This is a genomic window from Micromonospora sp. WMMD730 (assembly GCF_049178955.1).
Classification (GTDB): Bacteria; Actinomycetota; Actinomycetes; order Mycobacteriales; family Micromonosporaceae; genus Micromonospora; species Micromonospora wenchangensis.
On the sequence record NZ_JBMHML010000002.1, the window covers coordinates 914,739 to 972,409 of the forward strand.

A 57,671-nucleotide genomic window follows, 5' to 3' on the forward strand; every position below is an offset into this window, starting at 1 on the left:
AGGCTCCACGCCAGGCAGTGCGCGATCGTCCAGCCGACCACCCGGTCCCGGTCGAGGCCGAGCGCAGCGGTGACCCGGTCCAGCCGACGCCGTACCGCCTCGGGGGAGTGCCCCAGCTCGACCCCGCGCACGATCGGCACCACCGCGAACTCCCGCTCGCCCAGCAGCGGCTTCGGGTCGATCACCAGCCACGGCTCCCGGGTGGCCCGCAGCACGTTGCCGGCGTGCAGGTCCTGGTTGACCAGCACCTGCTCGCCCTGGGTGTCGACCAGCCGGTCGAGCTGGTCGAGCGCCGCGTCGACCAGCCGCCGCCCGTACGGCCGGCCGGCCCGGTCCCACCGCTCGGGTAACCGGTGCCGCCAGCCCGTCGCCTCCTCGGCGAGCGGGATGAACGGCCCGGCCGGTCGCCGCCACAGCCGGGGCAGCAGGCCGGCCACCACGTCCACGGCCTCGTCGGCGGGCAACTCGTGCAGCGGTGAGCCGGGCCGGCACCGCTCCACCAGCAGCGCCCGCCGCTGCGGGTCGTGGGCGAGCAGCCGGACCGCCGCCTCGCCGTCCCAGTGCGCCAACGCGTCCGCCTCGTGCCGGCTGTCCGGGGCCGGGTACTGCAACTTCAACACCGCCGGGGTGCCGTCGGGCAGGTCGGCGGGCATCGCCAGCGAGGCGAACGCGTACGGGAAGGGCGGCCCGAGCCGCAGCGACCACTGCTGCGCGCACTCGTCCCGCCACCGGGCCAGCGTGGCCAGCCACTCCCGCCCCTCCGGCGTCTGCCGCACCCACGACAACCCCGCCGGAATCTCCATCGGCCCATTGTGCGGATCGGGGAGAGTCGTTGTCGCCCCGGCGACAACAACTCTCCACGATGCGCGCCGCGCCGCGTGACGGGGGCGGGGTGGTCGGCGTGGGTGCGGTAGGCGGGGGGCTTCAGCGGTCGAGGGCGTCGACGGCCTTGCGGGCGGCGATCAGCACCGGGTCCCAGACCGGCGCGTACGGCGGGGCGTAGCCGAGGTCGAGGGCGGTCATCTCGTCCACCGTCATCTCGTTCCACAGCGCCACGGCCAGCGCGTCGATCCGCTTCGCCGCCTCGGAACGGCCGACGATCTGCGCGCCGAGCAGCCGACCGGTGGGCCGTTCGGCGATCAGCTTGACCGTCATCGCCTGGGCCCCCGGGTAGTAGCCAGCCCGGTTCGTCGACTCGGCGATCACCGAGACGAACTCGAACCCGGCCGCCGTGGCGTCCCGCTCCCGCAGCCCGGTACGCCCCACCTCCAGGTCGCACACCTTCGTCACGGCGGTGCCGATCACCCCGGGGAAGGTGGCGTACCCGCCGCCGATGTTGATCCCGGCGACCCGGCCCTGCTTGTTGGCGTGGGTGCCGAGCGGGATGTGCACCGACATGCCGGTGACCCGGTGCAGGGTCTCCACGCAGTCGCCGGCCGCCCAGACGCCGGGCACCCCGGGCACCCGCATCCGGCGGTCGACGCGGACCCCGCCGGTCTGGCCGAGCGGGAGGCCGGCGGCGGCGGCGAGCGCGGTGTTGGGGCGTACGCCCAGGCCGAGGACCACGACGTCGGCCGGCACCGGCCCGGCGGAGGTGACCACCGCGGACACCCGGCCGTCGCGCTGCTCGACCCCGCTGACCGTGACACCGGTACGGATCTCGACGCCCAGCCCGCGCATCGCCTCGGCGACCAGGCGGGCCATGTCCTCGTCGACGGTGGCCATCGGCTGCTCGCCCCGCTCGACCAGGGTGACGGCGAGCCCGCGCTGGATCAGCGCCTCGGCCATCTCCACCCCGATGTAGCCGCCGCCGACCACCACCGCCCGGGTCGGCGTCGGGTCGGCGTCCAGCCAGGCCCGCAGCGCCGCCGCGTCGTCCAGGGTCTGGATGCCGAAGATGCCGTCGACGTCCTCGTCGGCCCAGTCGGGCTGGTTGGGCACCGAACCGGTGGCGTACACCAGGGTGTCGAAGCGTTCGCGGACCTCGCCGCCGTCGTCGAGCCGGCGGGCGGTGACCTCGCGGCGGTCGAGGTCGATGCCGGTGACCTCGGTACGCAGCCGTACGTCGATGGCGAAGTCGTCCCGGAAGGTGGCCGGGTCGCGGGCGATCAACGCGTCCCGATCCTCGACCAGACCGCTGATCCAGTACGGGATGCCGCACGCCGAGTACGACGTGAAGTGTCCCCGCTCGAACGCCACGATCTCCAGGTCGTCGACGCCCCGGCGGCGACGGGCCTGGGACGCCGCCGCCATGCCGGCGGCGTCCCCACCGACCACGACCAGCCGCTCTGTCACGACGCCCAGTCTTCCACGCACGCCTCGCCCCCGGGCCGGTCAGCCACGGGTCTGCCGGGCGACCTCGGCGACCACGTCCTCCAGCCGGCCCGAGCGGGCGAACACGGCCCGCTGCCGGGCCGCCCCGGTGCCGTGCCGGCGCAGCGTGGCCAGCAGCTCGGTCACCTCGGCCAGGTCGTCGTGCGCCGTAAGCGCCGGGCGGACCCGCTCGACCAGCCGGTCGACCAGTTCCCAGGCCGGGCACAACTCGCCGTTGGTCAGGTCGACGCCGTCGCCCTCCAACCCGTCGTGGGCGGCCCGCCAGTGCGCGGCCACCAGCAGGTGGTGGTCGGTGTTCACCGGCGGACGGCCCGCCGCCACGTCGTCCATGGCGGTGGCGACCAGCGCCCGCACCAGCCCCGCCACCAGCACCGCGTCGTCCACCGACGGGCAGACGTCACCGATGCGGACCTCCACCGTCGGGTACTTCGCCGACAGCCGGGCGTACCAGTAGAGCATCCCCTCGTCGAGCATCACCCCGCTGGCGATCAACTGCCTGATCAGCCGCTCGTAGTGCTCGTACGACTCCAGGTAGGGGGTGGGCGCGACCGACGGCCAGCGTTCCCACTCGACGGAACGCCAGCTCGCGTACCCGGTGTCGACCCCCTCGGAGAAGGGCGAGTTGGTGGTCATCGCGTGCAGCACCGGCAGCCACGGCCGGATGTGGTTGAGCACCTGCACCCCGGTGTCCGGGTCGGGCACGCCCACGTGCACGTGCATACCGTTGTTGCCGGGGCCGGGCACGAGCAGCCGGAACCGTTCGATCATCCGGTCGAAGCGGGGCTTGTCCACCACCGGCGGCACCGGTCCCGCCACCGGGCCGGTGCCGATGGCCAGCACCCGGACGCCGGCCCGCTCGGCGGCGTCGGCCAGCGCGCCGCGCAGCACGCCCAGCGAGTGCCGGATCGAGCCCAGGTCCAACCCCGGCGGGCTGCCGATCTCGATCTGGCTGGTCTGGAACTCCCGCTCCACCTGCCCGCGCAGCTCCGCCGGCACCTGCGCCATGACCAGGTCGACGGCGGGCACCGCGGCACCGGTGTGCGGATCGACCAGGAGGAACTCCTCCTCCACGCCCACCGTGAGCCGGTCGGGCCCGGTCCGCTCCGGGGCCATCGCCCCGGCCGCCACCCCACTGGTCATCGCCATCACCGTCCGTCCCGTCCCGCCGCGGCGGGTCCGCCGCGGTGCTGCCCGCCCATTACCCGCGGTGTCCGGCGGAGAAAACGCGACACGGCGCGTCGTCGCGTCGGATGCTTACCATGACCCGGTCCCGCCGACCGGTGCCGTGCCGCACCCCCGCCCCGACCTGGAGCGGGCCGGGGCGGGAACGTGAGGGAGGTCAGGTGACCCCGACGACGGTGCCCCAGTCGGCGCCCCCGGCCCCGGCGCGGCGGCCCGGCCACCCGCCCCGGCCGGCCGGGCGCGACTGGCGGCGGCAGGTGCCCCGGACGTTCGCGGCGCTGCTGTGGTTCATCGCCGCGATCTGCGCGCTGGCGGCGGTCAGCAGCGCGGCCAACGCCGAGTTCCAGCCGATCCGGACCACCATCGACACGCTGCTGGTGCCGGCCCCGGCCAACCTGGCGTACGCGGTGTTCCTCGGCACCCTCGCCGCGGCGGTGCTGCGCCACAAGCGGCTGGCGTACTGGGTGCTTGTCGTCTACTTCATCCTCAGCCTGGTCGTCGGCGTGCTGACCGGCCTGCTGCTGGTGACCGTCGGCGCGGACCAGCTCACCGACGACGCCGGCCGGCGGCTGTTCACCCTCGTCGAGACCGTCGGCGTCTGGGTGGGCATCGGCTTCGCCGTCGCCGCGCTCGCCCTGCTGCGAGCCGCCCGGCGGGAGTTCTACGCCCGGGTCCGCAGCGGCAGCACCCGGCGTGCCCTCGGGGTGTTCTTCGGCCTCGCCGCGGCGGCCGTCGGGCTGGGCTACCTGCTGCTCACCGCCGTGCCCGGCAGCCTGCACAGCTGGCTGGACCGCATCGGGTACGCCATCGAGAAGGTCTTCGGCGGCGCGATCACCCTGGACGTCACCCGGCAGGGCCAGGCCCCCGGCTGGGTCAACCTGCTGCTCGGCGGGATGGGCGCGGTCGCCTTCCTGGCCGGCCTGTTCACCCTGCTGCGCTCGCAGCGCGCCGCCGCCGTGCTGCACCCCGACGAGGAGCAGCGGATCCGGGAACTGCTGGCCCGCTACGGCGACCGGGACTCGCTCGGCTACTTCGCCACCCGGCGGGACAAGGCGGCGATCTTCTCGGCCAGCGGGAAGGCGGCGCTGACCTACCGGGTGGTCAACGGGGTGAGCCTGGCCAGCGGCGACCCGGTCGGCGACCCGGAGGCATGGGGCCCGGCGATCACCGCCTGGCTGGACCAGGCCCGGGAGTACGCCTGGACCCCGGCGGTGATGGGGGCCAGCGAGGCCGGCGCGCGGGCCTACCACCGGCACGGGCTGAAGGTGCTGCAACTGGGTGACGAGGCGATCCTGCTGGCCCGGGAGTTCGACCTGGGCGGGCGGGACATGCGCCCGGTCCGGCAGGCGGTGCACCGGGTCGAGCGGGCCGGCTACACCGCCGCCGTACGCCGGCACGCCGACATCCCGCCGGCCGAGTTGGCCGACCTCGCCGCCCTGGCCACCCGCTGGCGGGACACCGAGCACGAGCGTGGCTTCTCGATGGCGCTGGGCCGCCTCGGCGACCCGGCCGACGGTGACTGCGTGCTGGTCGAGGCCCGCGACGGCGACGGCCGGGTACGGGCGCTGCTGTCGCTGAGCCCGTGGGGTGGCAACGGGCTGTCGCTGGACCTGATGCGTCGGGACCGCACCGCCGAGAACGGGGTCACCGAGTTCATGGTGGCCGCGCTGCTCGGCACGGCCCCCCGGCTGGGCGTCGAGCGGGTGTCGCTGAACTTCGCCGTGTTCCGGTCGGTGTTCGAGCAGGGCGCCCGGATCGGCGCCGGCCCGGTGATCCGGCTGTGGCGGCGTACGCTGCTGTTCTTCTCCCGCTGGTGGCAGTTGGAGTCGCTGTACCTGTCCAACGCCAAGTACCAGCCGCACTGGACGCCCCGCTACCTGTGCTTCGGCGAGCGGCGGGAACTGGCCCGGGTCGGGTTGGCCGCCGCCGTCGCGGAGGGCTTCGTCGCGTTGCCCGGCGGCCGTCCGTCCCCGCTCTACGGTGCGCCGCCGGCCGGTGGCGCGGTGGGGTTCGTGCCGCCGGACGCGGCCACGGTGCACGCGGTCAGCCCGGAGCCGGCGCACGGGCAGCAGCCCGAGCAGGTGCGGGTCCGGCGGGCGAAGCTGGACCGGCTGCGGGCGCAGGGCGTCGATCCGTACCCGGTGGGGTGGCCGCGTACCGACGGGTGTGCGGCGGTGCGGGCGCGGCACGCCGGGCTGGCCCCGGACACCGGCACCGGGGAGACCGTCTCGGTGGCCGGGCGGGTGCTGCTGGTCCGCGACCACGGCCGGGTCTGCTTCGTCACCATCCGCGACGGCGGCGGCGACCTGCAACTGGTGCTGGAGAAGGAACTGGACCGGTGGCGGGCCACCGTCGACATCGGCGACCACGTCGGCGCTACCGGCGAGGTGTACGCCACCCGGCGCGGCGAGGTGTCGGTCCGGGTGGCCGACTGGCGGCTCACCGCCAAGTGCCTGCGTCCGCTGCCGGACAAGCACCACGGCCTGGCCGACCCGGAGGCGCGGGTGCGCCGCCGCTACCTCGACCTGGCGACCAGCCCACAGGCCCGGGACCTGCTGCGGGCCCGCAGCGCCACCCTCACCAGCCTGCGCCGGACCCTGGTGGACCGGGACTTCCTGGAGGTGGAGACGCCGATCCTGCAACGGGTGCACGGCGGGGCCAACGCCCGCCCGTTCGTCACCCACAGCAACGCCTACGACCTGCGGTTGACCCTGCGGATCGCCCCCGAGCTGTACCTCAAGCGGCTCGCCGTGGGCGGCGTCGAGCGGGTGTACGAGCTGGGCCGGGTGTTCCGCAACGAGGGCGTCGACTTCAGCCACAACCCGGAGTTCACCGTGCTGGAGGCGTACCAGGCGTACGCCGACTACCACGACATGCGGGAGCTGGCCCGGGAGTTGATCGTCGCGGCGGCGGTGGCGGTGCACGGGGCACCACTGGCCCGCCGACCGGGCACCGGTGAGCTGGTGGACATCGGCGGTCCGTGGCCGGTGCGCACGGTGCACGAGGCGGTCTCCGAGGCGCTGGGCGAGGAGGTGACCGTCGACACCGACGCCGCCGCCCTGCGCCGCCTCGCCGACGCGGCCCGGGTGCCGTACGACCCGGGCTGGCAGCGCGCCGAGCTGCTGCTGGAGCTGTACGAGCGGCTCGTCGAGGCGCGCACCGACGTGCCCACGTTCTACCTGGACTTCCCGACCGACGTCTCGCCGTTGACCCGGCAGCACCGGTCCGATCCCCGGTTGGCCGAGCGGTGGGACCTGGTGGCGTTCGGGATGGAGCTGGGCACCGCGTACTCGGAGCTGGTCGACCCGACCGAGCAGCGGCGACGGCTGACCGCCCAGTCGCTGAAGGCGGCCGGCGGTGACCCGGAGGCGATGGAGCTGGACGAGGACTTCCTCACCGCGCTGGAGTACGCGATGCCGCCGACCGGCGGCCTGGGGCTGGGGGTCGACCGGTTGGTGATGCTGCTGACCGGCCGGTCCATCCGGGAGACCCTGCCGTTCCCGATGGTCCGCGAGTCGTCGTGAACCGCCCGCACCGTGACCCGGATCCGGCGGCCCGCCGTGGGGGTGACGGGCACCGGGCCGCCCGGACCGGGGCGGCGGTGGCGCTGGCGCTGGCGGCGGTCTGTTACGCCTCCTGGCTGCTCGCCCCGGTGCTCAACCCGGGGCTGCTGCCGGTGGAGAGCTACCTGAGTGAGCTGGCCGCCCGGGACCAGCCGTACCACCTGGTCTTCCAGCTCGGCGACGTGACGACCGGGCTGTGCGCGACGCTGGCCGGGCTGCTGCTGGCCCGGCGGGCCCGGGAGATGCCCCGACCGGCCTGGTGGGGGCTGCTGGTGTTCGGCGTGGCCACCGCCGTCGACGGCGGGTTCACCTCGATGGACTGCGCCCCCTCGATCGATGACCGCTGCGCCCGGCTGGAGGAGCTGGGCGAGCTGTCCTGGCGGCACCAGGCGCACACGGTCACCTCGTCGCTGGCGGTGGCCGGCGCGCTGCTCAGCGCGGTGGCGGTCCTCGCCGTGCTGCGCGGCCCGGCCCCCCGCCGGGCGGGGCTTTCGGTGGCGGTGGTGCTGGCGCTCGGCACGGTCGGCACGCTGGTCGCCACCCTGCACCCCGAGTGGGGGCTGGGCCTGTGGCAGCGGGTCCAGCTCGCCGGGCTGTCCGGTTGGCTGCTGCTCACCGCCGCCGTCGCCCGGTGGGGCCCCGGCCCGGAGCGCCCCCGGTGACCGGCCCGACCACCCCCGACCGGCCTGCCCCCGACCGGCCTGCCCCCGACCGGCCTGCCCCCGACCGGCCTGCCCTCGACCGGCCTGCCCTCGACCGGCCTGCCCTCGACCGGCCTGCCCTCGACCGGCCTGCCCTCGACCGGCCTGCCCTCGACCGGCCTGCCCTCGACCGGCCTGCCCTCGACCGGCCTGCCCTCGACCGGCCTGCCCTCGACCGGCCTGCCCTCGACCGGCCTGCCCCCGACCGGCCTGCCCCCGACCGGCCTGCCGCCGACGACCCGGCGGCTACCGGTCGCGCCGCCGGACCGGGGGTGCTGCTCTGCCCGGGGATGGGGGAGGGGGCGGCGACCTGGGACCGGCTGGTGCCGCCGCTGACCGCCGCCGGGTACCTGGTGCGCCGGCTGGACCGGCCGGACGACACCCGGGTGCCCACCCTCACCGCCGAACTGGCCCGCGTCGACACGGCGCTGACCGGGCTGGACCGGCCGGTGCTGGTGGCGCACTCGGCGGCGGCGCTGCCCGCCGAGGCGTACGCCCGGCGGCATCCGGGGCGGCTCGCCGGGCTGGTGCTGGTGGACCCGAGCCTGGTGGACCCGGCCGGGGCGGCCCGGTGGCGGTGGTGGTCGGCGTGGACGGCCGGCACGGTGGCGGCCGGGGCGCCGGTGCTGGCCGGGGCGCTCGACCGGTCCGGTCTGGCCCGCCGGTACGGCCCGGGGGCGTGGCGTCGGGCGGTGCGCCGGATGAGCGTCCGCCCGCCCGACCCGGCCGCCGCGGCGGCGTACGGCTGCGGATCGGTGCTGGTCGGGGCGCTGGTGCAGTGGCTGGCGCACCCGGCGGTGGCGGCGGAGCTGGTGGCGTTGCGGGCGGTGACGGCGGCACCGACGCTGCCGGTGCGGGTGCTGACCGCGCTCGGCGACGTGCCCACCCCGGCCGGTCGGGCGGCGTGGCGGGCCGGACACGCCGCGCTGGCGGCGAGCTTCCCCGCCGGCCGGCAGGAGGTGTTCCGGGACGCCCGGCACCTGCTGCACGTGGACCGGCCGGAGACGGTGGTCGAGGCCGTCGCGGCCCTCCGACGTGACAGCGGGTCCTAGGCTGGCGGGCGTGTCGGGGCTGCGGGTGGTGACGGGTCTGTGGGCGTACGCGCTCGTCGGGCTGACCCTGCTCGCGGACCGGCCGGGTGACCTGCTGGCCGGTGCGGCGGTGGCGGCCGCGTTGCTGCTCGTCGCCCTGCTGGCGGCCCGTCCCCGGGCGGCGTCCGGCCCCGGCTTCGGGCGGCGGCGGGCGGTCGGGTTGCGCGAGCGGGCCCGGCGTCGACGAGTACCCCGGCAGGTCGATCCGGACGCGGCGGGCCGACCCCGCCCCCGGGCACCCGGGGGTCCCCTCCCGGTCGGCTGGTCCCCGGCCGCGGGCTGATCCCGCGCGCCGTCGACCCCGACCGGTTCCGTCGTCATTCGTCCCACGGTGGACCGCCGACCGCCCTGACGGGCGGCCGGTGAGCGTCCCGTGCGGACCTCCGGAATCGGACCGAGGGGTTCCCCCATGCTCGCCTTCTCACCTGTGCACGACGCGGCCACCGCCGCGGGTTCCGTCGTCGGCTGGCTCGCCGGGCTGCTGACGCCGCTGGCCGGCGGGGTCGCCACCGCCGCCGCGATCGTGTTGTTCACCATCGCCGTCAGGCTGTTGATCTCACCGCTCACCGTCGCCCAGGTCCGTGCGGAGCGGCGTCGCGCGGCGCTCGCCCCGCAGTTGCGCCAGCTCCAGCAGCGGTACGCGGACGATCCCGCGACGTTGCAGTCGGAGATGTTCGCGCTCTACCGCCGGGCCGGGGCGTCGCCGGTGGCGGGCTGCCTGCCGGCGCTGCTCCAGGCCCCGTTCTTCCTGGTCATGTACCGCCTGTTCGGCACCGGGGACGGTGCCGGCGGGCTGCTCGACGCGCGGCTGGCCGGGGTGCCGCTGGGTTGGCACCTGGGCGACGGGCTGACCCCGCCGGTGCTGCTGGTGTTCGGGGTGCTGCTGGCGGCCCTGGCCGGCCTGGCCACGGTGCTGTCCCGGCGGGCGGCGGCGTCGGCCGCCGTCCCGGCCGACCAGCCGGGGGCGGCGCTGCTGGCCCGGCTGCTGCCGCTGCTGCCGTACGGCACGGTGCTGCTGGCGTTGGTGGTGCCGCTGGCGGCGGTGCTCTACCTGGTCACCACCACCGCCTGGACGGTGGCCGAGCACGTGCTGCTGCGTCGACCGCGACCGGTGCCGGTCGGAGCCATCGACGAGCGTTGACAAGTGGTGGGCGGGAGCGTAGAAAACCGCTCAGAGAGCGCTCTCTTGCTCCCGTCCCCCAGAGAGGCATCCCGATGAACGCTGTCCCGGCGGCTCCGGTCGCCCCCACCGCCCCGCGCCGGTCCCGCCGCCGGCTCGCCCTGGCGGTCACGCTCGCCGCCGCCACCGCGCTGACCGGCGTCTCGGTCGCCGCGCAGGCCGCCGTCCCGACGCCGCCGTCGGGGTGGAGCCTGATGTGGAGCGACGACTTCACCGGCGCGGCCGGCACCCTGCCGTCCTCGGCCAACTGGATCGTGGACACCGGCACCAGCTACCCGGGCGGCCCGGCCAACTGGGGCACCGGCGAGATCCAGACGTACACCGGCAGCACCGCCAACCTGGCCCACGACGGGTCCGGCAATCTGCGGATCACCCCGCTGCGCGATTCCGGTGGCCGGTGGACCTCGGCCCGGATCGAGACCGTGCGCACCGACTTCAAGCCCCCGTCGGGCGGGGTGCTGGCGATCGAGGGACGGATCCAGATGCCCAACGTCACCGGCGCGCAGGCGGCCGGCTACTGGCCGGCGTTCTGGGCGCTCGGCGCGCCCTACCGGGGCAACTACCAGAACTGGCCGGGCATCGGCGAGATCGACGTGATGGAGAACGTCAACGGGCTCAACCAGGTCTGGGGCGCGCTGCACTGCGGGGTGGCCCCCGGCGGCCCGTGCAACGAGTTCAGCGGGCTGGGCGCGACCCGGGTCTGCCCCGGCAGCGCCTGTCAGGCAGCCTTCCACACCTACCGCACCGAGTGGGACACCTCGGTCAGCCCGCAGCAGCTGCGCTGGTACGTCGACGGGCAGTTGTTCCACACCGTCACCCAGACCCAGGTCGGGGCCAGCTACTGGGCGCAGATGACCGGCCACGGCGGCTACTTCCTGCTGCTCAACGTGGCGATGGGCGGCTCCTTCCCAGACGGGGTGGCCGGTGCCGTCACGCCGACCGGCTCGACCGTCTCCGGTCGGCCGATGCTCGTCGACTACGTGGCGGTCTACCGCCGGGGTGGTGGCTCCACCCCGACGCCGACCCCCACCACGCCGGGCCCGACCACGCCGCCGCCGTCGGGCACCATGGACGCGTACTCGACGATCCAGGCCGAGGCGTTCTCCGGGCAGAACGGGGTGGCCGTCGAGACCTGTGCCGAGGGTGGGCAGAACATCGCCGCCCTGCGCAACGGTGACTGGGCCCGCTACGACAACGTGGACTTCGGCGGCAGCGGCCCCCGCGACTTCCTGGCCCGGGTGGCCTCCGGCGCGGCGGGCGGGGTGAGCGGTCTGGTCGAGGTGCGGGTGGACAGCCCGACCGCCACCCCGATCGGCAGCTTCGCCGTCGCCAACACCGGCGGCTGGCAGAGCTGGCGGTCGGTGCCGGGCAACGTGTCGGCGGTGACCGGGCGGCACACCGTCTACCTCACCTTCAGCAGCGGTCAGCCGTCCGACTTCGTCAACGTCAACTGGTTCACCTTCCGCCGCTGACCGGGCCGCGAGGGGGTTCGCGCCACACCGGCGCGGACCCCCTCGTCGGTAGGCTCTGGACATTAACAGTTAAGAGTCTTAATAATAGGCGCGGACGTGGACGACCGTGGATGTCGTCCCGGCGGTCCCACCCCCGGACCGTGTCCACCGGCCCGCTCACCGGGCCGGTCGCACCCCTGACGCCCCCGCCCCGGTCCACTGGAGGCCACCCGTGAGACTCCGCACCCCCCGCGCGGCCACCCTCGCCGTCGCACTCGCCGCCGCCCTGGTCACCGGCACGCTCGTGGCCCCGCCGGCCGCGTCCGCCGCCACCGCCGCCTTCGTCCGCACCGCCAGCTGGGGCAGCGGGTACGAGGCCAAGTTCACCGTCACCAACGACACCTCGACCGCGATCAGCTCGTGGACCGTCGCGTTCGACCTGCCCTCGGGCAGCACCGTCGGCTCGTTCTGGGACGCCCGGCTGAGCAGCTCCGGCCAGCGGGTCACCGCCCTCAACCAGAGCTGGAACGGCAGCCTCGCCCCCGGCGCCAGCACCACCTTCGGCTTCGTCGTCGCCGGCACCGGCGACCCGACGAACTGCACGGTCAACGGCGGGGCCTGCACCGGCGGCGGCCCCGGCAACCCGACCGGCCCGGCCACCCCGGGCGGGCTGCGGGTCACCGGCACCACCGCCTCGTCGGCGACGCTGGCCTGGAACGCCGTCTCCGGCACGGTCACCGGCTACCGGATCTACGAGGGCGGCACGGTGAAGGCCACCGTCACCGGCACCTCGACCACCGTCTCCGGGCTGGCCGCCTGCTCCACCCACAGCTGGACCGTCACGGCGTACAACTCCGCAGGGGAGTCGGCGAAGTCGGCAGCGGTGTCGGCCACCACCACCGGTTGCACCGGCGGCAACGGCACGATGGCCGCCGCCCCCTACCTCTACCCCGGCTGGGGCGACCCGCCCGCGCCGGCGACGGTGATGGGGGCGACCGGGGTGAAGTGGTTCACCATCGCGTTCGTGCTCTCCGGCGGTGGCTGCACCCCGGCCTGGGACGGCTCCGGGCCACTCACCGGGGGCGCGCACGCCAACACCATCGCCGCGATCCGGGCGGCCGGTGGCGACGTCATCCCGTCGTTCGGCGGCTGGAGCGGCAACAAGCTCGGCCCGAACTGCGCGTCGGCCAGCGCCCTCGCCGGGGCGTACCAGCAGGTGATCAACGCGTACGGGTTGAAGGCGATCGACATCGACATCGAGAACAGCGACGAGTTCGAGAACGAGGTGGTGCAGGACCGCATCCTCGGCGCGTTGAAGATCGTCAAGCAGAACAACCCGGGGATCAAGACGATCGTCACCTTCGGCACCTCGACCACCGGGCCGTCGTACTACGGCACCCGGCTGATCAACCAGGCCGCCGCGCTCGGCGCGAACATCGACACCTTCACCATCATGCCGTTCGACTTCGGCGGCGGGGCGAACATGTACCAGAACACCGTCAACGCCGCCGAGGGGCTGAAGACCACGCTGAAGTCGGCGTTCGGCTGGTCCGACGCCACCGCGTACGCGCACATGGGCATCAGCGGCATGAACGGTCTGTCCGACCAGCGGGAGCTGACCTCGCCGGCCACCTGGACGCAGATCCGGGACTGGGCCAAGGCGCGGGGGCTGTCCCGGTTCACCTTCTGGTCGGTCAACCGGGACCGCGCCTGCCCGGACGGGGGAGTGGTCGCCAACTGCTCCGGCATCGCCCAGAACCTCTGGGAGTTCACCTCGATCACCGCGAGGTTCTGAACACCGCCCGGTGGGGCCGGCCGGTCCGACGGTCCGGCTCCACCGGCGGGGCGGCTGCCCGGCCGGCCGGGCGGTCTCCAGGCCTCGCGGCGCCTCGGGCGGGGCGGTGGCCCGGTCAGTGGTCGGCGGTCACCGACCGTCGGTCGTCCCGGTCACGCCGGGAGCGGATCTTCTTGCCCGCCCAGCTCACGAGCATGACGGCGAAGACCGCGAAGATGGCGTAGTTGAACCAGTCGCTGTACTTCTCCACGTCCTGCCAGCGCGAGCCCAGCGTGTAGCCGAGGCCGACGACCAGCGCGTTCCACACCCCGCTGCCCAGCGTGGTGAGCAGCACGAACTCGCCCATCGGCATCCGGTTCGCGCCGGCCGGGACGGAGACCAGGCTGCGTACCACCGGCACCAGCCGGCCGATCAGCACCGCCCACCGGCCGTGCCGCTCGAACCAGCGGTCGGCCTTCTCCAGGTCGTCCCGGTCGACCAGCGGGATGCGGTCCAGCCAGTGCTTGAGCCGTTCCTCGCCGATCGCCGCGCCGAGCCAGTAGAGCACCAGCGCGCCGACCAGCGAACCGACAGTCGCGGCGACGATGATCAGCACCAGGCTGAACCGGCCCTCGGCGGCGAGGTAGCCGGCCATCGCCAGCACGATCTCGCTCGGGATCGGCGGGATGATGCTCTCCACCGCCACCAGGAAGGCGACGCCGACCGCGCCGAGGGAGTCGATGACGCTCGCCACCCATCCGGTCAGCCCGGTGAACTGGTTCGGGTCGACGTTCTCGGCGAGAGCCATGGGCGTCCTTCCAGCGGGCCGGCGGGATCGGACAGTGGTACCCAGCCGGCCACCACTTACACCCTGCGGTGAGTGAGCCCACCCCGTCCGGGCCCGGCCGGGCGCTGCGACCTGCGCCGTCGTGCCGACCGGGCGGCCCCGCCGGCTGAGCCGGGGATCAGTCCGAGGGGTGCAGTCCCCGGTCCGCCGGCCCCTGCCGCCAGCCGGTGAACCGGACGGTCAGCCCGCCCCGGGTGGGCGCACAGCAGAACGGCCCGGCCAGCGCCACCGCGTCCGGGGCGAGCGGGGCGAGCCGCACCAGCCGCCACGGCTCGTCGGCGACCCGCGCCCGGACCGTCAGCGCGTCGCCGGCGCGGCTGGCCCGTACGGTCACCTCCCGGCCCTGCCAGTCCGGCACCGGGGCCACCGACCAGTCGGAGAACTCCCGGGTCACCACCGCGCCGACCTGTGGCAGGCCGTCGCTGACCTCCACGCCGGCCTTGATCCAGTTCCGCTCGTCCACCCGGACCAGCACCCCGGCCTGGTCGAACTGCTCCGTGTAGTCGAGCAGGAAGTCCACCTCGACCGCGCCGCCGGCCGGCAGCGGGGCGAGCAGCGCCGGCCCGTCGTCGTGGACGAAGCCGTAGCTGGTGTGCCGCCACAGGTCGCTGTTGGCGGCCGGCTCCACCAGCAGCGCGCCGTCACCGGCCCGGTCCACCCGTACCGGTGGGTGCAGCCACCGGCCCTCGTCCCAGTCGAGCGTGCGGGAGCCGTCCGTCGGATGCGCAGCCATGCCCGGACCGTACCCCGCACCGGCCCGCCCCGGGTCGGTGCGGCGGTCGCCGACGGACAGTGGAGCGGGCTTCGCGTTTGCGGCGTCGGCGCACCGGAGACATTAGGCCGGCATGGGTGACAGGTGGTATTCCGAGGCCGTCGTCTACTGCCTCGACGTCGACACGTACGCGGACTCCGACGGTGACGGGGTCGGTGACTTCCGGGGCCTGATCGGCCGGCTCGACTACCTGGCGCGGCTGGGGGTGACCTGCCTCTGGCTCAACCCGATCCATCCCTCGCCCAACCAGGACGACGGATACGACGCGACCGACTTCTACAACGTCGACCCGCGCCTGGGGACCCTCGGCGACTTCGCCGAGCTGCTGCACCAGGCGCAGAACCGGGGCATCCGGGTCATCATCGACCTGGTGGTCAACCACACCTCCGACCAGCACCCGTGGTTCCAATCCGCCCGGTCCTCGCCCGACTCGCCGTACCGTGACTGGTACGTCTGGGCCGACCACGAGCCGGCGGACCGGCACCAGGGCATGGTGTTCCCAGGCGAGCAGCACGAGACCTGGAGCTACGACCGGACCGCCAAGGCGTGGTACTACCACCGCTTCTACAAGTTCCAGCCGGATCTCAACATCGAGAACCCCAGGGTCCGCGCCGAGATCAAGAAGATCACCTCGTTCTGGCTCCAACTCGGCGTCTCCGGTTTCCGGATGGACGCCGTGCCGTTCATCATCGAGCAGACCGAGCCGGGCAACCCGGACGCGCCGAAGGACTTCGACTTCCTCACCGACCTACGCCAGCACGTGCAGTGGCGACGTGGCGACGCGGTGCTGCTGGCCGAGGCGAACGTCGAACCCGACCAGCTCCCGGTCTACTTCGGCGACGGCAGCGGCTCGGGCAACCGCATCCACATGCTCTTCGACTTCATGCTCAACGGCCGGCTGATGCTCGCCCTCGCCCGGGAGGACCCGGAGACGATCATCGACGCGCTGCGGGACACCCCGAAGCTGCCCACCGGCGGCCAGTGGGCGACCTTCCTGCGTAACCACGACGAGATCGACCTGTCCCGGCTCACCGCCGACCAGCGCAACGACGTGCTGGCGAAGTTCGGGCCGGACGAGAACATGCAGCTCTACGGCCGGGGCATCCGGCGGCGGCTCGCCCCGATGCTCGGCAACGACCGCCGGCACATCGAGCTGGCGTACGCGCTCCAGTTCTCGTTGCGCGGCACGCCGGTGCTGCGCTACGGCGAGGAGATCGGGATGGGGGAGAACCTCGCGCTGGACGGGCGGGACGCGATCCGTACCCCGATGCAGTGGTCGTACAAGGAGAACGGCGGTTTCTCCACGGCGGACCCGGAGAAGCTGATCCGCCCGGTGATCGACAAGGGTGACTTCGGCTACCAGCAGGTCAACGTCACCGCCCAACGGGGCGACTCGACGTCGCTGCTGGCCTGGTTCGAGCGGATGATCCGGACGCTGCGGGAGGCCCCGGAGATCGGCTCCGGCTCGACCACGCACATCGACGTACCGATGCCGGCCGGGGTGCTCGCGCACCGCGCCGACGGCACCACCGGCACCATGGTCTTCCTGCACAACCTCGGCACCGAGGACGTGGAGGTGGACCTGAGCACCCTGGCCGCCGAGGCGGACCTGCCGATAGACGTCCTCACCGACCGGGGGTACGGCGACGTGGGCAAGCTGGACAGCCTGAAGCTGGGCGGGCACGGCTACCGCTGGATCCGGCTCTGCCGCTCCACCACCTACTGACCGGCGCGTCCGTCGACGTCCCTGCCCGGCAGGGACGTCGACGGACATCGGGGCGGGTACGCTCCTCCGATCGAGCCAGAAGTTACCGGGAGGTAGTCATGTCGGAGGAGTCCCGCGTCGCCATCGTCACCGGAGCCGCGCGCGGTATCGGCGCGGCCACCGCCCGGCGGCTGGCCGCCGACGGGATGGCCGTCGCCGTGGTCGACATCGACGAGGCGGCGACCGGGCCGACCGTGGACGCGATCACCGCCGCCGGTGGCCGGGCCCTCGGCGTCGGCGCGGACGTCGCCGACCGGGAGCAGGTCGAGGCCGCCGTCGACCGGGTCGCCACCGAACTGGGCGGGCCGACCGTGCTGGTCAACAACGCCGGGGTGCTGCGGGACAACCTGCTGTTCAAGATGACCGACGCCGACTGGGACACCGTGCTGGGGGTGCACCTGCGCGGCGCGTTCCTGTTCAGCCAGGCCGCCCAGCGGCACATGGTCGAGCGGAAGTACGGCCGGATCGTCAACCTGTCCAGCACCTCGGCGCTGGGCAACCGGGGCCAGGCCAACTACGCGGCGGCCAAGGCCGGCCTGCAGGGCTTCACCAAGACCCTCGCCATCGAGCTGGGGCCGTTCGGGGTGACGGTCAACGCGGTCGCCCCCGGCTTCATCGTCACCGACATGACGGCCGCCACCGCCGCCCGGATGAAGGTCGACTTCGACGACCTCCAGAAGCACGCCGCCGCCGAGATCCCGGTCCGCCGTCCGGGTCGGCCGGAGGACGTCGCGCACACCATCTCGTTCCTGGTCAGCGAGGGCGCGTCCTTCGTCTCCGGCCAGGTCATCTATGTCGCGGGCGGCCCGAAGGACTGACCGGGGCCGGGGCACCCGCGTCGGGAGCCGGCGTCAGGCGTCGGCGGCGGTGCGGGTGCGCCACAGCCAGAGCAGGCCCAGCACGGGCAGCACCAGCGGGATGTAGCCGTACCCGCTGCCGAAGCCGGACCAGACCGTCTCGTCGGGGAACAGCTCGGGGTCGACCAGGCTGAGCACGCCGACCCCGACCACCCCGACCAGCTCCACCGAGCAGCAGGCCAGCGCGACCCGCCGGCCGGCGTGCCCGGCGCGGGCCAGCCCGACCGCCGCCACGATGTAGATCAGCGCGGCCACCGCCGAGAGCAGGTACGCCACCGGCGCCTCGTCGAACTTCGTGGCGATCTGGAGCGCGGCCCGGGAGGTGGCGGCGATGGCGAACAGGATGTAGACGGCGATCAGCAGTCGTCCCGGCCCCGCGTTGGTGGCGCGCCGCGCCGTCCGGGTGTCAGCCACCGACGACCTCCCAGGTCTGTTGCAGCCGGACCACGACCACCGGCAGGACCAGGCAGACCGCGCAGACGATCGCCGACCCCCACCGGGTCGGTTCCATCCGGGCCAGCACCCAGGCCAGCGGGGGCAGGCAGACCAGCGTCACCAGGTAGCCGAAGAACGCGCCCGGCTCGCCCGCCCGCTCACCCCCGACGACGGCGACCAGGGCCAGCACGGTCAGCGCGAGCAGCGCCACCTCCAGCAGGCCCAGCCCGACCGACTGCACCAGGTCCGGCGGGCGGTGCCGGACCGCCGCCACCAGCGCCCACAACGCGAGTATGAGCGACAGCCCGATCGTCACGGTGGCGAGCACCCCGTCCACCGGCGAACCGGCCGACGCCGCGCCGGTCATCGCCGCCATCCGATCGGTGTCTCGGTCACCGGCACAGCCTACTAACCGGCGTAGTAATCACCGTCGTCCCGGTCCCGGGTCGGCGGCCCGGGTCTCCGGGCGGCGGCCCGCCGGTGCGGGTAGGTGGCCCTCGGCTGCGGAAACAGGGGCGGGTGACTAGCGTGGATCACGGCCGCGACGGGCGTGGCCGACGACGAGACCGGGGGTACCCCGTGCTGCGGTTCGGCCTGTTCGGCACCGGTCACTGGGCGGCGCGCACGCACGCCGCCGGGCTGGACGCCCATCCCCGCGCCGAACTGGTGGGGGTCTGGGGACGCAACCCCGAACGGGCCGCCGCGCTGGCCACCCGGCACGGCGTCCCGGCCTTCGACGACGTCGACGCGCTGCTCGACGCCTGCGACGCGGTGGCCGTGGCGCTGCCCCCGGACGTGCAGGCCGGATCGCCGTCCGGGCCGCCACCGCCGGCCGGCACCTGCTGCTGGACAAGCCCCTCGCGCTGAGCCTCGACGAGGCCGACGGGGTGGTCGCCGCCGCGCGGTCCGCCGGGGTGGCCTCGGTGGTCTTCTTCACCCAACGCTTCCACCCCAACGTCGACGGCTTCCTCACCGCCACCGCCGCGGCCGGCGGCTGGCAGCACGCCCGGGTCACCCAGTTCGCCTCGATCTACGCCCCCGGCAGCCCGTACGGCGGCTCCCGGTGGCGGCGGGAGCAGGGCGCGCTGTGGGACATCGGCCCGCACGCGCTGTCGATCGTGCTGCCGGTGCTCGGCCGGGTCACCCGGGTCGCCGCGATGGACGGCCCCGGCGGGCTGGTGCACCTGCTGCTCACCCACGACGGGGGTGCGACAAGTGCGCTGTCGCTGACCCTGGACGCCCCGTCGACTGCGGTGACCCGGGACGTCGTCTTCTACGGCGACAACGGCGTCGAGGCCGTACCGCCGGGCGACGGCAACGCGCTGACCGCGTTCGGCACGGCCGTCGACCAACTGCTGGGGCAGGTCGACTCGGGTGACCGGGACCACCGGTGTGACGTCCGGTTCGGCCGGGAGGTGGTGGCGGTCCTGGCGGCTGCGGAGACCGCCCGCGCCGAGGCCCGCACGGTCGACCTCCAGCCCTGACCCCTGCCCCTTGCCGCCCCCCGGCGGCATGACGGTGGGCGGGCGAGAGTTGTCCTGTCGAGGTGACCATGGGTCACTGGTTGCCGACACCGGTATCGCGCGCCGACGGAACGGCTGCTCCCGACCCGCTCACCCGGCCAGGTGTGCGGGCCACTCGGGGCGCGGCGGGGGCTGGCCGGATCGGCGGCCGGCGGGGTCGTGGTGGAACGCCGGAAAAACGCGTTGCGCACCGTGGGGTGTGCGCTAGCGTGGCCGCCATGTGTATGCACGCCCTGATCACCGTGGCCGTCACGTCGGCCGCGCGGGGCCCCCTCCTGGTGGCCCGCCCGCGAGTCCGGCGTCCGGCCCTGGCCGGCCGGGACGCCCACCGCGCCTGACCCGAAGCACCATCCCGGCCTGACCGCCACCGTGGTCTGACCGTCACTGGGGCCTGACCGCCTCCGTTGTCTGACCGCCTCCGTGGTCTGACCGCCATCGTGGCCGGTCACGGTCCGCGTCGCCCGTCCGACCCGCCCGGTCCTACCGGCGACGTCGGCCCCGACCGCGCCCGGTGGCCGTCGGGCCGGGCCACCGGCTGCGCTCTCTTCGCGTCGCGTCCCCGCCGATCTCTCCAGGGCCGTCCGAGTCCCGATCCACTCGGACAGGCCCGGCAGCGTGCTGTGCCTGTCCGTACCGTCGCCGAGCGGCGACAGACAGGACGAGCCCCGTGGCGCCCCGCCCCGACCGCACCACCGCACGCGACCGGTCCCGTCGCGTACTGTCCCAGAACTTCCTCGCCGACCCGGCCGCCGTGACCCGGATGGTCCGGGCGGCCCGGAGCGGCCCGGACGACCTGCTGCTGGAGGTGGGTGCCGGCCGTGGCCAGCTCACCCGGCCACTGGCGCAGCGGTGCGGCCGGCTGATCGCCTACGAGGTCGACCCGGCCGTCATCCCCGCCCTGGCGGCGGTGTGCGCGACGCTGCCGCACGTGCGGCACCGGCAGGCCGACTTCCTGACCGCCGCGCCACCCGACGAACCGTTCGCCGTCGTCGGCAACGTTCCCTGGTCGCTGACCGCCGCGGTGGTCCGCTGGTGCCTCGCCGCGCCCCGGTTGCGCGCGGCCACCCTGCTCACCCAGTGGGAGTACGCCCGCAAGCGGACCGGTGACCTCGGCCGGTGGAGCCGGCTGACCGTGCTGACCTGGCCGGAGTACCACTGGCGGCTGTCCGGCCGGGTGGCCCGCACCGCGTTCCGCCCGGTGCCCGCCGTCGACGGGGGCATCCTGCGGATCGAACGCCGGCCGGCGGCGCTGCTGGACCCGGCCGGGCTGCCCGCGTACCGGAAGATGGTGGAGCTGGGGTTCGGCGGGGCGGGCGGGTCGCTCGCGGCCTCGCTGCGCGCGGCGCATCCGGGCCGGCGGGTGGACGGCGCGCTGCGGGCGGCGCGGCTCGACCCGGCGACCCCGGTCGGCCTGGTCTGGCCGGAACAGTGGCTGGTGCTGTTCCGGTTGCTGCACGCTCCCACGGGCCGCGCCGGTGGCCGGCGGTGGTGACCGGTCGGTGGGGCCAGGCGGACGGCTCAGGCGAGCGTGCCGAGGGCCTCGTTCAGCTCGGCCGGGTCGTCGAACTGCCCGGCGGGCAGCGCCCGCAGCATCTGGAGCAGTTCGGTGCTGGCGCCGTTCTCCTGACCCCAGCGGACCAGGTCCTCGCGGGAGACCGGGTAGTCGAGCCCGGCCAGGTACTCCTGCAACTGCATCCCGGTGACGGTCATGCCGCCGGCTACCCGTTCCACCCGCCGGCACACCGCCCACCGCGCACCGGCCGGCGGTTTGTCGGCCGACCCTGCCGGGTAGCCCCGCCCATGCTGGTACAGCGGCTCGGTACGCCGAGCGACTTCGACCCGCTGCTGGAGCGCGCCCGGGACGCCCGGGTGGTGATGATCGGCGAGGCGACGCACGGCAGTCACGACTACTACCGGTTGCGTGAGCAGCTCACCCGACGGCTCATCGCCGAGCAGGGGTTCGACTTCGTGGCGGTGGAGGGCGACTGGCCGGACTGCGACCGGGTGCACCGCTCGGTGGTGGGCGCGCCCGGCGGCGCGCAGGACCCGCGTACCGCGCTGGGCCGGTTCACCCGCTGGCCGACCTGGATGTGGGCCAACGCCGAGGTGGACCGGTTCTGCCGCTGGCTGCGGGCGTGGAACCTGGAGCGCCCGGAGCGGGAGCGGGCCGGTTTCCACGGGCTAGACGTCTACAGCCTGTGGGAGTCCATGCAGGCCATCTTCGACTACCTGGGCGAGGAGGACCCGAAGTCGATGGAGGCGGCGCAGGACGCCTACCGGTGCTTCGAGCCGTACGGCCGCCGGGTCGAGGAGTACGGCGCGGCCAGCCGGTTCGTCTCGGCCCGCTGCGAGGAGGAGGTGATCCGGCTGTTGGCGCGTACCCGGGCACACGTCGCCTCGGACGGCCCGGACGCCTTCGCGGCCTGGCAGAACGCGGAGGTGGTGGCCGGCGCGGAGCGGTACTACCGGGCGATGGTGCACGGCGGGCCGGATTCCTGGAACGTGCGCGACATCCACATGGCCGACACCCTGGACCGGCTGCTCACCCGGTACGGCCCGGGGTCACGGGGGATCGTCTGGGCGCACAACACCCACATCGGGGACGCCCGCGCCACCGACATGGCCGGCGACGGGATGGTCAACATCGGTCAGCTCGCCCGGGAACGCCTCGGCCGGGACGCGGTGACGCTGATCGGCTTCGGCGGCTACCGGGGCACCGTGGTCGCCGCCCCGCACTGGGGTTCACCGGCCGAGGTGATGGCGGTGCCGCCGGCCCGGGAGGGCTCGGTGGAGTGGCGGCTGCACGAGTTGCTGCCGGAGCGGGCGGTGCTCGTCTTCGGTGGCCCCGACCAGCCCGACTGGGTCACCGGCACCGTCGAGCACCGGGCCATCGGGGTGGTCTACGACCCGACCTTCGAGCGCTGGGGCAACTACGTGCCGAGCCGGCTGGCCGACCGCTACGACGCCCTCGTCTGGTGCGACGAGTCCACCGCCCTGCACCCCCTACCCACCCACACCACCACCGGCGAACTGGAAACCTACCCCGCCGGCGTCTGACCCCGTCCCTCCCGTCTCCTGCGTGGATCATGGAGTTGTGGTGCCCGGTCCGGGGGTGTTCCTCCTGTTCCGTCCGGCACCACAACTCCATGATCGGCAGGGTCAGGCGTTGACCGGCTCCTTGTCGAGGTGGGCGCGGAGGCCTTCGCCCTCGATGTCGACGTTGGGCAGGGCCCGGTCGAGCCAGCGGGGGAGCCACCACGCCCTGGCGTTCAGCAGGGACATCACGGCGGGGACGATGGTCATCCGCACCACGAAGGCGTCGATGGCGACCCCGACGGCGAGCGCGAAGCCCATCGACTTGATCACCGGGTCGTCGAGGAAGACGAAGCCGCCGAAGACCGACATCATGATCAGCGCGGCTGCGGTGACCACCCGGGCCCCGTGCCCCATCCCGTTGATGGTGGCCTGCCGGGCCGTGTCCCCGTGCACGAAGTCCTCCCGCATCCGGGAGACCAGGAAGACCTCGTAGTCCATGGCCAGGCCGAACAGGATGCCGATCAGCAGGATCGGCAGGAAGCTGATCAGCGGGGCCGGGCTGTCCAGGCCGACCAGGCTGGCGAGGTGACCCTGCTGGAACACCGCGACGGTGATACCGAAGGTGGCGGCCACCGTGAGCAGGAAGCCCAGCGCGGCCTTCACCGGCACCAGGATCGACCGGAAGACCAGCATCAGTAGCAGGATCGACAGCCCCACCACGAGCAGCAGGTAGACCGGCATCGCGTCGGACAGCTTCTCGGACACGTCGATGCCGATCGCGGTGACGCCGGTCAGCAGCACCTCGGCGTTGCCGATCGAGCCCACCCGGTCCCGGATGTCGTGCACCAGCGTCTCGGTGGCCGCGTCGGTCGGCCCGCTCTTCGGGATCACCCCGATCAGCGCGGTCCGCCCGGAGGGGTCGAGCTGCGGCGGGGCCACCGCCAACACCCCGTCCGTACGCTGGACCAGCGCGGCGACCTGCGGCACGGCCGCGGCGGTGTCCTGCGGGGAGTCCGAGGTGACCACCACGGCGAGCCGGCCGGTGAAGCCCGGACCGAAGCCCTCCCGGATCAGGTCGGCGCTGGTGCGGGCCGGACTGCCCACCGGGGCGGTGCTGGCGTCCGGCAGGGCGATCCGCATGTCCTGCGCCGGCAGGGCGAGCAGCCCGAGACCGAGCAGGCCGACCAGGATCACCGGGATGCGCAGCCGGGTCACCCACTGCGCCCAGCGGAACCCGAAGCCGGAACGGTCCTCGGCGGCCGGCACGGCGTCGACGGCGTCGGTGGCCTCGGCCGCCGGGGTGACGTTGCGCAGCTTGCGGGGCAGCACCCGGCGGCCGGCGAAGCCGAGCAGCGCCGGGGCGAGGGTGATCGCCACCAGCACCGCCACGCTGACCGTGCCGGCGGCGGCCAGACCCATCACGGTGAGGAACGGGATACCGACCACGGCGAGGCCGGCGAGCGCGATGACCACGGTGGCGCCGGCGAAGAGCACGGCGGAACCGGCGGTGCCGACGGCCCGGCCGACCGCCTCCTCCGGGGTGAGCCCTTCGAGCAGGTGCTGCCGGTGCCGGGAGGTGATGAACAGCGAGTAGTCGATGCCGACCGCCAGGCCGAGCATCAGGGCCAGGATGGGCGCGGTGCTGGTCAGCTCGACCACGCTGCTGAGCGCGAACAGGCCGGCCATGCCGACCCCGACGCCGATCAGCGCGTTCAGCATGGTCATCCCGGCCGCGACCAGCGACCCGAACGTGATGATCAGGACGATCGCGGCGACGAGCACGCCGAGCGCCTCGGTCGACCCGACCTCCGGCTCCGCGTTGAGCACCTCACCGCCGGGGGCGATCTGCCACCCCTGGGCCTCGGCCTGCGCGCCGACCTTCTCGTACGCCGCCCGCTGGTCGTCGGTGACGTCGTCCGCGCCGGTGGCGAACTGCACCTGGATCAGCGCGTAGCGGCCGTTGGGGGTGATCGCCTGGGACTGGTACGGGTCGACCGCGCCGATGACGCCGGGCAGGGTGGCCGCCTCCTGGACGACCCCCTTCACCACGGCCTGCCCGTCCGGGGTGGTCAACTGGCCGTCGGCGGGTGCCTTCACCGCGATGGTGCCGGTGGCGCCGCTGGCTGCCGGGAACCGCTCGGCGAGCAGGTCCAACGCCTGCTGCGACTCGGTGCCGGGCATGGTGAAGTTGCTGGCCGTCGGGCCCTTCAGGGTGGCGGCGGCGATGCCGAGGCCGACGAGTACGACGAGCCATACGGCGACGACGAGTCGCCGGCGGCGCAACGATGCCCGGCCTAGCCGGTACAGCAGGGTCGCCATCAGATCCTTGTCCTCAATCCTGGTGTTGGTGGTCGAGAGGTGGCCGTGGTGGCGGCGGTGTGGGGGTGACGAGCACCCGCTGGGCGACGGCCAGCAGGGCGGGACGCAGTTCCTCGTCGGAGATGTCGGCGAACGCGCCGCACCCCTCGGCGATGCCGGCGAGCAGCACCAGCGCGGCGACCCGCGCGTCCTGCCCGCCGTCGGGGCCGGTCATCGCCTCGATCAGCCGCTCGGAGATCCGCTGGATGTGGGCGAAGGCCGGTTGGGCGAGCAGTTCCGGGAACTCCCCGCGCAGCAGCGCGATCTCACCCCGGAACCGCACCGCGAGGTCGACGAAGCCCTCCGCCGCCACGCGTTGCGCGGCCGCGCCGGTCAGCGCCGAGATCCGCTCGTCCAGCTCACAGAGGACCGCGATCGGTCCTGCCATCAGCTCGGCGAGCAGGGCTTCCTTGCCCGCGAAGTGGTAGAGCACCGCCGCCTTGGAACAGCCCACCTCGCGGGCGATGTCCTGCAACGAGGTGCCCTTGTAGCCGGTCACCGCGAACCGCCGGGCCGCTGCGGCGAGGATCTCGCCGTGCGTGCGGGGGGTACGTCGGATCATGCGTTCCAGCATGCCTGACCGATCGGTCAGACCCTGACCGATCGGTCAGAGCAAGTCGGTGGCGTTCGCCACAGCGCGGTGTCGCTCACCCCCGGCCGTGCTCCCGGTCGTACGCCGCCCGCGCCTCGCTGATCGCCGCCCGGTGCCGGTCCGCCCAGGCGGTCAGCGCCCGCAGCGGCTCGTACAGCTCCAACGCCATCGGGGTGGCCCGGTACTCGACCCTCGGCGGCACGCCCGGATGCACCCGACGGTGCAACAGGCCATCCCGTTCCAGGTTACGCAGGGTCAACGTGAGCATCCGGCGGCTGATCCCCTCGACCTGCCGGGTCAACTCCGAGAAGCGGACCGGGCCGGGGGAGGCGGCCAGCAGGATGCCGATCGCCCACTTGCCGCCCACCCGGTCCAGCGCCTCCCGCAGGGTGCAGTCGCCGTCCCGCCCACCACCGGCGCACTCGGCGTCGTCCTGCTGCCCGCCGGTGCGGCCGTCGCTGTGTTCCCGGGACACGAGGGCTCTCCTTCCGCCGGTGTCATGGTCACAGACGGACACCTCGACGACGGGACCGGCCGTCGACCGTGTCGGGGTTGCGCCGGGCCGGCACGGCCGGGAGGGTGGGCGGATGGGTGGGGCGGAGGAGACGCGGGACGGGGTCGACCTGACCAACCTGGGCCAACCCTTGCTCGCCGGGAGCGACCTGACCAAGCGGGACCTGGTCGACTACCTCGACGCCGTACACGAGCGCATCCTGCCCGGCCTGCGCGCTGTCGGTGGTCCGGCTGCTGCGTGGGCAGGAGCCGTTCATGCAGAAGAACCTGCCGAAATACACCCCCGACTGGGTACGCCGCACCGCGATCTGGGCCGAGACCTCGCACCGCCAGGTGTCGTACGCGCTCTGCGACGACCGGCGCACCCTGCTCTGGTTCGCCAACCAGCGGGCGATCGAGTACCACCCGGCGCTGGTCACCGCGACCCGCCCCGAGCAGCCCACCCACCTCGTGCTCGACCTCGACCCGCCCGAGGGGGACGCCTTCCCCACGGTGGCCCGGGTCGCCGGGGCGGTCCGCCGCGCGCTGGCCGACGTCGGGCTGGCCGGAGCGGTGAAGACCAGCGGGGCCAAGGGGCTGCACGTCTTCGTACCGGTGCACCCGGACAGCACCGCCGAGGAGGTGGCCGCCGCGACCCGGGCGCTGGCCGTGCACACCGAGCGTCTCGACCCGCAGGCGGCGACCACCGCCTTCATCCGGGAGGACCGGGGCGGCCGGGTCTTCGTCGACCCCACCCGGGCCGGTGGGGCGACGGTGGTCGCCGCGTACAGCCCCCGGATGCGCCCCGGGCTGCCGGTCTCCTTCCCGGTGGCCTGGGACGACCTCGACCGGGTCACCCCCGGCGACTTCACCGTGCGGACCGTCCCGGCGATGCTCGGCGACCGCGACCCGTGGGCCGGGGCGATGCCCGCGCCGCAGCGCCTCCCCGCCGACCTGGTGGCCGAGGGGCGGACCATCCCGGTGCCCCGGGTGCAGGCCATGCACGAGGGAAAACGCCGCGCCAGAGCCCGCCGCCTGCCTCAGGATGGGCGGTGATCGACTCCCGTGGGCCGGTGTAGCGGCATCGCCGAGCCGAGACAGCGCCACGGGGGCGACTTTGAGTTGATCATCGCGGTGGCACAGACGGCCGCCACGGGCCGCCGACGGCCGGACATGGCCGGACACACGACGAAGGCCGCTGATCGGGTTTCCCCTGGTCAGCGGCCTTCTTGTGCTGGTCGTCCGTGGTGCCCCCGGCAGGATTCGAACCTGCGCCCCCGCCTCCGGAGGGCGGTGCTCTATCCCCTGAGCTACGGGGGCTCAGCGACCTGAGAAGAGTAGCAAACCCCCTCCGGGATCACCGAATCGCCACCCGGCACCCCTCGGCGCATCACGCTGACCTGCGTGATCATGAGGGGCGGGCCGGTGTCGACCGCGACGGCCGTCACCGGCGGCCGAGCGGATCGGCCGCCGGCCGGGCTGACCGCCACCGCCACCAGCCGGGCGGATCGAGGCCGGTGGCGGTGGCCGGGCCGGTCAGGCGGCGGCCAGGGTGCGCCCGCAGCTCGGCAGCGGGTGCAGGACGATGCGCCGGGGCAGCCGCCGGGGCCACTCGTTGCGGGGCCAGGAGCCGTCCACGATCAGGTGCACCGGGTGCTGGTCGGCGCCGCTGAGCCGGAGCACGAAATCGCGGGGCAGCGGCGGGTCCACGCTCGGCGTGGTGACCATGAACCGGACCCGGCCCCGGGAGGACACCGCCGAGATCACCTCTGCGGCGGGCATGGTGCCGAGCAGGCGTACCCGGCCGATCCAGTAGACCTCCGCGTCGTGTTCCTGGGCGGCCCGGGTGATAGTCGGGTACTCGCCGCGCACCCAGCGTTCGACCGCACCGACGCAGAGCCCGCAGGCCCGCTCGCGCGGTTCCCGGGGACCCAGCCCCCAGGCCCGCAGGTACGCCCCGACGGTGCCGGTGTCCATGGTGAGGTCGAAGCGGCGCTGGATCAGCGCGGCGAGGCTCTGGCGTGTCCAGAGTTCCTCGTCCAGCCCGAACCCGTCGGGGTGGACGCCGCGCAGTACGTCGATCAGTTCGAGTTCCTGTTGCCGGCTGAGCGCTCCCGACTCGCCCTGCCGGTGTCCGCGACGGGCGGCTGCCACCGCTCCGTCACCGCCGATGGTGTGGCGTCGGCACCAGCTGGTGACCGAGCGCCGCGCGTCTCTGAGTGCAACCCCCACGTCCTACGCAACGAGCACTAATCGCAACTGGTCACGATATGTGGGTAGAAACCTCTCGTAGGGCCTCAAAGGTGCGCAGCTCGCTAAAGATGCAAATCACCCATAACCTGCCATCGGGGTCGAAGAGCGCGTGGAGGCCCGCGTCCGCCGGGGCGGTACGCGGGCCTCCAGGAAGGTCGGGCGGGTCAGCCGCCCAGGCGCTTCAACGCGTTCTGCAGGTTGGTCAGGTCGGTCTGCTGGGTGTTCTTCATGATCTGCGCGACCTTGAGGACGTCGTCGTCGCTGCCGGCGTCGAGGATGCCCTGGATCATGTGGATGCCGCCGAGGTGATGCTTGATCATCATCTGGAGGAAGAGGACGTCCAGCTCGCGCCCCTGGGCGACACGCAGCTTGGCCATCTCCTCCGGCGTCGCCATGCCGGGCATCAGGCCGTTCTCGACCGTGGCCCCGTCGGGCATCCAGGCCATCCGGGGCTCGCTGCCGGTCGGGTCGAGCCCCCACGACCGCAGCCAGGTCTGCATAGTGCCGATCTCGCCCTGCTGGCCGGTGGCGATGTCGCCGCCGATCTGCCGTACCTCGGGGTCGGTGCCCCGGTCGAAGGCGATCAGCCCCATCTCGACCGCCTGGGCGTGGTGGGTGCTCATGTCCCGGGCGAAGCCGGCCTCCGCCGAGCTGTCGCCCGGCCGGGTCAACGTCGGGGTGAGCAGTCCGCCGGCGTACCCGAGGAGGAGGCCGACCACGACGGCGGCGGCCAGCGCGAGCACGCCGTAACGGCCGGCGGGCCGCCGGTCACCTGAGGAGGTGACCGGGGGCTCGACGGGCGGCGTGTCGGTCGTCGCGGGAGCGGTCATCGCCACGTCCTCACTGGGTGGGCTGCTGCTGTTGCTGCGGGAGGTTGTCGCGCGGGGCGGTGCCGGTGGCCGTGATGCCCTGACCGCAGTTGGCGTTCGGGCCCTCGACCGAGGCGTTCACCCGCAGCGTCTTGATGAACTCGTCGATCCGGCTGTCGTCGGCGTTGTCGACCTTGAGCTGGTAGCCCCACGCCTGGAGCGAGATCGGCTTGTCCAGCCCCTCGAACGGGCTGAGCATGGCCTTCTCGACACCCTGCACCTTGCTGCGGAGCTTGCTGACCTGGTCGGCCGGCAGGTCGGGGCGGTAGGTGATCCACACCGTGCCGTGCTCCAGGCTGTGCACCGCGTGCTCGTTGGCGATCGGGGCGTCGTAGACGTCACCCATGCAGTTCTGCCAGGCCGGGTTGTGCGGGCCGGCCACCGGCGGGAGCACGTCGTACTTGATCGCGCCCTGCTGGTGCTGGCCACCCTGGACGAGCTTGGGGTCCTTGTCCCGGAAGTCGACGATGCCGTCGATGTCGGCGGCCCGCTGCTCCCACGACTTCGAACCCTGGAAGGCCGCGTACGCGCCGTAGCCGATGATCGAGACGGCGAGCACGCCCACGGCGACGAACAGGGCGATCGGGCCCCAGGACCGGCCCTGGCTCACCTTCACCGGCGTGATCGGCTTGCGGGGGCCCTTACCGCCCGAGGTCTGCCGGGGCGCGCCCGCGGACTTGCCGCCCCCGGGCTTGGCGTCGGCCGCGGGCCGGCCGGCCGCCGGCTTCTTACCGGTGCTGACCACGGTCGGACGGCGCTGCGGGCCGCCCGGGGTGCTGATGCTCATCGTGCCTCGTCAGGTCGGTCGGTCAGGGGATCTGGCGGGCCGGGTGACGCTCAGGGTCGCCGCCGAGTGCCCGAGTCTACCCCCGATAACATGGTTCGGTGACTCCCGCAGAACTGGCCGAGGTCGTCCTCTCCGCAGCCCACGCCGTTTTCACCGAGCGTGGGCTCGACCCCGCCGCGCTCCCGGCGCACACGGCGGTGGAGCGACCGCGCAATCCCGACCACGGCGACTACGCCTCGACGCTGGCGCTCCAGCTCAGCAAGAAGGTGGGCGTCCCGCCCCGGGAGCTGGCCGCCGCGCTGGCCGACCAGCTCGGCCGGGCGGCCGGGATCAAGTCGGTGGAGATCGCCGGCCCCGGGTTCCTCAACATCCGGCTCGACGCCGCCGCCGCCGGCCAGCTCGCCCGGGTGATCGTCGAGGCCGGCGCGGAGTACGGCCGCAGCGACCGGCTCGCCGGCCAGCGGATCAACCTGGAGTTCGTCTCGGCGAACCCGACCGGCCCGGTGCACATCGGCGGGGTCCGCTGGGCGGCCGTCGGCGACGCGCTCAGCCGGCTGCTGCGGGCGACCGGCGCCGACGTCGGCACCGAGTACTACTTCAACGACGCCGGGTCGCAGATCGACCGGTTCGCCCGGTCGCTGCTCTGCGCGGCCAAGGGCGAGCCGGCCCCCGAGGACGGCTACGGCGGGGCGTACATCGCCGAGATCGCCGAGCAGGTCCGGGCGGTCCGGCCGGACGTGCTCGACCTGCCCGACGGCGAGGCCCAGGAGGTGTTCCGGGTCGAGGGCGTCACGCTGATGTTCGCCGAGATCAGGTCCTCGCTGCGCGGCTTCGGGGTGGAGTTCGACACCTACTTCAACGAGAAGGACCTGCACGACCGGGGCGAGCTGGACCTCGCCCTGGACCGGCTGCGCGCACAGGGCCACCTGTACGAGGCCGACGGGGCGACCTGGCTGCGCACCACCGACTTCGGCGACGACAAGGACCGGGTGCTGCGCAAGTCCAACGGCGAGTGGACCTACTTCGCCGCCGACTGCGCCTACTACCTGGACAAGCGGGAGCGCGGCTTCGAGCGGGTCGTGATCATGCTGGGTGCGGACCACCACGGCTACCTCGGGCGGATGAAGGCGATGTCCGCCTGCTTCGGCGACGACCCGGCGGTCAACCTGGAGATCCTCATCGGCCAGCTGGTCAACCTCGTCCGGGACGGCGTGCCGCTGCGGATGAGCAAGCGCGCCGGCACCGTGGTCACCCTGGAGGACCTGGTCGACGCGATCGGGGTGGACGCGTCCCGCTACGCGCTGGCCCGCTACTCCAGCGACTCGCCGATCGACATCGACGTCGAGCTGTGGACCCGGGCCACCCGGGACAACCCGGTCTACTACGTGCAGTACGTCGCCGCCCGGACGGCGAGCGTCGGCCGTAACGCCGCCGAGGTCGGCCTGAGTCGGGGCGACGGGGCCGGGTTCCACCCCGAGCTGCTCGACCACGACAAGGAGAACGAGCTGCTCAAGGCGCTCGCCGAGTTCCCCGCCGTGGTCGCCGCCGCAGCCGAGCTGCGCGAGCCGCACCGGGTCGCCCGCTACCTGGAGGACCTCGCCGGGGCGTACCACCGGTTCTACGACAACTGCCGGGTCCTGCCGCGCGGCGACGAGGAGGTCACCGACCTGCACCGGGCCCGGCTCTGGCTCAACGACGCCACCCGCACGGTGATCGCCAACGGGCTGCGCCTGCTCGGCGTCTCCGCCCCGGAGAGGATGTAGCCCTGATGCGTGCCCACGAAGCCGGTGCGATGCACGGCGACATCGGGGACCGGGGGCCGGGCTGGCTGCGTCCCCCGGCCGACGTCAACGCCCTGGTGCCGCAGCTCTGGCCGCGCCAGGTCGAGCGCGGCGCGGGCGGCGCGCTGACCGTCGCGGGTCTCGACGTCCGCGAGCTGGCCGCCGGGTACGGCACCCCGGCGTACGTCCTCGACGAGGACGACCTGCGCTCGCGCGCCCGGGACTTCCGGGACGCCTTCCCCGACGTGGACGTCTACTACGCCGGCAAGGCGTTCCTCTGCCGGGCGGTGGTCCGCATGATCGCCGAGGAGGGCCTGCACCTGGACGTCTGCTCCGGCGGCGAGCTGGCGACCGCGTTGTCGGCCGGGATGCCGGCGGAGCGGATCGGTTTCCACGGCAACAACAAGTCCGTCGCCGAGCTGACCCGGGCGCTGGACGCCGGGGTGGGGCGGATCATCCTCGACTCGTTCACCGAGATCGACCGGCTCACCGCGCTGGCCCGGGAGCGCGGGGTCCGCCCCGGCGTGCTGATCCGGGTCACCGTCGGGGTGGAGGCGCACACCCACGAGTTCATCGCCACCGCCCACGAGGACCAGAAGTTCGGTTTCTCGCTGGCCGGCGGGGCCGCCGCCGCAGCCGCCTTCAAGGTCATCGACGAGGGCGTGCTGGACCTGCGCGGGCTGCACTCGCACATCGGTTCGCAGATCTTCGACACCAGCGGCTTCGAGGTCTCCGCCCGCCGGGTGCTCGCCCTGCAGGCGCAGATCCGCGACGCCCGGGGGGTGGAGCTGCCCGAGCTGGACCTGGGCGGCGGCTTCGGCATCGCGTACACCACGCAGGACGACCCGTCGACCCCGGCGGAGCTGGCCAAGCGGCTCCGCAAGATCGTCGACTCGGAGTGCGCGGCGGAGAACCTGGCCGTCCCGCACCTGTCGATCGAGCCGGGCCGGGCCATCGTCGGCCCCGCCGTGTTCACCCTCTACGAGGTCGGCACCGTCAAGGACGTCGACGGGCTGCGCACGTACGTGAGCGTGGACGGCGGGATGAGCGACAACATCCGGACCGCGCTCTACGACGCGTCGTACTCGGCGACGCTGGCCGGCCGGGCCTCGACCGCCGAGCCGCTGCTGGCCCGCGTGGTGGGAAAGCACTGTGAGTCCGGGGACATCGTGGTGAAGGATGAATTCCTGCCCGCCGACGTGCAGCCCGGAGATCTTGTCGCGGTCCCCGGCACGGGGGCGTACTGCCGGAGCATGGCCAGTAACTACAACCATGTGCCCCGCCCCCCGGTGGTAGCGGTGCGTGACGGCCGAGCCCGGCTGATCGTACGGCGGGAGACCGAAGAAGACCTGCTCGCTTTGGATGTGGGATGACGTCACCTGTGCGCTTGGCCCTGCTCGGCTGCGGAACGGTCGGTAGCGAGGTGGTCCGGCTGCTGCACGAGCAGGCCGCCGACCTGGCCGCCCGGATCGGCGCTCCGCTGGAGATCGCCGGTATCGCCGTGCGCCGGCTCGGCCGGGACCGGGGTGACCTCCCCGTCGACCCGGCGCTGTTCACCACCGACCCGCTCGGCCTGATCAAACGCGACGACGTGGACGTCGTCGTCGAGGTGGTCGGCGGCATCGAGCCGGCGCGGAGCTGGCTGGTGGAGGCGCTGCGCGCCGGCAAGAGCGTGGTCACCGCCAACAAGGCGCTGCTCGCCGAGGACGGTGCCTCTCTGCACGACGCGGCGGCCGAGGGCGGGGCCGACCTCTACTACGAGGCGTCCGTCGCCGGGGCGATCCCGCTGCTGCGCCCGCTGCGCGAGTCGCTGCACGGCGACCGGATCAACCGGGTCACCGGCATCGTCAACGGCACCACCAACTTCATCCTCTCCGCGATGGACGCCACCGGCGCCGGCTTCGCCGAGGCGCTGGACGAGGCGACCGAGCTGGGGTATGCCGAGGCCGACCCGACCGCCGACGTGGAGGGCTTCGACGCCGCCGCGAAGGCCGCCATCCTGGCGTCGCTGGCCTTCCACACCCGGGTCACCGCCGCCGACGTGCACCGCGAGGGCATCACCGAGGTCACCGTCGCCGACATGGCCAGCGCCAAGGCGATGGGCTGCACCATCAAGCTGCTCTGCATCGCCGCCCGGGGCACCGACGCCGCCGGCCGGGAGACGGTCAGCGTCCGGGTGCACCCCGCGATGATCCCGCTGACCCACCCGCTGGCCAGCGTCGGCGACGCGTTCAACGCGGTCTTCGTCGAGGCCGAGGCGGCCGGGCAGCTGATGTTCTACGGCCGGGGGGCCGGTGGCGCGCCGACGGCCAGCGCGGTCCTCGGCGACGTGGTCGCGGTGTCCCGCAACCGGCTCGCCGGTGCCCACGCGGCCAGCGAGTCCGCCTACGCCGACCTGGCGGTCCGGCCGATGGGCGAGGCGCTGACCCGCTACCACATCAGTCTCGACGTGGTCGACCGGCCGGGGGTGCTCCAGGCGGTGGCCGGGGTGTTCGCCCGGCACGACGTGTCCATCGCCACCGTCCGGCAGGGGCCGGCCGGCGGCGGCCCGGCCGGCCGTGGCGAGGACGCCGACCTGGTCATCGTCACCCACGTCGCCCCGGACGCCGCGCTCGCCGCGACGGTGGGGGAGCTGCGCGGGCTGGACATCGTCCGGTCGGTGGCCAGTGTGCTGCGGGTCGAGGGCGGGGCATGACCGGGCGTCTCGCCTGATGGTTATCGACGGGTGTGCCGGGGCCCGGTCGACGAGGCTGGTCCAGGCTGGCAGGGGCCCCGGCACGACCGGGGCGGCAGAGGCGAGGAGAGCGACATGTGGCGGGGCCTGATCGAGACGTACCGGGACCGGCTGCCGGTCACCGACGCCACGCCCGTGGTCACCCTGCACGAGGGGAACACCCCGCTGCTGCCCGCGCCGGCGCTCTCGGCCCGGCTCGGCGCGGACGTCTACCTCAAGGTCGAGGGGGCCAACCCGACCGGCTCGTTCAAGGACCGCGGCATGACCGTCGCCGTCTCCAAGGCCGTCGAGGCCGGCGACAAGGCGATCATCTGCGCCTCCACCGGCAACACCAGCGCCTCCGCCGCCGCGTACGCGGCCCGCGCCGGGATCACCTGCGCGGTGCTGGTGCCGCAGGGCAAGATCGCGCTGGGCAAGCTGGCCCAGGCGCTCGTGCACGGGGCCAAGCTGCTCCAGGTGCAGGGCAACTTCGACGACTGCCTGGCGTTGGCCTCCAAGCTCGCCCAGGACTTCCCGGTGGCCCTGGTCAACTCGGTCAACCCGGACCGGCTGCACGGCCAGAAGACGGCCGCCTTCGAGATCGTCGAGGCGCTCGGTGACGCCCCCGACATCCACTGCCTGCCGGTCGGCAACGCCGGCAACATCTCCGCCTACTGGATGGGCTACTCGGAGGACCTGCGGGACGGCAACGCCACCCGCGCCCCGAAGATGTACGGCTTCCAGGCCGCCGGGGCGGCCCCGATCGTCAACGGCCAGGTGGTGCCGGAGCCGTCGACGATCGCCACCGCCATCCGGATCGGCAACCCGGCGAGCTGGACCAAGGCGCTCGACGCCCGGGACGCCTCGCAGGGCCTGATCGCCGCGGTGACCGACCGGGAGATCCTGGCGGCGTACCGGCTGCTGGCCCGGGAGGTGGGGGTCTTCGTCGAGCTGGGCAGCGCGGCCAGCGTGGCGGGTCTGCTCCAGCAGGGGGCCGAGGGTCGGGTGCCGGCCGGGGCGACGGTGGTCTGCACGGTCACCGGCCACGGCCTGAAGGACCCGGAGTGGGCGATCTCCACCGCGCCCGCCCCGATCACCATCGCCAACGACGCCCTGACCGCCGCCCGCTCGCTCGACCTGGCCTGATCCCGACCCCGCCCCGGGCGGCGGTGCCGGCCCCGTGCCGTCCCCGTCGACCCGGCCGGCGGTGCCGGCGCCCCGTGCCGTCCCCGTCCCCGTCGACTCGGCCGGCGGGTGACCACCCCGTTACGGGTAGGGAATACCGGGTCGGGCAGACTTTCCCCACGCCCATCCCCTCTCCCAGGAGTGAGCCACGCCGATGTCGCTGCTCGCCAGATCCAGCCTCGCCAACCGGGGGCTCGTCGCCCTGATCGCGGTGGTGACCGCGGCGTTCGGGGCGTTCACCGTCCCCTCGCTCAAGCAGCAGTTGCTGCCCTCGCTGGAGTTCCCCGGCGCGTTCGTCGTCGCGGTCTACCCGGGCGCCTCGCCGGAGATCGTCGAGGCGCAGGTGACCGAGCCGATCGAGAACAGCCTCCAGAGCATCCCCGGGCTGGAGAAGGTCACCTCCACCTCGCGGGAGGGGTCGGCGACGATCGCCGTGGAGTTCGTCTTCGGCACCGACGTCGACGACGTGGCCAACAAGATGCAGACCGCGCTGAGCCGGGTCGACGCACAGCTGCCCGACGACGTGGACCCGCAGGTCATCACCGGCAGCACCGACGACCTGCCGGCCGTGGTGCTGGCCGCCACCGGCGGCGGTGACGAGCAGGCGCTCGCCGCCAAGCTGCGCGACACGGTGGTCCCCGAGCTGGAGGGGATCGACGGGGTCCGCACGGTCGCTGTCACCGGCACCCGCGAGCAGGTCGTGACGATCGTGCCGGACCCGGCGAAGTTCGCCGCCGCCAAGCTGAGCCCGACCGCGATCGCCACCGCGCTGAAGTCCAACGGCGTCGCCGTCCCGGCCGGCGCGGTCGTCGACGGCACCACCGCGCTGCCGGTGCAGGTGGGCGCCCCGGTCACCACCCTCGACCAGTTGCGGGGCATCGCCCTCACCCCGACCGCCCCGAAGGCCGCCCCGGTCCGGCTCGGTGACGTGGCGACCGTCGAGCAGCAGCTCGCCCCGGCCACCGCCATCACCCGCACCAACGGCAAGGAGAGCATCGGGGTCCAGATCACGGCCGCGCAGGACGGCAACGCCGTACGGATCTCGCACGACATCCGGGACCGGCTGGACGACCTGCGGTCCGCCTCGGGCGCCGAGCTGACCATCGTGTTCGACCAGGCCCCGTTCGTCGAGAAGTCGATCGAGAGCCTGACCACCGAGGGGCTGCTCGGCCTGCTGATGGCGGTCGTGGTGATCCTGGTGTTCCTGCTGTCGGTCCGGTCCACCCTGGTCACCGCGGTGTCCATCCCGCTGTCGGTGGTGGTGGCGCTGCTCGCCCTCTGGGCCGGCGACTACTCGCTCAACCTGCTCACCCTGGGCGCGCTCACCATCGCGGTCGGGCGGGTGGTCGACGACTCGATCGTGGTGTTGGAGAACATCAAACGCCACCTGGAGTACGGCGAACCCAAGCGGGACGCGATCGTCACCGCCGTCCGCGAGGTGGCCGGGGCGGTGACCGCGTCGACGCTCACCACGGTCGCGGTGTTCGCGCCGATCGCGCTGGTGGGCGGGTTCGTCGGGCAGCTCTTCGCCCCGTTCGCGATCACCGTGACGGTGGCCCTGCTCGCCTCGTTGCTGGTGTCGCTGACGGTGATCCCGGTGCTGGCGTACTGGTTCCTCAAGCCGCCGCGTGACGGGGCGGACGAGGCGGTGCGTCGGGCCGCCGAGGCCAAGGAGTTGCGCAGCCCGTTGCAGCGGGCGTACCTGCCGGCGATCGGGTTCGCCACCCGGACCCGTGGGACCCGGTGGATCACCGTGGCGGTGGGCATCCTGCTGCTGTTCGGCACCTTCGGGCTGGCCCAGAAGCTGGAGACCAACTTCCTCGACGACTCGGGCCAGGACACCCTGAGCATCAGCCAGAAGCTGCCGGCCGGGTCCGGGCTGGCCGCCACCGACGAGGCCGCCCGCCTGGTCGAGGGGGTGCTGGCGCGTACCGACGGGGTCGAGACCTACCAGGTGAGCGCGGGCGGCAACGACCAGCCGTGGCTGGCCGGCGGCGGCAACAACACCGCCCGCTGGTCGGTGGCGCTCGGTGGCGACACCGACGCCAAGGAGATGAAGGAGGTCCTGCGCCGCGAGTTCGACCGGCTCGGTGCCGGGGCCGGCGAGTTGAGCTTCGACAACGGGCAGGGCGGCACCTCGGGCAGTCAGTTGGAGGTGGTCGTCCAGGCTGCCGACACCGACACCCTGAACCGGGCCGCCGACCAGGTCCGGGCCGCGATGGCCGGCACCCCCGGCGTCGAGGACGTCGCCACCAGCCTGGCCGACCGGGTGCCCCGGGTCGACGTGACCGTCGACCGGCTGGCCGCGGCCCGGGTGGGGCTCAGCGAGGCGGCGGTCGGGCAGTTGGTGTCGCAGGCGTACCGGGGCAGCCCGCTGGGTCGGGTCACCCTCGACGGCGGGCAGCAGGACGTGGTGCTGCGGACGACGGCGGCCCCGCCGCTGACCGAGGAGCAGTTGCGGGCGCTGCCGGTGGGCCCGGTGAAGCTGGACGACATCGCCGACGTCACCCGGGGCGAGGGGCCGCAGCAGATCACCCGGATCGACGGTGAGCGCAGCGTCTCGGTGACCGGCACGGCCACCGGCTCCAACCTCGGCGCGACCACGACCGAGCTGAAGAAGCGGTTGGACGACGTGGACGTGCCGGGGGCGACGATCGCCGTGGGTGGCGCGAGCGCCCAGCAGGAGGACGCCTTCGGTGATCTGGGCCTGGCCGTGCTGGCGGCGATCGCGATCGTCTTCCTGATCATGGTGGCGACGTTCCGGAGCATCACCCAGGCGCTGATCCTGCTGATCTCCATCCCGTTCGCGGCGACCGGCGCGATCGGCCTGCTGCTGGTCACCGGGACCCCGCTGGGTGTGCCGGCGCTGATCGGCGTGCTCATGCTGGTCGGCATCGTGGTGACCAACGCGATCGTGCTGCTGGATCTGATCAACCAGTACCGGGCGCAGGGGATGGGCATCACCGAGGCGGTGGTCGAGGGCGGCCGGCGTCGGCTCCGGCCGATCCTGATGACGGCGGTGGCGACGATCTTCGCGCTGCTGCCGATGGCCTTCGGGCTGACCGGCGAGGGCGGCTTCATCTCTCAGCCGCTCGCGGTGGTGGTGATCGGTGGCCTGCTCAGCTCGACCCTGCTCACCCTGGTCCTGGTGCCGACCCTCTACACGATGGTGGAACGCACCAAGGAGTCGCTGCGCGAGCGGCGGGCCGGTCGGCGGGGGCGGACCTCCGACGGGGACGGCTCCACCGCGACGCCCGCCGAGCCGGACGCCGAGGTGCCGGTGCCGGTGGGTGCCCCGGCGGCCGACGCGTCGGGCGAACCACCGTCCCGGCCGGCCCCGTCGGCCGCGCTGGTGGACGGCACCGACCAGTTCGAGGTGCTGCGGCTGCCCAAGAGCCGCCGGTCGCCGCTGCCGCCGAGCGAGTAGGCCCTCCCGGCCGCGTACGCAGTGGCCACCCCCGACCCGCCGCGACCGGGTCGGGGGAGGGCCGCCGTCGTGCCACGACGCGCCCCCGGTCCGGGGTCACCGGGCCGGGGGCGCGTCGCGTCGCACCCGGGACAGCGGGCCGAACACCGGGTACGGTCACCCCGTGGTCCTCTACCGTCGGTCATCGTCGATCCACCCTGGGTGATGGGCATCGATCGGGCTGAGCCGGCCGAACCGGGCGGCAGGCGGTGGGACCGGCGGCGCGTGCTGGGCGGTGGGGCGCTGCTGGCCGGGGGTGTCGCGCTGGGGGCCGCCGGCATGTCCCAGGGCACCCGGCTGGCCGACCGGCACCTGCCGCTGTCCGGCGGCCCGGCCAGCGCCACCGTCGGCAACCGGCGGCAGGACGTCGGCTCGGGCGGGCTCCAGGTGGTCTGGCACGTCCCGACCACGCGACCGCTGGTGGCGTTGACCTTCGACGACGGCCCGCTGCCGCGGTGGACGCCGAGCGTCCTGGACACTCTGGACAGGCACGCGGTGCCGGCGACCTTCTTCCTGGTCGGGGAGCGGGTGCGCCGGCACGCCGGGCTGATCCGGGGGCGGCTGGCCCGGCACGAGGTGGGCAACCACAGTTGGCGGCACCGGGACCTGGCGCGGTCGGCCGCCGAGGCCGTGCACGACGACCTGCGGCGGTCGCACGAGGCCATCGCCGAGGTCACCGGGACGCCACCCCGGCTGCTCCGCCCCCCGTACGGGCACCTGGGCGGCGGGGTGCTGCACGCCGCCGTACGCCTCGACTACCGGGTCGTGCTCTGGTCGTTGCAGATGGTGGAGGGGGAGTACCCGGACGACCCGGCGGGGCACGCCCGGCGGATCGTGTCCGACGTGGTGCCGGGCACCATCCTGCTCGCCCACGACGCGGGCCCGGAGAACCGTCAGGTGGCGCTGCGCGGGCTGGACACGATGATCACCGGCCTGCGGGTCCGGGGCTACACCTTCGTCACGGTCTCCGAGCTGCTGGCCCACCCGACCGGCTCCCGCACCGGGGGGTAGGGTCCGGGCACGTGTCCTCTCCGCTCTCCGTCCTCGCCCGCAACCGGGACTTCCGCAATCTCTTTCTCGCCGAGCTGGTGGTCTTCGGTGCCGACTGGTTCGTCATGGTGCCGCTGCTGGTGCTGCTGCCGGAGCTGACCGGCAGCGGGGTGTGGGGCGCCCTGGTGCTGGCGCTGGACACCGGGGTGCTGGCGCTGCTGCTGCCGTACACCGGGACCATCGCCGACCGGTTCGACCGCCGGAAGGTCATGATGGCCGCGAACGGCGTGACGCTGCTCGGCGTGCTGCTGCTGCTCGGTGTCCGCGACGCCGGGACGGCCTGGCTGGCCATGGTGGCGATCACGGCGGTGGCGGTCGGCAAGGCGTTCTACTCGCCGGCCGCGCAGGCCGCCCTGCCCAACGTGCTCGATCCGGCCGACCTGGCCGTCGGCAACGCCGTCGCCGGCTCCGCCTGGGGGACGATGACCGTGGTCGGGGCGTCCCTCGGTGGCGTGCTGACCGCGGCCGTCGGGCCGTACGCCTGCTTCTGGGTGGGGGTGGTCGGCCTGGTGGCGGCGGCGGGCCTGGCGGCGCTGATCCGCCGGCCGTTGCAGGCGGCCCGGGAGGCCGACCGGTCGACGCCGCGCACCTGGACGGCGATCCGCGAGGCGTTGGGCCACATCCGGCACCGGCCCCGGGTGCTGGCGCTGGTGACGGTGAAGTCGGCGGTGGGGCTGGGCAACGGCGTGTTGACCGTCTTCCCCCTGCTGGCCGCCGTGTACGGGGCGGGGCCGGTCGGCACCGGTCTGCTGTTCGCGGCACGCGGGGCGGGGGCGCTGGTGGGGCCGATCCTGATGAGCCGGGTGCTGACCAACCGGGCCTGGCTGCTGCCCGGCCTGGCCCTGTCGATGTCGCTGTACGGGCTGGCCTACCTGGGCGCGGCGGTGGCGAGCTGGTTCCCGCTGGTGCTGCTGCTGGTCTTCGTGGCGCACTTCGGCGGCGGCAGCAACTGGGTGCTGTCGAACTTCGCCCTGCAGGGCGAGGTGCCCGACCGGCTGCGCGGGCGGGTGTTCGCCACCGACATGATGCTGGCGACCCTGGCGATCTCGGTCAGTCAGCTGGTGGTGGCCGGCGTGGTCGACCTGGTCGACGAGCGGGTGGTGCTGGCCGGCTGCGGCCTGGTCACCGTCGTGTACGCGGTGGGCTGGCGGATCGCCACCCGCCGGCTCTCGCTCACCGACCCGGCCACCAGGGGCGACCCGCTGACCGCCCGCTGACGACGGCGGGCGGGGCGGCTCAGTCGGCGCGGTCACCCTGCGGCGGAGCGGCCGGCGGGGGGTCGGCCTGCGGCGGGGCGGCCGGCGGGTGGTCGCTCCCGCCCCACGCGCCCCGACCCGGGTGCTCCGCGGCCTGACCGGCGGCGTAGCCGGGCGGCGGGCCACCGGGGTGCCCGGTCGGGGGGCCACCGGCCGGCGGCGTCCAGGTGCCCCACGGCTGACCGGGCGCGGGGGCCGGGGGCGCGGCGCGGCGGCCGACGAAGACGGCGGCGACGATGAGGCCCAGGCCGATCGGGTAGCCGATCCAGCCGACCGCGCTGACGGCGAGGCTCCACAACTGGTACTGGCGGATCCCGCCGGAGCGGATCAGGTCCGGCAGGGCCGCGACCCAGGCGGTGGTGAGCAGTTCCAGCAGCAGCAGGACGACGGCTCCGGCGAGCAGGAACGACCGGGACCGGCCGGGCAGCCGGCGGCCGGCGGTGGCGGCGAGCACCAGGACGGTGAGCAGGGTCAGCAGGATGGGCAGGTGCCCCAGCACCTGGGTGAGCCGGTAACCGAGCATTGCCACGTCGCCTCCCGACCGGTCGATGGATCGGCGTCAGGCTAGCCGAGCTGATCCAGTTCCACCGTCCGGGCGAGGCGGTCCCCGTCGGTCCCGGGCCCTAGCATGATCCCGTGCCGACGACTTTCACCTCCGGGCCGGTGCGGGTGCGGGTGCCCGCGACCAGCGCCAACCTGGGCCCCGGGTTCGACGCCCTCGGGCTCGCCCTCGCCCTGCACGACGACGTGGCCGCCGAGGTGACCCCGGACGGCGTCCGGGTGGCGGTGACCGGCGAGGGTGCCGGCGACCTGCCGCCGGACGACCGGCACCTGGTGGTCGTGGCCATGCGGGCGGCCTTCGACCTGCTCGGCGCGCAGCCGCCGGGGCTGGCCCTGGAGTGCGTGAACCGGATTCCGCAGGCCCGGGGCCTGGGTTCCTCCTCGGCGGCGATCGTGGCGGGGGTGCTGCTGGCCCGGGGGCTGGTCACCGACGGCGCGCAGCGGCTCGACGACGCCGCGGTGCTGCGGCTGGCCGCCGAGATCGAGGGGCATCCGGACAATGTCGCGCCGTGCCTGCTCGGCGGGTTCACCGTCGCCTGGACGGAGCCGACCGGTGGCCGGGCGGTTTCGCTGCCGGTCGCGGCCGGGGTCTCGCCCACCGTCTTCGTGCCGGCCGTGCGGGGGCTGACGGCCACCGCGCGGGCGGCGTTGCCGGCGACGGTGCCGCACGGGGACGCGGCGTTGAACGCGGGCCGGTCGGCGTTGCTGGTGCACGCGTTGACCGCCGCTCCGGAGCTGCTGCTGCCGGCAACGGTCGACCGGCTGCACCAGGACTACCGCGCGGCGGGGATGCCAACGACCGCCGCCCTGGTCAGCGAGTTGCGTGCGGCCGGTGTGGCGGCCGTGGTCAGTGGGGCGGGCCCGACGGTGCTGGCGTTCACCGCGCCGCCCGACGGGTTCGACCCGGGAACAGAATGGGAAGTCTGGCGGTTGCCGGTAGAGGCGCGCGGAGCGACGCTCGCACAGGGTAGACTTGGACACGCCGAGCGGGACCCTGTTGCCGCAGGTCGGAAGAGTTGATTACGCTCTAGACTCAGCACAGCCGCGAAGCACGCGATCTCTCTGCGGGTCGGCGCACCCCGAAGCTCTCGGCGGTCAGCCCGTCACCCCTGCCAAGGCCCACGCCGCACCGCAGTTTCCGCAGGTCGCCGCAGACGGCGAGACCTGCTCACCGACGTTGGTGAGTTGGGAAACCGCCCGGCTGCTGTGCCACAGACTCCCGCGACGCGTCATGCGAGGCGGGTGCACCGAGGCCGCCCGGCCACCTTGCTTGTCGATCCCGGGCAGTCCCGGCCTATCGAGGGAAGGAATCCATTGAGCGACACCACCGACGTGACGTCGGATGTTTCCAACGTCGCTGGCGATGCCACCACCGCCGCCCCCGCCCGCCGTCGGCGCAGCGGTACCGGTCTGTCGGCGATGCTGCTGCCGGAGCTGCAGAGCCTGGCCGCGTCGCTCGGCATCTCCGGGACTGCTCGCATGCGCAAGGGCGAGCTGATCAGCGCGATCTCCGAGCGGCAGCAGGGCGGCGCCGCGACCGGCACCCCTCGACCGCGGGCCGAGGTGGCGGCTGCGGCCGCTCCCGTCCGGGAGGAGGTGCACGCCGAGGTGACCCCGGAGCGTGCCGCGGAGCCGGTGCCGGCCACCCCTGCCGCCACCACCGAGCCCGAGACCCGGACCCGGACCCGGCGCAGCCGGGCCAGCACCGCCGAGTCGCGGCCGGCCGCCGAGGCACGGGCCGTCGAGCCCCGCACCGAGGAGCCGCCGGCCGAGGCCGCCGAGCGTCCCGAGCGGGCCGAGGGTCGTACCGGCCGGGACCGTGGCGAGCGCACCGGGACCGAGCGGGCCGCCAACGAGCGGACCGGCGGTGACCGGGCCGAGCGGGCCGGTAACGACCGGGCCGAGCGGACGGACAACGACCGTACCGGCCGCAACGACCGGGCCGAGCGCGCCGACCGGGGCGAGCGCGCCGACCGGGCCGGTAACGACCGGGCGGAGCGGGCGGGCAACGACCGGGGTGAGCGGGCCGACCGGGCCGGTAACGACCGGGCGGAGCGGACGGACCGTAACGACCGGGCCGACCGCAACGACCGGGGTGAGCGGGCCGACCGCAACGACCGGGGCGACCGCTCGGGCGAGCGCGGTCAGCGAGACAACCGCGACAACCGGGACGACTCCGACGACGACGACAACGGTGGCCGGCGGGGCCGGCGCAGCCGGTTCCGGGACCGTCGGCGGGGCCGGGGCGACCGGGCCGAGGGCGGCAACGACACCGGCGGTGGCCGGGAGCCGCAGGTCGGCGACGACGAGGTCCTGGTTCCGGTGGCCGGCATCATCGACGTGCTCGACAACTACGCCTTCGTACGGACCACCGGCTATCTGGCCGGCCCGAACGACGTCTACGTCTCCATGTCGCAGATCAAGAAGTACGGCCTGCGCCGGGGCGACGCGATCACCGGTGCCGTCCGGGCCGCCCGGGACAACAGCGCCAGCGGCGACCAGCGGCGGGACAAGTACAACCCGCTGGTGCGGCTGGACACCATCAACGGCATGGAGCCGGACGAGGCCCGCCGTCGTCCCGAGTTCTACAAGCTCACCCCGCTGTACCCGCAGGAGCGGTTGCGGCTGGAGACCGAGCCGCACATCCTGACCACCCGGGTGATCGACCTGGTGATGCCGTTGGGCAAGGGGCAGCGGGCGCTGATCGTGTCGCCGCCCAAGGCCGGTAAGACCATGGTGCTCCAGGCGATCGCGAACGCGATCACGCACAACAACCCGGAGTGCCACCTGATGGTGGTGCTGGTCGACGAGCGGCCCGAAGAGGTCACCGACATGCAGCGGTCGGTGAAGGGCGAGGTCATCGCGGCCACGTTCGACCGTCCGCCGCAGGACCACACCACGGTCGCCGAGTTGGCGATCGAGCGGGCCAAGCGCCTGGTCGAGCTGGGGCACGACGTGGTCGTGCTGCTCGACTCGGTGACCCGGCTCGGCCGGTCGTACAACCTGGCGGCGCCGGCCTCCGGCCGGATCATGTCCGGTGGTATCGACTCGACGGCGCTCTACCCGCCGAAGCGGTTCCTGGGTGCGGCCCGCAACATCGAGAACGGTGGCTCGCTGACCATCCTCGCCACCGCGCTGGTGGAGACCGGCTCGATGGCGGACACGGTCATCTTCGAGGAGTTCAAGGGCACCGGCAACGCGGAGTTGAAGCTCGACCGGAAGATCGCCGACAAGCGCACCTTCCCGGCCGTGGACGTCAGCGCCTCGGGCACCCGCAAGGAGGAGATCCTGCTCGCGCCGGAGGAGCTGGCCATCATCCACAAGCTCCGCAAGGTGCTGCACTCGCTGGACTCTCAGGCGGCGCTGGACCTGCTGCTCGACCGGCTCAAGCAGTCCCGCACCAACATCGAGTTCCTGATGCAGATCGCCAAGTCGACACCGGGGGAGTGACCCGCTCCGGGTGAGACCGCCACGAAGGGCACGGCCGCAGCGGCCGTGCCCTTCGTCGTACCCGGGAAATGCGGTTCTGGACTTTTCTTTCGATGGGCCGGGCAGCTCTTGAAAATTCTGTGCGTGTCCGGGTTGACTGGGGGTGAGCGGGTCCCGGCCGAGCGGGCCGGGGCCGGCCACCGACGGGCGGCGGAGGAAACCTGGGGAGGCGTCCGCCGCCCGGCGGACCCGCCGGGTGGGCTTCTGAACCTGGGGGAGGAGCCCGCCCGGTCCGGTCCGTCCGCCGGGCGAGGAATGCGGGCCGTGAGCGGCGGGAATGCGGGTGCCGGGACGGGCGTTACCACTGCCGGACCGATCGTGCGGCCCGCCCGTCGGGTCGGCTCACGCCCATGGCACACTGGTCAATCGGCCACCGGTTCCGGTTCACGCCCGAGTCCGTCGCGCACCAGGCGGCGGGGGATCAGCGGCGACCCGGCGACCACCTGACGAAAGGACCGAGGCGACATGAAGCCCAACATCCACCCGGAGTACACGACGACCGAGGTCAAGTGCTCCTGCGGCAACTCCTTCACGACCCGCAGCACCGCCAAGGGCGGCTCGATCAGCGTCGAGACCTGCAGCGCCTGCCACCCGTTCTACACCGGCAAGCAGCGCGTCCTCGACACCGCGGGCCGGGTCGCCAAGTTCCAGCAGAAGTACGCCAAGGTCCAGGCGAAGAAGGCCAAGTAGCTCCACCGACGACGCCCGTGTCCGGCCCCGTGCCGGACGCGGGCGTCGTCCGTTGCGCCCCCCTGTGACCTCCGTGTCCCGTTCCACCGTCGCCGGACCCGTCGAAGGAGCATTCCCCGCATGAGCAGCGAGCGCCTGGCCGCCCTCCTCGACGAGTACGCCGAGCTGGAGAAGCGGCTGGCCGATCCGGCCATCCACGCCGACCAGAACACCGCCCGCCGGGTCGGTCGCCGCTACGCCGAGCTGGTCCCGCTGCACAAGGCCGCCGGTGAGCTGGAGCAGACCCGCGCCGACCTGGTCGCGGCCCGGGAGCTGGCCGCCGAGGACCCGGCGTTCGGCGAGGAGGCGGACTCGATCGCGGCGACCCTGCCGGCGCTGGAGGAGCGGCTGGCCGAGCTGCTGATCCCCCGCGACCCGCACGACGCCAAGGACGTGATCATCGAGATCAAGGCCGGCGAGGGCGGCGAGGAGTCCGCGCTGTTCGCCGGGGACCTGCTGCGGATGTACACCAGGTACGCCGAGCGGCACGGCTGGCTGACCGAGGTGATCGACGCGCAGGACTCCGACCTCGGCGGGGTCAAGGACGTCTCGCTGGCCATCAAGACCAAGGGGGTCCCGGACGGCGGCAACGGCGTCTGGTCCCGGTTGAAGTGGGAGGGCGGGGTGCACCGGGTGCAGCGGGTCCCGGTCACCGAGTCGCAGGGCCGCATCCACACCAGCGCGGCCGGTGTCCTGGTGCTGCCCGAGGCCGAGGACGTCGACGTCACCATCGACCCGAACGAGCTGCGGATCGACGTGTTCCGCTCGTCGGGGCCGGGCGGCCAGTCGGTGAACACCACCGACTCGGCGGTGCGCATCACCCACCTGCCCACCGGCGTGGTGGTCTCCTGCCAGAACGAGAAGTCCCAGTTGCAGAACCGGGAGCAGGCGATGCGCATCCTGCGGGCCCGGCTGCTGGCGGTGGCCCAGGAGCAGGCCGACGCCGCCGCCTCGGACGCCCGCAGGGCGCAGGTGCGCACCGTGGACCGTTCGGAGCGCATCCGCACCTACAACTTCCCGCAGAACCGGATCACCGACCACCGGATCGGCTACACCGCGTACAACCTCGACCTGGCGCTCGCCGGGGAGCTGGACGGTGTGCTGGACGCCCTCGCCGAGGCGGACCGGGCCGCCCGCCTCGCCGGCGACACCGAGCTGACCCGCCGCTGACCCGGTCGCGCGGTCGGGCCCGGCACACAGCGCCGGCGTGCGCCCGGCGGGCCGGTGGGAAACCCGGGGACGGGGTGGTGTCTCAGGAGGCGCGGGAGCGGGCCTTGGCGCGCAGCATCTCCCGGTCGGCGATCTCGAACGCGAGACCGAGGGCGTCGCGCAGCGCGGTGCCGGTGCCGGCGACCTCGGCGAAACCGATGCTCACCCCGACCGGGGTGCCGGGCACCAGCGACTCCCAGTCCTCGGTGCGCACCGCCGCGTCGATCCGGCGGGCCACCTCGGCCGCCTCGGTCATGCCGGCGCCGGAGAGCACCACCACGAACTCGTCGCCGCCGTAGCGGGCCACGAAGTCGCCCCGCCGCATCACCCGGTTGATCACCCCGGCGATGCGTTGCAGCACCAGGTCGCCGGAGTGGTGGCCGTGGTGGGTGTTGACCGCCTTGAAACCGTCGAGGTCGCAGACGCCGATCACCACCCGCTCGCCCCGGGACACCACCGAGCCGATGTAGCGCTCCAGCCGTCGCCGGTTGGGCAGCCCGGTCAACGGGTCGGTGAGCGCCTCACCCTCGAAGCGGGCGGCCTCCCGGCGCATCTCCTCGTGGTCGATGCGGGCCGCGATGCCGTCGATGTAGACGTCGCGCAGCCGGTCGTTGCGCTGCGCGGCCAGCCGGAACGCCATCCGGTCGGCGCGGTGCGCGGCGGCGTGGTCACCGGCCCGGGAGAAGGCGATGCTGCGCAGCCGGGACAGTTCCGCCGCGCCGAGCGTCTCGGCCGACACCCGGGCCGAGTCCAGGCGGGTGATCGCCTCGATCGGGCGGCCGTCGGCGACCGCCAGGCAGACGTGGCCGAGCTGGCGCATGTCCCGGGCGCGGGCGCTGTCCCCGCCGTGGTCGAGCAGCCGGGCCGGCTCCGGGCCGACCGGGGTCGCGTCGCCGAGCGCCGCCCGACGGACCGCCGCGTAGCCGTACGCGGCGAGGCTGCTCGGCCGCAGCCGGTCGGCCCGCCCGTCGTCGACGAACCGGGCCAGGTCGGCCGCGATGTCGCGGAGCACCCGCAGGCAGCCGTCGCTGTCGCCGTTGTGGTCCAGCGCGACGGCGTTGCGCAGCCGGATGCCGGGGGCGGCGAAGGTCTCCTCGGGGATGCCGGCGGCGGCGCCGTGCTGGCGGGCCCGCTCGATCGCGCCCAGCGCGTAGCCGTGGAAGCTGAGGTAGGAGTAGGCCATCGCCAGGTCGTGCCAGCCCCAGGCGGTGTCCCGGTCCCGGTCCTCCGCCGCGCCCAGCGCCCGCGCCGCCCGGACCAGGTGGGTGACGCAGCGGTCCAGCGCGCCCTGGTGGTGCGCGGCGAGCGCGGCCAGCGCGTTGAGGTGCCCGTGCAGGTAGGGCTCGGGGAGGTCGCGTACCGCCCCGGAGGCCTCCTCGATGGCCCGGGTGAACTCGGCCGTCCGGCCCAGGTTGATCAACGCGCAGAGCCGCTGCACCAGCGCGTCCGCCCGGGTGTACGGGTCGGCGGTGGTGCGCAGCACCCGGTCGAGGACGCCGACCGCCTCGGCCGAGCGGCTCGACTCCTGGAGGCTGCGGGCATGCGTGAGGGCGTCAACCTGGTCATCGACCCGGTCGAGCCACCCCACCTGGCGAACCTCCCGTCGGTGTGCGCCCGGCCGCACCCACTCGTGGCGGGACCGGCGACGCCTCATGATTATGGCGTGACCTCACTCCCACGCCACCCGTCCGAAGGGACAGAACACGAGCGGACCTCGCCCGTGGTGGCCCGCGCCGCCCGTACCCTCGCCGCCGCCGGGGTGGCCTCGGCCCGGTCCGAGGCGGAGCAGCTCGCCGCCTACGTGCTGGACGTGCCCCGGGGCCGGCTCGCCCTGACCGACGGCTTCACCCCCGCGCAACGGGCCCGGTACGACGCGCTGGTGGCCCGGCGGGCCGACCGGGAGCCGTTGCAGCACCTGACCGGCCGGGCCGGCTTCCGGCACCTGGAGCTGGCGGTCGGGCCGGGGGTCTTCGTGCCCCGCCCGGAGACGGAGCTGCTGGCCGGCTGGGGCGTCGAGCGGGCGCTGACCCGGCCGGAACCGGTGGTGGTCGACCTGTGCAGCGGTTCCGGGGCGATCGCGCTGGCGGTCGCCCAGGAGGTGCCGGCGGCCCGGGTGGTGGCGGTGGAACGGTCCCCGGCCGCGTTGACGTGGCTGCGCCGCAACGCCGCCGGGCGGGCCGCCGCCGGGGACCGGCCGGTCGAGGTGGTGGCCGCCGACGTCACCGACCCGGGGCTGCTGGCCGACCTGGTCGGCGCGGTGGACGTGCTGCTGTGCAACCCGCCGTACGTGCCACGGTCGGTGCCGGTTCCGCCGGAGGTGGCCGGGCACGACCCCGACGAGGCGGTGTTCGGCGGGGCGGACGGGCTGGCGGTGCTGCGGCCGGTGCTGCGCCGGGCGGCCGAGCTGCTGCGACCCGACGGCGAGCTGGGCGTCGAGCACGACGACACACACGGCGGGGCGGTGCCGGCGCTGCTGACCGCCGACGGCCGCTACACGGCGGTGCGGGCGCACCGGGACCTCGCCGGACGCCCCCGGTTCACCACCGCGTCCCGCCGGTCGGACGGCCCGCACGCCGTCGGGGCGTCGGCGTGGCAGACTGGCTCCTCGTGATGCTCTACGACTGTCGGTCACCCGCCGACCGGGACCGCGGCATCGCCGCGGCGATCGAGGCGGTCAAGAACGGCGAGCTGGTCGTTCTCCCCACCGACACGGTTTACGGGATCGGCGCGGACGCGTTCACCCCGTACGCGGTCAAGGCCCTCTCCGACGCCCGGGGCGGCAGCCAGGCGGCGCCGCCGGTGCTGATCGGCTCCCGGCACACCCTCGACGGCCTGGTCTTCTCGCTGCCCCGCGCGGCCCGTGACCTGGTCGAGGCGTTCTGGCCCGGTGCGTTGACCATCGTGGTGGAGCACTCGCCGAGCCTCGCCTGGGACCTGGGCGGCGACGCCGACGGCACGGTGGCGGTCCGGATGCCGCTGCACCCGGTGGCGCTGGAGGTGCTGCGGGAGACCGGTCCGATGGCGGTGGCCGCGGCCAACAAGGTGGGCCAGTCGCCGGCGTTGACCGCGGAGGAGGCCCGCGACCAGCTCAGCTACTCGGTGCGGGTCTACCTGGAGGCCGGGGCCTGCCCCGACCCGGTGCCGAGCACGATCGTCGACCTGACCGGGGAGACGCCCCGGCTGCTGCGGGCCGGCGCGATCACCCTCGACCAGCTCCGCGACGTCGCGCCGGACATTCTCGACGAGCGGGGAGCCTGAGTGCCGCCGTTCACCGTCCTGCACGTCTGCATGGGCAACATCTGCCGGTCCCCGATGGCCGAACGGCTGCTGGTGCTCGCCGTCCGCGAGCGGCTGGAGCGGCTCGGCGTCGACCCGGCCGACGCGGACGCGCTGCTGCACAGCCACAGCGCCGGCACCGGCGGGTGGCACGCGGGGGAGGAGATGAACCCGCCGGCCGCCCGGCAGGTGCTCGGTCGCGGTGGTGACGTCGAGGGTTTCGCCGCCCGCAAGCTGCGCTCCGACCTGATCGACGCCGCCGACCTGGTCCTCACCGCCACCGCCGACCAGCAGGAGTACGTGGTGGCGCTGCGCCCGGACGCGGCGTCGCGGACCTTCGTGCTGGGCGAGTTCGGCAGGCTGCTCGGTGCGCTGGACACCGCCGCCCTGCCGCCGGCCGACGCCACCCCGGACGCCGTGTACGCCCGGGGGGTGGCCCTGGTGGCGGCGGTCGACGCGGCCCGGCAGGGGGCGACCGCGCTGCACTCCGACGACCTGGACGACCCGTGGGGCCGGGGCGACCAGTGCTTCAGCCGGGTGGCCGACGAGATCGAGGAGACGGTGCACCCGCTCACCTCGGCGCTGCTGCCGTAAGCGTCGCCGGCTGAGGGACGCCCCGTCCGGGTGACCGGCGCGGCGTGTCCCGTCCCGCGCGCCGTGTCCGTCCCGCGAACTTCCTCCGGTTTCGGGGAAAGATGAGAGTTCGGGCGGTTTTGCGGGTCATGCTGAGCGGGTCCTGACGACTCCTGCGGGGAGTACTGATGATCCGGGCCCTCCACAAGGCGTTCACCGTGCTGCTCGCCGGCGTCCTCGCCGGCCTGGTGCTGGCCGGGGCGGCGCTCCCGCTCGCCCTGGTGTTCGGCCTCGGTTTCGGCGGCATCGCCTCGTCCTACGCCGAACTGCCCAACACCCTGCGCACCCCACCCACCGCCCAGCGGTCCACCCTCTACGCCGCCGACGGCGTCACCCTGATCACGTCCTTCTACACCGAGGACCGGGTGGACGTGCCGCTGGCCAAGGTCGCGCCGGTGATGCGCCAGGCCATCGTGGCCGCCGAGGACGCCCGGTTCTACCAGCACCGGGGTGTCGACGTGCGGGGCGTGGTGCGGGCGTTCACCGTCAACCAGCGCGACGGCCGGGCCCGGCAGGGCGCGTCCACGCTGACCATGCAGTACGTCCGCAACGTGCTCAGCAACGACCCCCGGCTGACCAAGGAACAGCGCAGGAAGGCGACCGAGATCAGCACCGCCCGCAAGCTCCAGGAGATGCGGTACGCCCTGGCGCTGGAGCGCGAGCTGACCAAGGACGAGATCCTCACCCGCTACCTGAACATCGCCTACTTCGGCGCCGGGGCGTACGGGATCGCCGCCGCCACCAAGCGCTACTTCTCCACCACCCCGGCCCGGCTGACCCTGGCCCAGGCGTCGCTGCTGGCCGGGCTGGTCCGCTCCCCGGACACCGACGACCCGATCAACGGCGACGCCGACGCGGCGCTGACCCGGCGCTCGTACGTGCTGGACCGGATGGTGGCGCTGGCCCAGGTCGGGCCGGTCGACGCGGCGCAGGCCCGCGAGGAACCGCTCGATCTACGGCCCAGCCGGACGCCCAACGACTGCACCGCCGTGCCCGAGCAGCGCAACGACTGGGGCTTCTTCTGCGACTGGTTCACCCAGTGGTGGAGCGACCAGCCCGCCTTCGGCGCGACCGCCGCCGAACGGCAGGACACCCTGCGCCGGGGCGGCTTCCGGATCGTCGCCTCGCTCGACCCGGCGGTGCAGCGGGCCGCCGTACGCCAGGTGACCGGCATCTACGACGTGGACGATCCCCGGGCGGCGCCGGTGGCGGTGGTCCAGCCCGGCACCGGGCGGGTGCTGGCCCTGGCGGTGAACCGCCACTACAGCGTCGCCCCCAACCCGGCCGGGCAGCGGAACTACCCGAACACGGTCAACCAGCTCGTCGCCGGTGGCAACGGCATCGAGGGCTACCAGGCCGGCTCGACGTTCAAACTGTTCACCCTGCTGGCGGCCCTGGAGTCCGGGCTGCCGCTGGAGACCCCCTTCGTCGCGCCGAGCCGGATCGTGACCCGGTTCCCGACCGACGACCCCCGGTCGAGCTGTGGCGGCCGGTGGTGCCCGGTCAACGCCACCCCCGAGTGGATGGATGGCTACCGCACCATGTGGACCGCGTTCGGCCGCTCGGTGAACACCTACTTCGCCTGGCTCACCGAGAAGGTCGGCGCGGAGCGGGTGGTCGAGATGGCCGAGCGGCTGGGCATCCGGTTCCGCGCCCCCGACGACGCCGAGCTGGCCCGGTCCGGGGCGCGCGACTGGGGGGCGTTCACCCTCGGTGTCTCCTCCACCACCCCGCTCGACCTTGCCAACGCGTACGCCACGGTGGCCGCCGAGGGGACCTGGTGCGCGCCGTCACCCGTCGTGTCGATCACCGACAGCGCCGGGAAGGAGGTGGCCGCCGGCCGGCCCGACTGCCGGCAGGTGATCGACACCGAGGTGGCCCGGGCCGCCGCCGACGCGGCCCGCTGCCCGGTCGGTGACCAGTCGATGTACCGTCGCTGCGACGGCGGCACGGCCGAGCAGCTCCGCCCGGGGCTGGGTCGCCCGGTGGCCGGCAAGACCGGCAGTTCGGAACGGAACGAGACCGAGTCGGTGGTGGCGTTCACCCCGCAGCTCGCGGTGGCCCAGATCGCCGCCAATCCCGACGACCCACGGGACGCGGTCGGGGCCGCCGTGCAGTCCCGGATGGTCGACGCGGTGGGCCGCATCCTCGCCGCCGCCCTGGCTGACAGCCCGGTCCGCGACTTCGTCCCGCCCGGCGAGTCGGTCACCTACCGGCTCGCCCCCGGCCCCCGCGACGGCAACTGAGCCGGCCCGGGCCCGTCCCCGCCCCGTCGATCATGGAGTTGTGCTGCTCGCAGAACGGGTCAGAACGGTCTGATACGTCCACCGTAACTCCATGATCGACAGGGGTCGGGTGTGGGGTGGGGATCAGGGGGTGGGGGTGTGCCGGGCGATGTTGCGGGCCATCCCGCCGAAGATGATCGTGTGGAACGGGGCGACCGAGAGCCAGTAGAGGTGGCCGGGCAGGCCCCGGGGGAGGAAGACGGCGCGTTGCACGTACCGGCTGCGGCCGTCTCCGGCCGGCTCGGCGCGCAGCTCCAGCCAGGCCCGGCCGGGCAGCCGCATCTCGGCGCGCAGCCGCAGCAGTTCCCCGGGGACGATCTCCTCCACCCGCCAGAAGTCCAGCGCCTCGCCGACCTGGAGGCGGTGCGGATCGCGCCGGCCCCGGCGCAGCCCCACCCCGCCGACCAGCCGGTCCAGCCAGCCGCGCACCGACCAGGCGAGCGGGAACGAGTACCAGCCGTGCTCGCCGCCGACGCCCTCGATGACCCGCCAGAGCGCGGCCGGCGGGGCGGCCACCTCCTGCTCCCGGATGTCGGTGTAGGCGGTCCCGCCGGACCAGTCCGGGTCCGACGGCAGGGGTTCGGCCGGGGCGTCCGGGCCGCTCGCGTTCGACCAGCGGGTCTCCACCTGGGCGTCGCGCACCTTGGTCAGGGCCAGCGCCACGGCGTCGTCGAAGCCGGTCAGCCCGCCCGGCGGGTCGGGCAGCCACCTGGCGATGTCGTGCTCGTGCGCGACCGCCTCGTGGATCAGGCTCTCCACCAGCGGGCGGGCGATGGCGTTCGGCACCGGGGTGATCAGCCCCACCCAGTGCGAGGACAGCGCCGGGGTCAGCGGGCGGACCGGCACGATGATCCGGCGGCGCAGCCCGGCCACCCGCGCGTACCGCTGCATCATCTCCCGGAAGGTGAGCACGTCAGGTCCGCCGATGTCGAAGGCCCGGTCCACCTCCGGCGGCAGGCCGGCGCAGCCGACCAGGTAGCGCAGCACGTCCCGGACGGCGATCGGCTGGATCCGGTTGCGGACCCAGCGGGGGGTGACCATGGCCGGCAGCCGCTCGGTGAGGTAGCGCAGCATCTCGAACGAGGCCGACCCGGAACCGATGATCACGGCGGCCCGCAGCACCACCGTGGGCACCTCGCCGGCCAGCAGGATCCGGGCCACCTCGGCCCGGGACCGCAGGTGCGGCGAGGTCGAGCCGCCGGCGGCCGGCTCCGGCCCGCCCAGGTAGACGATCCGGCGTACGCCGGCCGCGGCGGCGGCCTCGGCGAAGTTGGTGGCGGCCTCCCGGTCGGCCGCCTCGAAGTCGGCCCGCCCGAGCGAGTGCACCAGGTAGTACGCGACGTCGACGTCGGCGAAGGCGGCCGGGAGGGTCTCCGGCCGGCGCAGGTCCCCCTCGGCGATCTCGGCCTGCGCCGCCCAGGGCACGTCGCGCAGCCGACCGGCCTTGCGGGCCAGGCAGCGCACCTGGTGCCCCTCGGCCAGCAGGCGGGGCGCGAGCCGGCCGCCGATGTACCCGGTCGCGCCGGTGACGAGGCATCTCACGGACACCAGTGTGCGGCTCCGTACACTCTTTCGCTGTGGAGAACGTGAAGCGCACCTGGTGGGGGCCGGACCGGGGGCGGCCCGTCGTGGCCGCGCCGCACGGCGACGGCCCGGAAGACCCGCGTGGCTGAGCCCGGGGCACGTGGCCCGGCGGTGGCCGACGACCAGGGGTGGCGGCTGCGCCACCTGCCGGTGCTGCTGGCCGCCTCGGCGGTGCTGGGGGTGGTCGCCGCGCTGGTCGGTGCGGTGACCGGGGGCGGCGTGGCGGCGCTCGGCGCGGCGGCCGGGGTGGCGGTGACGGCGGTCAGCTACAGCCTGACCACGGTGGTGCTGGCCAGGGCCGACGCGGTCAACCCGCAACTGGTGCTGCCCGTCGGGCTGGGCCTCTACATCGCCAAGTTCACCCTGCTGGGGGTGGTCATGGTGGCGGTGGCATCGACCGGCTGGGGTGGGCTGGTTCCACTGTGTGTCGGCATCGCCGCCGGCGTGTTGGTCTGGACCGGAGTGCACATCTGGTGGTTGACCAGGGTGTATTCCCGTCGACAGGTGTCCTGACTGTCCCACATGGTGGGCAGGCGGGCAACTGTCCGCGTGCGGTCGTTCTCTCCCTTGCGGAAGGGGAGTAGCGTGCCCCCAGACGATGGAGCCCGCCAGACGCCCACACAACGACGGTTGTGCGGGGGGTGAGGCACAGCCTCGTCTCCCCGGCTGATATCGTTCGCCCCGTCATGGCTGATGACCAAACCCCCCAACCCACCGGTGGTCCGGGCGACGTTCCGACCGGCGCCGGTCAGGGTTGGACTGCGCTCTCGTACCTCATCGGGGGCATGCTCGTCTGGGGTTTCATCGGCTGGCTGGTCGACCAGTGGCTCGACTCCGGCGGCATCGCCACCGGGATCGGTGTCGTGCTCGGCATGGCCGGGGGAATCATCCTGGTCGTCCGCCGGCTCGGCACGCCTACTTAGGAAGGGACGCGGTGTTCGGACAGGCGAACGTCCTGGCAGCGGGCCAGGCGGCATTCCCACCCAGCGTGGAGGACTTCTACCTGCCCAGCATCCTGCCCTGGGGTGCGCACGACTCGTACTGGTTCACCAAGATCACGTTGATGGTGTGGGTCGCCGTCGGCATCCTGATCATCTTCTTCCTGGCGACCTACCGGAAGCCGCAGCTGGTCCCGACCAAGAAGCAGTGGCTCGCCGAGTCGATCTACGGCTTCGTGCGCAACAACATCGCGGTCGACATGCTCGGGCACCGGGGGGTGCGGTTCGCGCCGTACTTCACCACGCTCTTCTGCTTCGTGCTGCTGACCAACTTCTTCGCGATCGTGCCGCTGTTCCAGATCTCGCCGAACTCGCACATCGCCTTCCCGGCGATCCTCGCGGTGATCAGCTATGTGCTGTTCAACTACATCGGCATCCGGCAGCACGGCTTCGTGAAGTACTTCAAGAACTCTCTGGTTCCGCCGGCGCCCTGGTTCATCCTGCCGCTGCTGATCCCGATCGAGCTCTTCTCGACCTTCATCGTCCGGCCGTTCTCGCTGGCCGTGCGTCTGTTCGCCAACATGTTCGCCGGGCACATGCTGCTGCTGGTCTTCACCCTCGGCGGCTTCGCGATGCTCAGCGCCAACGCCTGGCTGGCGCCGGTCTCGGTGCTGTCCTGGGTGATGACCATCGCGCTCACCTTCCTCGAATTCCTGGTCATCTGCCTGCAGGCCTACGTCTTCACCGTCCTCACCGCAAGCTACGTGCAGGGCGCGCTCGCCGACGAGCACTGATCCACCGGGCGGGGGCTCGCTCGCGAGCACTGGTCCACCGGGCGGGGGCTCGCCAGCGAGCACTGGTCCACCGCATCAACCCGTTGTCGTCCCGCGTGAGAGTCACGCGAGATACCCAGGAGGAACCACACCCATGGACGCTAGCGTTCTCGCCGAGGTCACCGGCAGCACCGCCGCCATCGGCTACGGCCTCGCCGCCATCGGCCCGGGCATCGGCGTCGGCCTGGTCTTCGCCGCCTACATCCAGTCGACGGCCCGCCAGCCGGAGTCGTCCCGGATGACCCTGCCGTACGTCTGGATCGGCTTCGCCGTCATCGAGGCGCTCGCGCTGCTGGGCATCGCCTTCGGCTTCATCTGGGCCGGCTGACCCAGTCCCGCAGACCAGGAGGTCATCCATGTACTTCCTCGCCGCTGAGGGTGGTGAGTCGACGCACAACCCGATCATCCCGATCTGGCAGGAGATCGTGGTTGGCAGCGTCGCCTTCGCCGTGCTCTGCTTCGTGCTGATGAAGTTCGTCTTCCCCCGCATGGAACAGACGTTCCAGGCCCGGGTCGACGCGATCGAGGGCGGCATCAAGCGTGCCGAGGCCGCCCAGGCCGAGGCCAACCAGCTCCTCGAGCAGTACCGCGCGCAGCTCGCCGAGGCGCGTACCGACGCCGCCAAGATCCGGGACGACGCCCGGGCCGACGCGGAGGGCATCCGGCAGGACATCCTCGGCAAGGCGCGGGAGGAGTCCGACCGGATCATCGCGGCCGGCAAGGAGCAGCTCGCCGCCGAGCGGGCCACCATCGTGCGTGAGCTGCGGGCCGAGGTCGGCACCATCGCGGTGGACCTGGCCAGCAAGATCGTCGGTGAGTCG

General features: G+C 73.7%; 47 protein-coding genes, 1 tRNA gene and 3 pseudogenes (2 of these 51 cut by a window edge). 33 read left to right on the plus strand and 18 right to left on the minus strand.

Annotated features, from left to right (window positions below; translation table 11 throughout):
* The 3 genes from ACN265_RS04225 to ACN265_RS04235 all read right to left on the minus strand — a co-directional run.
* On the minus strand, positions 1–803 hold the 5' portion of the coding sequence (locus ACN265_RS04225; RefSeq protein WP_421406087.1) for an aminoglycoside phosphotransferase family protein. 64 nt of this gene lie to the left of the window's left edge; the window shows 803 of its 867 coding nt (coding positions 1–803); its start codon is at positions 801–803; its stop codon lies off the left edge, out of view.
* A gap of 121 nt (positions 804–924) precedes the next feature.
* Positions 925–2,295, minus strand: coding sequence for an FAD-dependent oxidoreductase (locus ACN265_RS04230; RefSeq protein ID WP_421406088.1), 1,371 nt, complete (start codon positions 2,293–2,295; stop codon positions 925–927).
* Positions 2,296–2,334: 39 nt separating this feature from the next.
* A complete protein-coding gene (locus ACN265_RS04235) occupies positions 2,335–3,474 on the minus strand; it encodes a carboxylate-amine ligase (RefSeq protein ID WP_421406089.1) in 1,140 nt (379 codons plus the stop codon).
* Positions 3,475–3,677: 203 nt separating this feature from the next.
* On the opposite strand from ACN265_RS04235, the gene lysX reads away from it, so the two are divergent.
* The 7 genes from lysX (at position 3,678) to ACN265_RS04270 (ending at position 13,297) form a co-directional block, all read left to right on the plus strand.
* Positions 3,678–7,040, plus strand: coding sequence for a bifunctional lysylphosphatidylglycerol synthetase/lysine--tRNA ligase LysX (gene lysX, locus ACN265_RS04240; RefSeq protein ID WP_421406090.1), 3,363 nt, complete (start codon positions 3,678–3,680; stop codon positions 7,038–7,040).
* Positions 7,037–7,741, plus strand: coding sequence for a DUF998 domain-containing protein (locus ACN265_RS04245; protein ID WP_421406091.1), 705 nt, complete (start codon positions 7,037–7,039; stop codon positions 7,739–7,741). The genes lysX and ACN265_RS04245 overlap by 4 nt, the downstream gene beginning before the upstream one ends.
* Before the next feature lie 311 nt (positions 7,742–8,052).
* Complete coding sequence (locus tag ACN265_RS04250; protein ID WP_421406092.1) at positions 8,053–8,832, plus strand: alpha/beta fold hydrolase; 780 nt, start codon at positions 8,053–8,055, stop codon at positions 8,830–8,832.
* Between the two features lie 10 nt (positions 8,833–8,842).
* Positions 8,843–9,154 carry a DUF6412 domain-containing protein gene (locus tag ACN265_RS04255; RefSeq protein WP_357927874.1) on the plus strand — a complete coding sequence of 104 codons (312 nt, stop codon included), beginning with the start codon at positions 8,843–8,845 and terminating at the stop codon, positions 9,152–9,154.
* 126 nt (positions 9,155–9,280) lie between these two features.
* Complete coding sequence (locus tag ACN265_RS04260) at positions 9,281–10,012, plus strand: YidC/Oxa1 family membrane protein insertase (protein WP_357927876.1); 732 nt, start codon at positions 9,281–9,283, stop codon at positions 10,010–10,012.
* A 74-nt stretch (positions 10,013–10,086) separates the two neighbouring features.
* Complete coding sequence (locus tag ACN265_RS04265; RefSeq protein WP_421406093.1) at positions 10,087–11,523, plus strand: carbohydrate-binding protein; 1,437 nt, start codon at positions 10,087–10,089, stop codon at positions 11,521–11,523.
* A gap of 211 nt (positions 11,524–11,734) precedes the next feature.
* A complete protein-coding gene (locus tag ACN265_RS04270; RefSeq protein ID WP_204926885.1) occupies positions 11,735–13,297 on the plus strand; it encodes a cellulose binding domain-containing protein in 1,563 nt (520 codons plus the stop codon).
* Positions 13,298–13,412: 115 nt separating this feature from the next.
* On the opposite strand, the gene ACN265_RS04275 is transcribed toward ACN265_RS04270, so the two are convergent.
* Together ACN265_RS04275 and ACN265_RS04280 are read right to left on the minus strand one after the other, a co-directional pair.
* Positions 13,413–14,084, minus strand: coding sequence for a DedA family protein (locus ACN265_RS04275; RefSeq protein WP_421406094.1), 672 nt, complete (start codon positions 14,082–14,084; stop codon positions 13,413–13,415).
* 157 nt (positions 14,085–14,241) lie between these two features.
* Positions 14,242–14,856 carry a DUF1349 domain-containing protein gene (locus tag ACN265_RS04280; protein WP_421406095.1) on the minus strand — a complete coding sequence of 205 codons (615 nt, stop codon included), beginning with the start codon at positions 14,854–14,856 and terminating at the stop codon, positions 14,242–14,244.
* 112 nt (positions 14,857–14,968) lie between these two features.
* On the opposite strand from ACN265_RS04280, the gene ACN265_RS04285 reads away from it, so the two are divergent.
* The gene (locus tag ACN265_RS04285) at positions 14,969–16,621 is read left to right on the plus strand and encodes an alpha-amylase family protein (protein WP_421406096.1); all 1,653 of its coding nucleotides are present in this window, start codon (positions 14,969–14,971) and stop codon (positions 16,619–16,621) included.
* A 98-nt stretch (positions 16,622–16,719) separates the two neighbouring features.
* Positions 16,720–17,478, plus strand: coding sequence for a 3-oxoacyl-ACP reductase FabG (gene fabG / locus ACN265_RS04290; protein WP_421406097.1), 759 nt, complete (start codon positions 16,720–16,722; stop codon positions 17,476–17,478).
* On the opposite strand, the pseudogene ACN265_RS04295 reads toward fabG, so the two are convergent.
* Positions 17,451–17,931 (minus strand): annotated as a pseudogene (locus ACN265_RS04295) (hypothetical protein). The gene fabG and the pseudogene ACN265_RS04295 sit on opposite strands and share 28 nt — an antisense overlap.
* Positions 17,924–18,328: a hypothetical protein gene (locus ACN265_RS04300; RefSeq protein ID WP_421406099.1), complete on the minus strand. Its 405-nt coding sequence runs from the start codon at positions 18,326–18,328 to the stop codon at positions 17,924–17,926. Before ACN265_RS04300 ends, ACN265_RS04295 begins: the two are co-directional and overlap by 8 nt.
* A 203-nt stretch (positions 18,329–18,531) precedes the next feature.
* Here ACN265_RS04300 and ACN265_RS04305 point away from each other — a divergent pair.
* A pseudogene (locus ACN265_RS04305) lies at positions 18,532–19,436 on the plus strand (Gfo/Idh/MocA family protein).
* Between the two features lie 706 nt (positions 19,437–20,142).
* Positions 20,143–20,967 (plus strand): ErmE/ErmH/ErmO/ErmR family 23S rRNA (adenine(2058)-N(6))-methyltransferase, encoded by an 825-nt coding sequence (gene erm, locus ACN265_RS04310; RefSeq protein WP_377682414.1) that lies wholly within the window; start codon positions 20,143–20,145, stop codon positions 20,965–20,967.
* Positions 20,968–20,993: 26 nt separating this feature from the next.
* Here erm and ACN265_RS04315 read toward each other — a convergent pair whose 3' ends face one another.
* Complete coding sequence (locus tag ACN265_RS04315) at positions 20,994–21,185, minus strand: DUF2795 domain-containing protein (RefSeq protein WP_145921481.1); 192 nt, start codon at positions 21,183–21,185, stop codon at positions 20,994–20,996.
* Positions 21,186–21,275: 90 nt separating this feature from the next.
* On the opposite strand from ACN265_RS04315, the gene ACN265_RS04320 reads away from it, so the two are divergent.
* The gene (locus ACN265_RS04320; RefSeq protein WP_204926900.1) at positions 21,276–22,532 is read left to right on the plus strand and encodes an erythromycin esterase family protein; all 1,257 of its coding nucleotides are present in this window, start codon (positions 21,276–21,278) and stop codon (positions 22,530–22,532) included.
* Between the two features lie 102 nt (positions 22,533–22,634).
* On the opposite strand, the gene ACN265_RS04325 is transcribed toward ACN265_RS04320, so the two are convergent.
* The 3 genes from ACN265_RS04325 to ACN265_RS04335 form a co-directional block, all read right to left on the minus strand.
* Positions 22,635–24,830, minus strand: coding sequence for an MMPL family transporter (locus ACN265_RS04325; protein WP_357927890.1), 2,196 nt, complete (start codon positions 24,828–24,830; stop codon positions 22,635–22,637).
* 13 nt (positions 24,831–24,843) lie between these two features.
* Complete coding sequence (locus ACN265_RS04330) at positions 24,844–25,431, minus strand: TetR/AcrR family transcriptional regulator (protein ID WP_204926902.1); 588 nt, start codon at positions 25,429–25,431, stop codon at positions 24,844–24,846.
* 85 nt (positions 25,432–25,516) lie between these two features.
* Complete coding sequence (locus tag ACN265_RS04335; protein WP_232378396.1) at positions 25,517–25,849, minus strand: winged helix-turn-helix transcriptional regulator; 333 nt, start codon at positions 25,847–25,849, stop codon at positions 25,517–25,519.
* Between the two features lie 199 nt (positions 25,850–26,048).
* Here ACN265_RS04335 and ACN265_RS04340 point away from each other — a divergent pair.
* Positions 26,049–27,009, plus strand: a pseudogene (locus tag ACN265_RS04340) (DNA polymerase domain-containing protein).
* 189 nt (positions 27,010–27,198) lie between these two features.
* On the opposite strand, the gene ACN265_RS04345 reads toward ACN265_RS04340, so the two are convergent.
* The 4 genes from ACN265_RS04345 to ACN265_RS04360 all read right to left on the minus strand — a co-directional run bounded on the left by ACN265_RS04345 (position 27,199) and on the right by ACN265_RS04360 (position 29,862).
* Positions 27,199–27,273 (minus strand) — tRNA-Arg (locus ACN265_RS04345).
* 216 nt (positions 27,274–27,489) lie between these two features.
* A complete protein-coding gene (locus ACN265_RS04350; RefSeq protein WP_421406100.1) occupies positions 27,490–28,185 on the minus strand; it encodes a winged helix-turn-helix domain-containing protein in 696 nt (231 codons plus the stop codon).
* Between the two features lie 185 nt (positions 28,186–28,370).
* Positions 28,371–29,036, minus strand: a complete 666-nt coding sequence (locus tag ACN265_RS04355; RefSeq protein ID WP_204926907.1) for a DUF305 domain-containing protein — start codon at positions 29,034–29,036, stop codon at positions 28,371–28,373.
* A gap of 10 nt (positions 29,037–29,046) precedes the next feature.
* Positions 29,047–29,862 carry a DUF3105 domain-containing protein gene (locus tag ACN265_RS04360; protein WP_204926911.1) on the minus strand — a complete coding sequence of 272 codons (816 nt, stop codon included), beginning with the start codon at positions 29,860–29,862 and terminating at the stop codon, positions 29,047–29,049.
* A gap of 98 nt (positions 29,863–29,960) precedes the next feature.
* On the opposite strand from ACN265_RS04360, the gene argS reads away from it, so the two are divergent.
* The 7 genes from argS (at position 29,961) to ACN265_RS04395 (ending at position 41,274) form a co-directional block, all read left to right on the plus strand.
* The gene (argS, locus tag ACN265_RS04365; protein ID WP_421406101.1) at positions 29,961–31,625 is read left to right on the plus strand and encodes an arginine--tRNA ligase; all 1,665 of its coding nucleotides are present in this window, start codon (positions 29,961–29,963) and stop codon (positions 31,623–31,625) included.
* A 5-nt stretch (positions 31,626–31,630) separates the two neighbouring features.
* Positions 31,631–33,016 carry a diaminopimelate decarboxylase gene (lysA, locus tag ACN265_RS04370; RefSeq protein ID WP_420116714.1) on the plus strand — a complete coding sequence of 462 codons (1,386 nt, stop codon included), beginning with the start codon at positions 31,631–31,633 and terminating at the stop codon, positions 33,014–33,016.
* An 8-nt stretch (positions 33,017–33,024) separates the two neighbouring features.
* Positions 33,025–34,338, plus strand: a complete 1,314-nt coding sequence (locus ACN265_RS04375) for a homoserine dehydrogenase (RefSeq protein WP_204926961.1) — start codon at positions 33,025–33,027, stop codon at positions 34,336–34,338.
* Between the two features lie 114 nt (positions 34,339–34,452).
* Positions 34,453–35,502 (plus strand): threonine synthase, encoded by a 1,050-nt coding sequence (thrC, locus tag ACN265_RS04380; RefSeq protein WP_204926914.1) that lies wholly within the window; start codon positions 34,453–34,455, stop codon positions 35,500–35,502.
* 193 nt (positions 35,503–35,695) lie between these two features.
* Positions 35,696–38,968: an efflux RND transporter permease subunit gene (locus ACN265_RS04385; protein WP_421406102.1), complete on the plus strand. Its 3,273-nt coding sequence runs from the start codon at positions 35,696–35,698 to the stop codon at positions 38,966–38,968.
* Positions 38,969–39,172: 204 nt separating this feature from the next.
* Positions 39,173–40,018 carry a polysaccharide deacetylase family protein gene (locus ACN265_RS04390; protein ID WP_421406104.1) on the plus strand — a complete coding sequence of 282 codons (846 nt, stop codon included), beginning with the start codon at positions 39,173–39,175 and terminating at the stop codon, positions 40,016–40,018.
* A gap of 11 nt (positions 40,019–40,029) precedes the next feature.
* Positions 40,030–41,274 carry an MFS transporter gene (locus ACN265_RS04395; RefSeq protein WP_421406105.1) on the plus strand — a complete coding sequence of 415 codons (1,245 nt, stop codon included), beginning with the start codon at positions 40,030–40,032 and terminating at the stop codon, positions 41,272–41,274.
* A gap of 19 nt (positions 41,275–41,293) precedes the next feature.
* Here ACN265_RS04395 and ACN265_RS04400 read toward each other — a convergent pair whose 3' ends face one another.
* Entirely contained in the window at positions 41,294–41,842 is a 549-nt protein-coding gene (locus ACN265_RS04400; protein WP_421406106.1) for a hypothetical protein, read from the minus strand.
* Between the two features lie 107 nt (positions 41,843–41,949).
* Between ACN265_RS04400 and thrB the strand changes: the two genes are divergently transcribed.
* The 4 genes from thrB to prfA all read left to right on the plus strand — a co-directional run bounded on the left by thrB (position 41,950) and on the right by prfA (position 47,262).
* On the plus strand, positions 41,950–42,894 hold the full coding sequence (gene thrB, locus ACN265_RS04405; protein WP_204926919.1) for a homoserine kinase: 945 nt from the start codon (positions 41,950–41,952) through the stop codon (positions 42,892–42,894).
* Positions 42,895–43,188: 294 nt separating this feature from the next.
* Positions 43,189–45,324, plus strand: coding sequence for a transcription termination factor Rho (gene rho / locus ACN265_RS04410; protein WP_421406107.1), 2,136 nt, complete (start codon positions 43,189–43,191; stop codon positions 45,322–45,324).
* A 504-nt stretch (positions 45,325–45,828) separates the two neighbouring features.
* Complete coding sequence (rpmE, locus tag ACN265_RS04415; protein WP_088642795.1) at positions 45,829–46,053, plus strand: 50S ribosomal protein L31; 225 nt, start codon at positions 45,829–45,831, stop codon at positions 46,051–46,053.
* Positions 46,054–46,173: 120 nt separating this feature from the next.
* Positions 46,174–47,262: a peptide chain release factor 1 gene (prfA, locus tag ACN265_RS04420; RefSeq protein ID WP_420117846.1), complete on the plus strand. Its 1,089-nt coding sequence runs from the start codon at positions 46,174–46,176 to the stop codon at positions 47,260–47,262.
* Between the two features lie 82 nt (positions 47,263–47,344).
* Here prfA and ACN265_RS04425 read toward each other — a convergent pair whose 3' ends face one another.
* Positions 47,345–48,889 carry a GGDEF domain-containing protein gene (locus tag ACN265_RS04425; RefSeq protein ID WP_204926922.1) on the minus strand — a complete coding sequence of 515 codons (1,545 nt, stop codon included), beginning with the start codon at positions 48,887–48,889 and terminating at the stop codon, positions 47,345–47,347.
* Positions 48,890–48,964: 75 nt separating this feature from the next.
* On the opposite strand from ACN265_RS04425, the gene prmC reads away from it, so the two are divergent.
* The 4 genes from prmC to ACN265_RS04445 all read left to right on the plus strand — a co-directional run bounded on the left by prmC (position 48,965) and on the right by ACN265_RS04445 (position 53,456).
* Positions 48,965–49,912, plus strand: coding sequence for a peptide chain release factor N(5)-glutamine methyltransferase (gene prmC / locus ACN265_RS04430; protein ID WP_421406110.1), 948 nt, complete (start codon positions 48,965–48,967; stop codon positions 49,910–49,912).
* Positions 49,912–50,559 carry an L-threonylcarbamoyladenylate synthase gene (locus ACN265_RS04435; protein ID WP_204926962.1) on the plus strand — a complete coding sequence of 216 codons (648 nt, stop codon included), beginning with the start codon at positions 49,912–49,914 and terminating at the stop codon, positions 50,557–50,559. The genes prmC and ACN265_RS04435 overlap by 1 nt, the downstream gene beginning before the upstream one ends.
* Positions 50,560–51,171, plus strand: coding sequence for a phosphotyrosine protein phosphatase (locus ACN265_RS04440; RefSeq protein ID WP_204926924.1), 612 nt, complete (start codon positions 50,560–50,562; stop codon positions 51,169–51,171).
* 167 nt (positions 51,172–51,338) lie between these two features.
* Positions 51,339–53,456, plus strand: a complete 2,118-nt coding sequence (locus ACN265_RS04445) for a transglycosylase domain-containing protein (RefSeq protein WP_421406112.1) — start codon at positions 51,339–51,341, stop codon at positions 53,454–53,456.
* 123 nt (positions 53,457–53,579) lie between these two features.
* Here the strand turns inward: ACN265_RS04445 and ACN265_RS04450 are convergent, their stop codons facing one another.
* Complete coding sequence (locus ACN265_RS04450) at positions 53,580–55,037, minus strand: SDR family oxidoreductase (protein ID WP_421406114.1); 1,458 nt, start codon at positions 55,035–55,037, stop codon at positions 53,580–53,582.
* A 123-nt stretch (positions 55,038–55,160) separates the two neighbouring features.
* Here ACN265_RS04450 and ACN265_RS04455 point away from each other — a divergent pair, with 123 nt between their 5' ends.
* The 5 genes from ACN265_RS04455 to ACN265_RS04475 form a co-directional block, all read left to right on the plus strand.
* Positions 55,161–55,592 (plus strand): hypothetical protein, encoded by a 432-nt coding sequence (locus ACN265_RS04455; RefSeq protein WP_420117842.1) that lies wholly within the window; start codon positions 55,161–55,163, stop codon positions 55,590–55,592.
* Positions 55,593–55,765: 173 nt separating this feature from the next.
* Complete coding sequence (locus tag ACN265_RS04460) at positions 55,766–56,002, plus strand: AtpZ/AtpI family protein (protein WP_204926928.1); 237 nt, start codon at positions 55,766–55,768, stop codon at positions 56,000–56,002.
* 11 nt (positions 56,003–56,013) lie between these two features.
* Positions 56,014–56,811, plus strand: a complete 798-nt coding sequence (gene atpB, locus ACN265_RS04465) for a F0F1 ATP synthase subunit A (protein ID WP_357927913.1) — start codon at positions 56,014–56,016, stop codon at positions 56,809–56,811.
* A 133-nt stretch (positions 56,812–56,944) separates the two neighbouring features.
* Positions 56,945–57,178, plus strand: coding sequence for an ATP synthase subunit C (locus ACN265_RS04470; protein WP_067312849.1), 234 nt, complete (start codon positions 56,945–56,947; stop codon positions 57,176–57,178).
* A 28-nt stretch (positions 57,179–57,206) separates the two neighbouring features.
* Positions 57,207–57,671: the 5' portion of a F0F1 ATP synthase subunit B gene (locus ACN265_RS04475; protein ID WP_204926930.1), read on the plus strand. It continues 75 nt past the right edge of the window; the window shows 465 of its 540 coding nt (coding positions 1–465); it begins with the start codon at positions 57,207–57,209; the stop codon falls past the right edge of the window.

Excerpts from the sequence above, each read along its gene's own strand:
- fabG (WP_421406097.1), top strand. The coding sequence starts at position 16,720 with ATGTCGGAGGAGTCCCGCGTCGCCATCGTCACCGGAGCCGCGCGCGGT.
- ACN265_RS04315 (WP_145921481.1), bottom strand. The coding sequence starts at position 21,185 with ATGACCGTCACCGGGATGCAGTTGCAGGAGTACCTGGCCGGGCTCGAC.
- ACN265_RS04330 (WP_204926902.1), bottom strand. The coding sequence starts at position 25,431 with ATGATCCGACGTACCCCCCGCACGCACGGCGAGATCCTCGCCGCAGCG.
- ACN265_RS04325 (WP_357927890.1), bottom strand. The coding sequence starts at position 24,830 with ATGGCGACCCTGCTGTACCGGCTAGGCCGGGCATCGTTGCGCCGCCGG.
- ACN265_RS04265 (WP_421406093.1), top strand. The coding sequence starts at position 10,087 with ATGAACGCTGTCCCGGCGGCTCCGGTCGCCCCCACCGCCCCGCGCCGG.
- ACN265_RS04445 (WP_421406112.1), top strand. The coding sequence starts at position 51,339 with ATGATCCGGGCCCTCCACAAGGCGTTCACCGTGCTGCTCGCCGGCGTC.
- ACN265_RS04320 (WP_204926900.1), top strand. The coding sequence starts at position 21,276 with ATGCTGGTACAGCGGCTCGGTACGCCGAGCGACTTCGACCCGCTGCTG.
- rpmE (WP_088642795.1), top strand. The coding sequence starts at position 45,829 with ATGAAGCCCAACATCCACCCGGAGTACACGACGACCGAGGTCAAGTGC.
- ACN265_RS04275 (WP_421406094.1), bottom strand. The coding sequence starts at position 14,084 with ATGGCTCTCGCCGAGAACGTCGACCCGAACCAGTTCACCGGGCTGACC.
- ACN265_RS04460 (WP_204926928.1), top strand. The coding sequence starts at position 55,766 with ATGGCTGATGACCAAACCCCCCAACCCACCGGTGGTCCGGGCGACGTT.
- thrC (WP_204926914.1), top strand. The coding sequence starts at position 34,453 with ATGTGGCGGGGCCTGATCGAGACGTACCGGGACCGGCTGCCGGTCACC.
- ACN265_RS04235 (WP_421406089.1), bottom strand. The coding sequence starts at position 3,474 with ATGACCAGTGGGGTGGCGGCCGGGGCGATGGCCCCGGAGCGGACCGGG.
- ACN265_RS04355 (WP_204926907.1), bottom strand. The coding sequence starts at position 29,036 with ATGACCGCTCCCGCGACGACCGACACGCCGCCCGTCGAGCCCCCGGTC.
- ACN265_RS04470 (WP_067312849.1), top strand. The coding sequence starts at position 56,945 with ATGGACGCTAGCGTTCTCGCCGAGGTCACCGGCAGCACCGCCGCCATC.
- ACN265_RS04300 (WP_421406099.1), bottom strand. The coding sequence starts at position 18,328 with ATGGCGGCGATGACCGGCGCGGCGTCGGCCGGTTCGCCGGTGGACGGG.
- ACN265_RS04435 (WP_204926962.1), top strand. The coding sequence starts at position 49,912 with ATGCTCTACGACTGTCGGTCACCCGCCGACCGGGACCGCGGCATCGCC.
- ACN265_RS04280 (WP_421406095.1), bottom strand. The coding sequence starts at position 14,856 with ATGGCTGCGCATCCGACGGACGGCTCCCGCACGCTCGACTGGGACGAG.
- lysA (WP_420116714.1), top strand. The coding sequence starts at position 31,631 with ATGCGTGCCCACGAAGCCGGTGCGATGCACGGCGACATCGGGGACCGG.
- ACN265_RS04360 (WP_204926911.1), bottom strand. The coding sequence starts at position 29,862 with ATGAGCATCAGCACCCCGGGCGGCCCGCAGCGCCGTCCGACCGTGGTC.
- prfA (WP_420117846.1), top strand. The coding sequence starts at position 46,174 with ATGAGCAGCGAGCGCCTGGCCGCCCTCCTCGACGAGTACGCCGAGCTG.
- ACN265_RS04260 (WP_357927876.1), top strand. The coding sequence starts at position 9,281 with ATGCTCGCCTTCTCACCTGTGCACGACGCGGCCACCGCCGCGGGTTCC.
- ACN265_RS04285 (WP_421406096.1), top strand. The coding sequence starts at position 14,969 with ATGGGTGACAGGTGGTATTCCGAGGCCGTCGTCTACTGCCTCGACGTC.
- ACN265_RS04385 (WP_421406102.1), top strand. The coding sequence starts at position 35,696 with ATGTCGCTGCTCGCCAGATCCAGCCTCGCCAACCGGGGGCTCGTCGCC.
- ACN265_RS04390 (WP_421406104.1), top strand. The coding sequence starts at position 39,173 with ATGGGCATCGATCGGGCTGAGCCGGCCGAACCGGGCGGCAGGCGGTGG.